Source organism: Cupriavidus malaysiensis (genome assembly GCF_001854325.1).
Lineage (GTDB): Bacteria > Pseudomonadota > Gammaproteobacteria > Burkholderiales > Burkholderiaceae > Cupriavidus > Cupriavidus malaysiensis.
Genome location: NZ_CP017754.1, coordinates 682,798 through 738,069, shown reverse-complemented (window position 1 = coordinate 738,069; position 55,272 = coordinate 682,798). Strand labels below are relative to the sequence as shown.

The 55,272-nt window shown below is 69.3% G+C and carries 53 protein-coding genes, 1 tRNA gene, 1 pseudogene and 1 riboswitch (1 of these 56 only partly in view); of the genes and pseudogenes, 22 read left to right on the top strand and 33 right to left on the bottom strand.

Going from position 1 to position 55,272, the window contains the following annotated elements; all coding sequences use genetic code 11:
• Positions 1-113 precede the first annotated feature (113 nt).
• On the top strand, positions 114-1,568 hold the full coding sequence (locus BKK80_RS03170) for an aminotransferase-like domain-containing protein (RefSeq protein ID WP_071010837.1): 1,455 nt from the start codon (positions 114-116) through the stop codon (positions 1,566-1,568).
• 30 nt (positions 1,569-1,598) lie between these two features.
• On the opposite strand, the gene BKK80_RS03165 is transcribed toward BKK80_RS03170, so the two are convergent.
• From BKK80_RS03165 to leuC, 7 genes are all read right to left on the bottom strand, one after another.
• On the bottom strand, positions 1,599-2,195 hold the full coding sequence (locus BKK80_RS03165; protein ID WP_083383921.1) for an acyloxyacyl hydrolase: 597 nt from the start codon (positions 2,193-2,195) through the stop codon (positions 1,599-1,601).
• A gap of 465 nt (positions 2,196-2,660) precedes the next feature.
• Complete coding sequence (locus BKK80_RS03160; RefSeq protein ID WP_071068587.1) at positions 2,661-3,851, bottom strand: M24 family metallopeptidase; 1,191 nt, start codon at positions 3,849-3,851, stop codon at positions 2,661-2,663.
• A 37-nt stretch (positions 3,852-3,888) separates the two neighbouring features.
• A complete protein-coding gene (locus tag BKK80_RS03155) occupies positions 3,889-4,854 on the bottom strand; it encodes a Bug family tripartite tricarboxylate transporter substrate binding protein (protein WP_071037559.1) in 966 nt (321 codons plus the stop codon).
• Positions 4,855-5,115: 261 nt separating this feature from the next.
• Complete coding sequence (locus BKK80_RS03150; protein ID WP_071068586.1) at positions 5,116-5,766, bottom strand: TetR/AcrR family transcriptional regulator; 651 nt, start codon at positions 5,764-5,766, stop codon at positions 5,116-5,118.
• A 69-nt stretch (positions 5,767-5,835) separates the two neighbouring features.
• Positions 5,836-6,741, bottom strand: a complete 906-nt coding sequence (locus BKK80_RS03145) for an alpha/beta fold hydrolase (RefSeq protein WP_071068585.1) — start codon at positions 6,739-6,741, stop codon at positions 5,836-5,838.
• Positions 6,734-7,462, bottom strand: a complete 729-nt coding sequence (gene leuD / locus BKK80_RS03140; protein WP_071010831.1) for a 3-isopropylmalate dehydratase small subunit — start codon at positions 7,460-7,462, stop codon at positions 6,734-6,736. The genes BKK80_RS03145 and leuD overlap by 8 nt, the downstream gene beginning before the upstream one ends.
• Positions 7,455-8,873, bottom strand: coding sequence for a 3-isopropylmalate dehydratase large subunit (gene leuC, locus BKK80_RS03135; protein WP_071038480.1), 1,419 nt, complete (start codon positions 8,871-8,873; stop codon positions 7,455-7,457). Before leuC ends, leuD begins: the two co-directional genes overlap by 8 nt.
• A 217-nt stretch (positions 8,874-9,090) precedes the next feature.
• Between leuC and BKK80_RS03130 the strand changes: the two genes are divergently transcribed.
• Together BKK80_RS03130 and dmeF are read left to right on the top strand one after the other, a co-directional pair.
• Complete coding sequence (locus tag BKK80_RS03130) at positions 9,091-10,008, top strand: LysR family transcriptional regulator (protein WP_071010830.1); 918 nt, start codon at positions 9,091-9,093, stop codon at positions 10,006-10,008.
• Positions 10,009-10,097: 89 nt separating this feature from the next.
• Positions 10,098-11,114: a CDF family Co(II)/Ni(II) efflux transporter DmeF gene (gene dmeF, locus BKK80_RS03125; protein ID WP_071010829.1), complete on the top strand. Its 1,017-nt coding sequence runs from the start codon at positions 10,098-10,100 to the stop codon at positions 11,112-11,114.
• 31 nt (positions 11,115-11,145) lie between these two features.
• Here the strand turns inward: dmeF and BKK80_RS03120 are convergent, their stop codons facing one another.
• A complete protein-coding gene (locus BKK80_RS03120; RefSeq protein WP_071037563.1) occupies positions 11,146-11,586 on the bottom strand; it encodes a GNAT family N-acetyltransferase in 441 nt (146 codons plus the stop codon).
• 244 nt (positions 11,587-11,830) lie between these two features.
• Positions 11,831-11,905 (bottom strand) — tRNA-Cys (locus BKK80_RS03115).
• 263 nt (positions 11,906-12,168) lie between these two features.
• On the opposite strand from BKK80_RS03115, the gene BKK80_RS03110 reads away from it, so the two are divergent.
• The 3 genes from BKK80_RS03110 (at position 12,169) to BKK80_RS03100 (ending at position 15,730) form a co-directional block, all read left to right on the top strand.
• Complete coding sequence (locus BKK80_RS03110) at positions 12,169-12,783, top strand: TetR/AcrR family transcriptional regulator (RefSeq protein WP_071010827.1); 615 nt, start codon at positions 12,169-12,171, stop codon at positions 12,781-12,783.
• A gap of 124 nt (positions 12,784-12,907) precedes the next feature.
• Complete coding sequence (locus tag BKK80_RS03105; protein WP_071010826.1) at positions 12,908-14,224, top strand: MFS transporter; 1,317 nt, start codon at positions 12,908-12,910, stop codon at positions 14,222-14,224.
• 99 nt (positions 14,225-14,323) lie between these two features.
• Complete coding sequence (locus tag BKK80_RS03100) at positions 14,324-15,730, top strand: MDR family MFS transporter (protein WP_071068584.1); 1,407 nt, start codon at positions 14,324-14,326, stop codon at positions 15,728-15,730.
• 53 nt (positions 15,731-15,783) lie between these two features.
• Here BKK80_RS03100 and BKK80_RS03095 read toward each other — a convergent pair whose 3' ends face one another.
• The 7 genes from BKK80_RS03095 to BKK80_RS03065 form a co-directional block, all read right to left on the bottom strand.
• Positions 15,784-16,587, bottom strand: a complete 804-nt coding sequence (locus tag BKK80_RS03095; protein ID WP_071068583.1) for a heme ABC transporter ATP-binding protein — start codon at positions 16,585-16,587, stop codon at positions 15,784-15,786.
• A 1-nt stretch (position 16,588) separates the two neighbouring features.
• Positions 16,589-17,533 (bottom strand): FecCD family ABC transporter permease, encoded by a 945-nt coding sequence (locus BKK80_RS03090; protein WP_156811340.1) that lies wholly within the window; start codon positions 17,531-17,533, stop codon positions 16,589-16,591.
• 120 nt (positions 17,534-17,653) lie between these two features.
• Complete coding sequence (locus BKK80_RS03085) at positions 17,654-18,514, bottom strand: heme/hemin ABC transporter substrate-binding protein (protein WP_071068582.1); 861 nt, start codon at positions 18,512-18,514, stop codon at positions 17,654-17,656.
• Positions 18,515-18,537: 23 nt separating this feature from the next.
• Positions 18,538-19,602 (bottom strand): hemin-degrading factor, encoded by a 1,065-nt coding sequence (locus BKK80_RS03080; RefSeq protein ID WP_071068581.1) that lies wholly within the window; start codon positions 19,600-19,602, stop codon positions 18,538-18,540.
• Positions 19,603-19,666: 64 nt separating this feature from the next.
• Complete coding sequence (locus BKK80_RS03075; RefSeq protein ID WP_231907970.1) at positions 19,667-20,974, bottom strand: HmuY family protein; 1,308 nt, start codon at positions 20,972-20,974, stop codon at positions 19,667-19,669.
• Positions 20,975-21,027: 53 nt separating this feature from the next.
• Complete coding sequence (locus tag BKK80_RS03070) at positions 21,028-22,980, bottom strand: TonB-dependent receptor plug domain-containing protein (protein WP_071070643.1); 1,953 nt, start codon at positions 22,978-22,980, stop codon at positions 21,028-21,030.
• A 532-nt stretch (positions 22,981-23,512) separates the two neighbouring features.
• Entirely contained in the window at positions 23,513-24,145 is a 633-nt protein-coding gene (locus BKK80_RS03065; RefSeq protein ID WP_071010820.1) for a helix-turn-helix transcriptional regulator, read from the bottom strand.
• 185 nt (positions 24,146-24,330) lie between these two features.
• Between BKK80_RS03065 and BKK80_RS03060 the strand changes: the two genes are divergently transcribed.
• The 6 genes from BKK80_RS03060 (at position 24,331) to BKK80_RS03035 (ending at position 29,326) form a co-directional block, all read left to right on the top strand.
• Positions 24,331-24,567 (top strand): hypothetical protein, encoded by a 237-nt coding sequence (locus BKK80_RS03060; RefSeq protein WP_071068580.1) that lies wholly within the window; start codon positions 24,331-24,333, stop codon positions 24,565-24,567.
• A gap of 24 nt (positions 24,568-24,591) precedes the next feature.
• Positions 24,592-25,899 (top strand): dicarboxylate/amino acid:cation symporter, encoded by a 1,308-nt coding sequence (locus tag BKK80_RS03055; protein ID WP_071068579.1) that lies wholly within the window; start codon positions 24,592-24,594, stop codon positions 25,897-25,899.
• Between the two features lie 195 nt (positions 25,900-26,094).
• Complete coding sequence (locus BKK80_RS03050; protein WP_071068578.1) at positions 26,095-27,066, top strand: ornithine cyclodeaminase family protein; 972 nt, start codon at positions 26,095-26,097, stop codon at positions 27,064-27,066.
• A 25-nt stretch (positions 27,067-27,091) separates the two neighbouring features.
• Positions 27,092-28,060, top strand: coding sequence for a threo-3-hydroxy-L-aspartate ammonia-lyase (locus BKK80_RS03045; protein WP_071010816.1), 969 nt, complete (start codon positions 27,092-27,094; stop codon positions 28,058-28,060).
• 97 nt (positions 28,061-28,157) lie between these two features.
• A complete protein-coding gene (locus BKK80_RS03040; protein WP_071016009.1) occupies positions 28,158-28,634 on the top strand; it encodes a YbaK/prolyl-tRNA synthetase associated domain-containing protein in 477 nt (158 codons plus the stop codon).
• On the top strand, positions 28,616-29,326 hold the full coding sequence (locus BKK80_RS03035) for an HAD family hydrolase (protein WP_071037572.1): 711 nt from the start codon (positions 28,616-28,618) through the stop codon (positions 29,324-29,326). The genes BKK80_RS03040 and BKK80_RS03035 overlap by 19 nt, the downstream gene beginning before the upstream one ends.
• 223 nt (positions 29,327-29,549) lie before the next feature.
• Here BKK80_RS03035 and glmS read toward each other — a convergent pair whose 3' ends face one another.
• Positions 29,550-31,388 carry a glutamine--fructose-6-phosphate transaminase (isomerizing) gene (gene glmS, locus BKK80_RS03030; protein WP_071010814.1) on the bottom strand — a complete coding sequence of 613 codons (1,839 nt, stop codon included), beginning with the start codon at positions 31,386-31,388 and terminating at the stop codon, positions 29,550-29,552.
• Positions 31,389-31,492: 104 nt separating this feature from the next.
• Complete coding sequence (gene glmU / locus BKK80_RS03025; RefSeq protein WP_071010813.1) at positions 31,493-32,857, bottom strand: bifunctional UDP-N-acetylglucosamine diphosphorylase/glucosamine-1-phosphate N-acetyltransferase GlmU; 1,365 nt, start codon at positions 32,855-32,857, stop codon at positions 31,493-31,495.
• A gap of 272 nt (positions 32,858-33,129) precedes the next feature.
• Between glmU and BKK80_RS03020 the strand changes: the two genes are divergently transcribed.
• Positions 33,130-33,984, top strand: coding sequence for a DUF6279 family lipoprotein (locus BKK80_RS03020; protein WP_071068577.1), 855 nt, complete (start codon positions 33,130-33,132; stop codon positions 33,982-33,984).
• Positions 33,985-34,061: 77 nt separating this feature from the next.
• On the opposite strand, the gene ttcA is transcribed toward BKK80_RS03020, so the two are convergent.
• From ttcA to BKK80_RS03005, 3 genes are all read right to left on the bottom strand, one after another.
• Entirely contained in the window at positions 34,062-35,036 is a 975-nt protein-coding gene (gene ttcA / locus BKK80_RS03015; RefSeq protein WP_071037574.1) for a tRNA 2-thiocytidine(32) synthetase TtcA, read from the bottom strand.
• A 156-nt stretch (positions 35,037-35,192) separates the two neighbouring features.
• Positions 35,193-35,600 carry a dihydroneopterin aldolase gene (locus BKK80_RS03010; protein WP_071010810.1) on the bottom strand — a complete coding sequence of 136 codons (408 nt, stop codon included), beginning with the start codon at positions 35,598-35,600 and terminating at the stop codon, positions 35,193-35,195.
• A 109-nt stretch (positions 35,601-35,709) separates the two neighbouring features.
• Positions 35,710-36,522, bottom strand: coding sequence for an SDR family oxidoreductase (locus BKK80_RS03005; RefSeq protein ID WP_083383920.1), 813 nt, complete (start codon positions 36,520-36,522; stop codon positions 35,710-35,712).
• 15 nt (positions 36,523-36,537) lie between these two features.
• Here BKK80_RS03005 and BKK80_RS03000 point away from each other — a divergent pair, with 15 nt between their 5' ends.
• Both BKK80_RS03000 and BKK80_RS02995 read left to right on the top strand, forming a co-directional pair.
• Positions 36,538-37,737, top strand: a complete 1,200-nt coding sequence (locus BKK80_RS03000; RefSeq protein ID WP_071037575.1) for a class I SAM-dependent methyltransferase — start codon at positions 36,538-36,540, stop codon at positions 37,735-37,737.
• 28 nt (positions 37,738-37,765) lie between these two features.
• Positions 37,766-37,960 (top strand): DUF2905 domain-containing protein, encoded by a 195-nt coding sequence (locus tag BKK80_RS02995; protein ID WP_071010808.1) that lies wholly within the window; start codon positions 37,766-37,768, stop codon positions 37,958-37,960.
• Between the two features lie 46 nt (positions 37,961-38,006).
• Here the strand turns inward: BKK80_RS02995 and BKK80_RS02990 are convergent, their stop codons facing one another.
• The 4 genes from BKK80_RS02990 to BKK80_RS02975 form a co-directional block, all read right to left on the bottom strand.
• Positions 38,007-39,242 carry a multifunctional CCA addition/repair protein gene (locus BKK80_RS02990; protein ID WP_071037576.1) on the bottom strand — a complete coding sequence of 412 codons (1,236 nt, stop codon included), beginning with the start codon at positions 39,240-39,242 and terminating at the stop codon, positions 38,007-38,009.
• A gap of 21 nt (positions 39,243-39,263) precedes the next feature.
• Positions 39,264-39,950 carry a glutathione S-transferase family protein gene (locus tag BKK80_RS02985; RefSeq protein WP_071010806.1) on the bottom strand — a complete coding sequence of 229 codons (687 nt, stop codon included), beginning with the start codon at positions 39,948-39,950 and terminating at the stop codon, positions 39,264-39,266.
• 168 nt (positions 39,951-40,118) lie between these two features.
• Positions 40,119-41,141: a complex I NDUFA9 subunit family protein gene (locus BKK80_RS02980; RefSeq protein ID WP_071010805.1), complete on the bottom strand. Its 1,023-nt coding sequence runs from the start codon at positions 41,139-41,141 to the stop codon at positions 40,119-40,121.
• A gap of 78 nt (positions 41,142-41,219) precedes the next feature.
• Positions 41,220-43,160, bottom strand: a complete 1,941-nt coding sequence (locus BKK80_RS02975) for a lytic transglycosylase domain-containing protein (protein WP_071010804.1) — start codon at positions 43,158-43,160, stop codon at positions 41,220-41,222.
• A 98-nt stretch (positions 43,161-43,258) separates the two neighbouring features.
• Between BKK80_RS02975 and BKK80_RS02970 the strand changes: the two genes are divergently transcribed.
• On the top strand, positions 43,259-43,861 hold the full coding sequence (locus BKK80_RS02970; RefSeq protein ID WP_071010803.1) for a 5-formyltetrahydrofolate cyclo-ligase: 603 nt from the start codon (positions 43,259-43,261) through the stop codon (positions 43,859-43,861).
• Here BKK80_RS02970 and BKK80_RS02965 read toward each other — a convergent pair.
• On the bottom strand, positions 43,858-44,637 hold the full coding sequence (locus BKK80_RS02965) for a Mut7-C RNAse domain-containing protein (RefSeq protein ID WP_071010802.1): 780 nt from the start codon (positions 44,635-44,637) through the stop codon (positions 43,858-43,860). The genes BKK80_RS02970 and BKK80_RS02965 overlap by 4 nt on opposite strands.
• A gap of 142 nt (positions 44,638-44,779) precedes the next feature.
• On the opposite strand from BKK80_RS02965, the gene BKK80_RS02960 reads away from it, so the two are divergent.
• The 3 genes from BKK80_RS02960 to BKK80_RS02950 all read left to right on the top strand — a co-directional run bounded on the left by BKK80_RS02960 (position 44,780) and on the right by BKK80_RS02950 (position 48,480).
• The gene (locus tag BKK80_RS02960; RefSeq protein ID WP_071068576.1) at positions 44,780-46,234 is read left to right on the top strand and encodes an alkaline phosphatase; all 1,455 of its coding nucleotides are present in this window, start codon (positions 44,780-44,782) and stop codon (positions 46,232-46,234) included.
• A 34-nt stretch (positions 46,235-46,268) separates the two neighbouring features.
• A complete protein-coding gene (locus BKK80_RS02955) occupies positions 46,269-47,666 on the top strand; it encodes an alkaline phosphatase (protein WP_071068575.1) in 1,398 nt (465 codons plus the stop codon).
• A 106-nt stretch (positions 47,667-47,772) separates the two neighbouring features.
• The gene (locus tag BKK80_RS02950; protein ID WP_083383919.1) at positions 47,773-48,480 is read left to right on the top strand and encodes a hypothetical protein; all 708 of its coding nucleotides are present in this window, start codon (positions 47,773-47,775) and stop codon (positions 48,478-48,480) included.
• Positions 48,481-48,526: 46 nt separating this feature from the next.
• Here BKK80_RS02950 and BKK80_RS02945 read toward each other — a convergent pair whose 3' ends face one another.
• From BKK80_RS02945 to ahcY, 4 genes are all read right to left on the bottom strand, one after another.
• The gene (locus tag BKK80_RS02945; RefSeq protein WP_071016004.1) at positions 48,527-48,886 is read right to left on the bottom strand and encodes a TfoX/Sxy family protein; all 360 of its coding nucleotides are present in this window, start codon (positions 48,884-48,886) and stop codon (positions 48,527-48,529) included.
• Positions 48,887-48,920: 34 nt separating this feature from the next.
• Entirely contained in the window at positions 48,921-49,751 is an 831-nt protein-coding gene (metF, locus tag BKK80_RS02940) for a methylenetetrahydrofolate reductase [NAD(P)H] (protein WP_071010799.1), read from the bottom strand.
• A gap of 61 nt (positions 49,752-49,812) precedes the next feature.
• The gene (locus tag BKK80_RS02935; protein WP_071010798.1) at positions 49,813-50,166 is read right to left on the bottom strand and encodes a phage holin family protein; all 354 of its coding nucleotides are present in this window, start codon (positions 50,164-50,166) and stop codon (positions 49,813-49,815) included.
• A gap of 203 nt (positions 50,167-50,369) precedes the next feature.
• Positions 50,370-51,803 (bottom strand): adenosylhomocysteinase, encoded by a 1,434-nt coding sequence (ahcY, locus tag BKK80_RS02930; protein ID WP_071010797.1) that lies wholly within the window; start codon positions 51,801-51,803, stop codon positions 50,370-50,372.
• A gap of 105 nt (positions 51,804-51,908) precedes the next feature.
• Positions 51,909-52,038: riboswitch (S-adenosyl-L-homocysteine riboswitch) on the bottom strand.
• 99 nt (positions 52,039-52,137) lie between these two features.
• On the opposite strand from ahcY, the gene thiD reads away from it, so the two are divergent.
• Together thiD and BKK80_RS02920 are read left to right on the top strand one after the other, a co-directional pair.
• Positions 52,138-52,983: a bifunctional hydroxymethylpyrimidine kinase/phosphomethylpyrimidine kinase gene (gene thiD, locus BKK80_RS02925; protein WP_071037582.1), complete on the top strand. Its 846-nt coding sequence runs from the start codon at positions 52,138-52,140 to the stop codon at positions 52,981-52,983.
• Positions 52,984-53,011: 28 nt separating this feature from the next.
• Entirely contained in the window at positions 53,012-53,452 is a 441-nt protein-coding gene (locus BKK80_RS02920; RefSeq protein WP_071010795.1) for a PGDYG domain-containing protein, read from the top strand.
• Positions 53,453-53,826: 374 nt separating this feature from the next.
• Here BKK80_RS02920 and BKK80_RS02915 read toward each other — a convergent pair whose 3' ends face one another.
• Complete coding sequence (locus BKK80_RS02915; RefSeq protein WP_071016002.1) at positions 53,827-54,279, bottom strand: PaaI family thioesterase; 453 nt, start codon at positions 54,277-54,279, stop codon at positions 53,827-53,829.
• Between the two features lie 77 nt (positions 54,280-54,356).
• Positions 54,357-54,578: an acyl-CoA carboxylase biotin carboxyl carrier protein subunit gene (locus BKK80_RS02910; RefSeq protein WP_071010794.1), complete on the bottom strand. Its 222-nt coding sequence runs from the start codon at positions 54,576-54,578 to the stop codon at positions 54,357-54,359.
• Positions 54,579-54,604: 26 nt separating this feature from the next.
• Between BKK80_RS02910 and BKK80_RS37310 the strand changes: the two are divergent.
• Positions 54,605-55,123, top strand: a pseudogene (locus BKK80_RS37310) (AAA-type ATPase lid domain-containing protein); the annotation flags it as partial.
• Positions 55,124-55,156: 33 nt separating this feature from the next.
• Here BKK80_RS37310 and BKK80_RS02900 read toward each other — a convergent pair.
• A protein-coding gene (locus tag BKK80_RS02900; protein WP_071010792.1) for a GNAT family N-acetyltransferase crosses the window boundary here: on the bottom strand, positions 55,157-55,272 show its 3' portion. It continues 406 nt past the right edge of the window; the window shows 116 of its 522 coding nt (coding positions 407-522); its start codon lies off the right edge, out of view — the gene reads right to left on this strand; it ends in the stop codon at positions 55,157-55,159.

Genomic DNA, 55,272 nt, shown 5'->3' with positions numbered 1-55,272 from the left:
GTAGACTGTACAGGCCGCTTGCGCCACAAGCCGCCGCGGGCCGCCGCACGCTGCCCCCTCGTGCCACCGATGTCCCCCGCCAATCCGCCGCCATCCACCGCGACCAGCGTCCCATGATCCCCCTGCAACTGCACCGCAGCCGCCGCGGCGGCGAGACCCTGACCGAACAGATCGTCAACGGCGTGGCCGCCCTGATCGAGCGCCGCGCGCTGCGTGCCGGCGCCGCCCTGCCCTCGGTGCGCCGCTTCGCGATGCAGCACGGCGTCAGCACCTTCACGGTGGCCGAGGCCTACGCCCGCCTGACCGCGCTCGGCTACCTGAGCGCGCGCGCCGGCTCCGGCTACACGGTGGCGCACCGGCACGCGCCGGCGGGACTGGCGCCGGCACCGCACTGGCAGACCCCGGAACTGAATGCCGCCTGGCTGCTGTCGGATGTCTTCGCCGACCATTCCGTGCCGATCAAGGCCGGCGCCGGCTGGCTGCCGGGCGACTGGCTCAACGAGGAGGGGCTGCATCAGGCCATGCGCGCAGCATCGCGCGTACCGGCCGCCCAGGTGTCCGGCTACGGCCATCCCTTCGGTTTCGGCGCCCTGCGTGAACACGTGGCCGCCGGCCTGGGCCAGTACGGCATGCCGGTGCAGGCCCGCCAGGTGGTACTGACCCAGGGCGCCACCCAGGCGCTCGACCTGGTGGTGCGCACGCTGCTGCGCCCGGGCGACACCGTGCTGGTGGAGGCGCCGTGCTACTGCAACCTGCTGCAGATCCTGCGCCTGGCCGGCCTGCGCGTGGTCGGCGTGCCGCGCGGCGCGGCCGGGCTCGACACCGATGCGCTGGACGATGCCATCCGCGCGCACGCGCCGCGCATGCTGTTCGTCAACACCGTGCTGCAGAACCCGACCGGTGCCTCGCTGACCAGCATGAACGCGCACCGCGTGCTGCAACTGGCCGAGCGCCACCGGTTGCTGGTGGTGGAGGACGACATCTACCGCGAACTGGCGCCGGCCGGCTCGCCCATGCTGGCGGCCATGGACGGGCTGTCGCACGTGATCTACATCAACGGCTTCTCCAAGACCATCGCGCCCTCGCTGCGGGTGGGCTACCTGGCGGCCAGCCCGGAGCTGGCCAAGGCGCTGGCCCGCACCAAGATGGCCGTCGGGCTGACCTCGTCGGAAGTGACCGAGCGGCTCGTCTACTCGGTGCTGACCAGCGGCCACTACGGACGCCACGTCGCCGCGCTGGCCGAACGGCTGCGGGCCCAGCAGGACCGCATCGCGGAAACCATGGAACGGCATGGGCTGGAACTGCTGCTGCGGCCGGAGGGGGGCATGTTCGCCTGGGCCAGGCTGCGGCCCCAGGACGGCCCGCGCGCCGCGCCGGCGCTGTCGGGCAACCGCCTCGCCAGGCTGGCGCTGGAACACGGGGTATGGCTGGCGCCGGGCTCCTACTTCGAGCCCGACGAGGCCGACTCGCCATGGATCCGCTTCAATGTGGCCACCAGCGATGCGCCCGGGCTGTGGCGCTTCTTCGATGCGATGCGCGCCGCGGAGCCGGCGACGCGAGCCGCCTGAGCGGCCGCGGCACCGCCGCGGCGAGCCGCGTCAGAAGCGGTAGCGGACGTAGCCGGTATAGAAGTTCGTGCCCGGGTTCGGCTCCTTGATGCCGGCATTGGACACGTGCTGGAAGCGGAAGCCGGCCTCGAACTGGTTGCGCGCCCCGAACATCGCACCCAGGCCGAAAATGTCGCCGAACTGGAACGCGGTGCCGGAGCGATGCTCGTCCGATGTATAGGTACTGCTCAGCAGGCGCGCACCCGCGCCGACCTCCAGGAAGGGCACGAAGCCAGCGAAACCATGCTTTTCCAGCCGCAGCAGCGGCGTGAAACCGAACTCGGTCACGTTGTGGCGATTGGTGCCGCTCTGGGGAAACCACTCGGCCAGCTCGACTTCCCACTGCAGGCGCAGCAGCCAGCTGTCCGGGTTGCCCCAGTTGAAGCCGGAATCCCAGTTCAGGGCGACTTCGTATTTGTTGATGCCGTGGCTCGGGTCGCGGCCGAATGCCGCCTGCACGGTGGGATCGGCGTGGGCGGCGCCGGCAAGGCCGGCGGCCAGGGCCGCCGCGGCGAAGAGGCGCGGACGCAGCAGGCCCACGCGGGAACGTTGCGAAACGGGGGGATGACCTTCTTCTTTTCGCGTCATGATCGAAACCAGGTTGCGGATCGCGCCGGCTTGCCCGCAGGGGCTCGTGGCTGCGGTCGTCAGCTCCAGAGGCGCTCGACCACCCAGCTGGCGGTCGTGCAGACCGCGATCCAGACAGCCAGGCAGCCGGCGATAAAACGATAAGTCATATCAGAAACAACAACAAACGAAACTACTCTCGGGAAATTCTTCCGCGATTATACATCCAGCCATGAATGTATGTAATTCGCCGCACCCACAGGAAGATGACACCCGTCTGGCAAGCATAGATCACGTGGGGAATTGCCAACAAGGGACCCTGTCGGCTCGCCGACACATCGCGCCAGGGCCGGCGGGAGCCGGGTGGCGATGGTGGCATTTGGCAGCAGGAGGCAGGCCGGCAAGCGCGGTGCGGCCTGCGCGCCATCGCGCCCCCGGCCGCGGCCGCCCCGCCCGGGGACGGAGCGGCCGCGATGGCGGGCCGGCTCAGCCGACCGTGGCGTATTCCAGCGTCTTCGGCGTCTTCACGATCACTTCCGGCTCGCTGCCCACCACCACGGTGTCGTCGAGGCGGAAGCCGCCCAGCCCGTAGACGTAGAGGCCCGGCTCGGCCGAATACACCTCGCCCGCCCGCAGGGCGCGTGTGTTGAACGCCATATCCTCGGGGTATTCGTGCAGCATCAGGCCCACCGCATGACCGGTGCGGTGGAACACATAGTCGCCGAAGCCCGCGCGCTCGATCACCGCCTGCGCCGCCGCGTCCATGTCGCACACGCGCTGCCCGGTGACCGCCGCCTGCACGGCGGCATCGGTCGCCTGCGCCGCCACCTGGTACAGGCGCGCCTGCCGATCATCCGGGCGTCCGCAGAACCAGGTGCGCTCGTTCTCGACGTAGTAGCCGTTGAGGCGCGGCAGGATCAGGTTGACGACGGTGTCGCCCTCGGCGATGCGCGCGCCGCAGGCGGCACCGTCGCCGTGCGGCGAGGCCGAGGCCGGGCCGGCCAGCGTCCAGCACTTGAGGATGTCGAAGTCCTCGCCCGGGAAGCGGCGCGCGGCCTCCTCGACCATCAGCGCCGACATGGCGTGGTCGAGCTCCTGCGTCAGCCGGCCCGGGCGGATGTTCTCGCGGTAGCGGTCCTGCACCCAGTCGGTCAGCGCGCCCAGTGCGCGCATCACCGCGAGTTCCTCCGCATGCTTGACCCAGCGCATCGCGCGCATCTCGGCCAGTGCCGGGCGCAGCACCAGTTCCGGCAGGTAGCGCTGCGCGGCCGCCAGCAGCGGGTGGGCGACGTCGACGCCGATGCGGCTGGCACCGAGGCCGCGCGCGGCCAGGCTCGACGTCAGCAGCTCCGGCAGCTGCGGGGCGAGCGCGAGCCGCTGGGAGACGCGCGGATGCTCGGCGTAGTAGGTGACGTCGCGCAGCCAGACGGTCTGCTGCTCGGTGGCGAAACGCATATGGTTGGTCGACAGTTCGTTCATCACCGCGAACGGCTCGCCGTCGCGCGGCACTACGGCGAAGACGGGCCGTTCCCAGGGCCACACGTCGAGCTGGAAATTGGTGGCGAACTGGAAGAAGTCCGGCGTGGTGAAGACGAGGGCGTCGAGCCGGCAGCGGTCCATCAGTTCGCGCATCATGGCGACGCGGTAATCGCGTACGGCGGTGGTGATCTTCGGCATGGGTGTCTCCTGTACAGGGGTTTCCGAGGGGGCGGGCTTACAGCGAAATGTCGAGCCGGCGGATCAGCGGGGCCCAGGCCGCGGCATCGCGCTGCATGGTCTGGAACACCAGGGCCGGCGGGCCCTGGATGGGCTCGAGGAACTGGTTGGCGAGCTTGTCGCGGAAGGCGGCGCTGCCGATCACAGCGTTGATGTCGGCGTTGATGCGCTCGACCAGCGCGGCCGGCGTGCCGGCGCGTGCGACGATGGCATACCAGCCGGGCACGGCCACGTCATAGCCCAGCTCGCCGAAGGTGGGCACGCCGGGCAGCGCGCCGAGGCGATGCGCGCCGGTGACCGCCAGCGGCACCAGCTTGCCGCCCGCGATATAGGGCTGCACGCCGGCTACCACGTTCATCATCACCGGCGTATCGCCCGCCATCAGGCTGGTGGAGCCGCCGCCGCCGTTGAAGGGCACGTGCAGCATGCGCAGGCCGGTGCGCTCGGCCACCAGCGCCATGGCCAGATGGGTGGAATTGCCGATGCCGCCCGAGGCATAGCTGAGCGCGCCCGGCTGGGCGCGCGCCAGCTTGAGGAAGTCGGCGAAGCTATGCACCCCGAGCCGGGGCGAGGCCACCAGCACGAAGGGCGAGTTGGCCAGCATCGCCACGCCGGCCAGGTCGCGCTGGGGATCGTAGGACAGCTTGCGGTACAGCAGCGGATTGAAAGCCAGGTTGGACACCCCGGCAAAGAACAAGGTATAGCCGTCGGCCGGCTGGCCCTTGACGTACTGGACCGCCACCACGCCGTTGGCGCCGGGCCGGTTCTCCACCACCACGGCCTGCCCCCAGCGCTGCCCGAGCTGCTCGGCCAGCGCGCGCGCCAGCACGTCGTTGCCCGAGCCGCCCGCCTGCGGCACCACCAGCCGCACCGGGCGCGCGGGCCAGGTCTCGGCCCACGCCTGGCCCTGGCCAGCCAGCGCGGCGGCCAGCACCGCGCCCAACATCCATTGGCGTCTCTTCATCCTCATTTCCTCTTCTCCTCTTGCGGCGCACTCGCGGCGCGCCAGGCACCGCCGACCGAATCACGTACCACTTGGTACATGCGCACTGTACCAGATGGTACACGCAACGAAAACAGAAGTCATGCCGGTGCCGGGAGCCGGCGCGCGGCCGGGCAAGTAGCGGCGGGCGGGATGCGAGGGAAGCGGAGAGCGGCTGGCGGGAAGGCGGCTTCGACGCCGGAACCGGGGGGTGTGTCGCGCCGCCGGCCTGGCGGCGCCGGCTCAGCGTGGTGCCGGTGCCAGCCGCTCGGCGAAGTACTTCAATGCGGCCGTGGTGCCCTTGCGGTCGCCGGTGGTGACGAGGTCGAGCAGCAGGCCGCGCATGGTGGCCAGTTCCACCCGCGCGCGCAGCCGGGCCTCGGCGGGCGGCAGGCCGAGCTGGCGGTGCAGGCGGTCGGCCATGGCGCCCATCCAGCTGCCGACCACATCGTCGAGGAAGGCCTGGAAGCGCTCGCGGTCGCGGATGGCGCGGCCATAGATCTCGAACAGCAGCTGGATGATGGGCAGGTAGCTGTCGGCCGAATAGCGTTCCCACGCCAGCTCCAGCACCCGCGCGGGATCGGCGGCCTCCTCCGCCAGCGCCGGGCGCACGCGCTGCTCGGCGTGGCGGATGCGGCGCAGCAGCGCCTCCCAGAAGCCGTCGGCCGAGCCGAAGTAGTAGATCAGCATGCGGTGGCTGGTGCCGAGGACCTCGGCCATGGCGCGCAGCGACAGGTCGCCCAGCCCGTGCACGAGCACATGGGCGGTGGCCGCGTCCAGCAGTTGCACGGCCTGCTCGCTGGCGGCACGCCCTTCGGCCGCGGCCGGGGCAGCCGGGGCAGAGGTGTCGGCGGTGTTCGCCGCGGACTTCGCGGTGGTCTTCCTGGGCGGCATGGACAAGCAGTCTGGTGAGCAAGACCGCAAGTGTAAGGCAGCGCCGCAGCGGTGCCCGGCCCGGCGTGCTCAGTCCGCCAGCAGGAAGGGCAAGGCCTCCGCGAGCAGCCGCTCCGGCGCCTCCTCGGCGATGTAGTGCCCGCACGGCAGCGCGCGGCCCTGCACGCGCCGCGCGACCCGCCGCCACGCCTCCAGCGGCGCGAAGCACTGTCCCACCGCGCCTTGCTCGCCCCACAGCGCCAGCATCTCGCACTCGACCTGGCGGCCGGCGGCGAGGTCGGCGCGATCGTGCTCCAGGTCGATGCCGGCGCTGGCCCGGTAGTCCTCGCACAGGCCGTGCGCGGCGCCGGGCAAGCGCAGGCAGCGCAGGTACTCGGCCAGTGCCGCCTCGGTGAAGGGCGCCAGCCCGGCGCTGCGCGCGCCCATGGTCTGGCGCAGGTAGAGCGCCGGATCGGCCTCGATCAGCGTCTCGGGAAACGGCGCCGGGCGGATCAGGAAGAACCAGTGCCAGTAGGCGCGCGCGAAGGCTTCGCTGGTCTGCTCGTACATGGCCAGCGTGGGCGCGATATCGAGGGTGACCAGGCGGAGCACCGCCTGCGGGTGATCCAGCGCCATGCGGTGCGCCACGCGCGCGCCGCGGTCGTGCGCCAGCACGCGGAAGCGCGTGAAGCCGAGCGTGCGCATCACCTCGACCTGGTCCTGCGCCATCACGCGCTTGCTGTAGTTGCCGTGGTCGGGCAGGCCGCGCGGCTTGCCGCTGTCGCCGTAGCCGCGCAGGTCGGTGGCGACCACGGTGAAGTGCCGGGCCAGTTCGCCCGCCACCTTGTGCCAGATCACATGCGTCTGCGGATGCCCGTGCAGCAGCAGAAGCGCCGGCCCCTGTCCGCCGACCAGCGCGTGGATGGCGACGCCTTGCTCGCCGTCCGCCGCCGGCTGTCCGACCACGATACGGTGCGTTTCGAATCCGTCAAACATCGGTCCCCTCCCCTGTGTGCCGCCCTTGGCCGTCCGCCTGGGCCCGCAGGCGCGCCATGGTCGCGGCGGCCACATCGTACAGCCAAGGGCTGTGCGCGTGATGGCGGCGCGCGAAGGCGGCGATGGCCTCGGCCTGGGTCAGCGTCAGGCCGATCATGTCCAGTCCGCGGCGGAACATCTCGCGCTGGCGCGCGGCAAGCGTGAAGCCCGCCGCGAAGCCGGGCGCGCGCACGCTCAGGTCGTCCAGGTCGATGCGCACGCGCGGCGACTCGGCCGACTGCAGCGCCTGCAGCAGCTGCTCGACTTCGGCCTGCGGCAGCATCACCAGCAGCAGGCGGTTGTTGAAGGCGTTCGAATAGAAGATCTCGCCGAAGCCGGAGGCGATCACGGCGGCGATGCCGGCCTGCTGCAGGCCCCACACGGCGTGCTCGCGGCTCGAGCCGCAGCCGAAGTTGGGGCCGGCCACCAGCACGCTGGCCTGGCGATAGCGCGGCTGGTTCAGCACGAAGTCCGCGCGCGGCGCGCCGTGCTCGTCGAAGCGCATATCGTGGAACAGGCCGCGGTCCAGCCCCGACTTGTCGATGATGCGCAGGAACTGCTTGGGCATGATCTGGTCGGTGTCGAGATTGGGCAGCGGCAAGGGCGCGGCCACGCCTTCGATGACGGTCAGCGCCGCGCCGCCGGCGCAAGCGTGATGCGGGGATACGGTGTGCTCAGGCATGGACGGGCTCCAGGCGGCGCACGTCGGTGATGCGCCCGGTGACGGCCGCGGCGGCGGCCATGGCGGGACTCATCAGGTGGGTGCGCCCGGCGCGGCCCTGCCGTCCCTCGAAATTGCGGTTGGTGGTCGAGGCACAGCGCTCGCCCGGGGCGAGCACGTCGTCGTTCATCGCCAGGCACATCGAGCAGCCCGGCTTGCGCCACTCGAAGCCGGCCGCGGCCAGCACGGCGGCGATGCCCTCGCGCTCGGCCTGCTCGCGCACCGCGCCGGAGCCGGGCACCACCATCGCCCGCACGCCCGCGGCGACCTTGCGGCCGCGCGCGATGGCGGCGGCCGCGCGCAGGTCCTCGATGCGGCCGTTGGTGCAGGAGCCGATGAAGACCCGCTGCACCGGCAGGCCCTCGAGCGCATCGCCGCCGCGCAGGCCCTGGTAGTCCAGCGCGCGTGCGGCGGAGGCGCGCGCGGCGGGATCGGCGAAGTCTTCCGGATGCGGCACGCAGGCATCGACCGCCATCACCTGGTCGGGGCTGGTGCCCCAGGTCACGTTGGGGACCACCTCGGCGGCATCGAAGGCCAGCTCGGCAGCGAAGCGCGCCTGCGGGTCCGATGCCAGCGCCTGCCAGGCAGCCAGCGCGGCGGCCCGCTGCGCCGCGCCGATGTCGGAAGCGCGCGCCAGCACATAGTCGGTCGCCACCGCGTCGGGAGCGATCAGCGCGCCGCGCGCGCCGGCCTCGACCGCCATATTGCACAGGGTCATGCGCCCCGCCATCGACAGCGCGCCGATGGCCTCGCCGCAGAATTCCACCACGTAGCCGCGCGCGCCCTGGGCGCCGATGCGGCCGATCACGTGCAGGATCAGGTCCTTCGCGGTGGTACCCGCCGGCAGGCGGCCGTCGATACGGATGCGCATGTCGCGTGCCACGCGATAGACCAGCGTCTGCGTGGCCAGCACATGCTCGACTTCGGAGGTCCCGATGCCGAAACCGAGCGCGCCGAAGGCGCCGTAGGTGGTGGTATGGCTGTCGCCGCACAGCACCACCATGCCCGGTCGGATCATGCCGTGCTCCGGCACGATCACGTGCTCGATGCCCTGCAGCGGATCGTCGCTGTCGAACAGCGCGATGCCGTGCCGCGCGCAGTTGCGCTTGAGGTTGCGCGCCTGCAGCGCCGAGGCCGGGTCGGCGATGCGCCGCGGCGATTCGGCGTGGGTGGGAATGATGTGGTCCACCACCGCCACCTGCTGCCCCGGCCGCGCCACGGCGCGCGCCCGGGCGGCCAGCCCGGCGAAGGCCTGGGGACTGGTGTATTCGTTCATGATGTGCAGATCCGCGTACAGCAGGACGTTGTCCGCGTCGAGGACGGACACCGTGTGCGAATCGACCAGCTTGCGATAGAGCGTGCGGCCTGGCATGGAATGGTCGTGCAAGAGAAGATCGTGGAAGCGAAGCCGGCGCAGGCCGGCGCAGGCCGGCACAAGCAGGACAGCGGCGCGGCCTCGGCCCGCCGGCAGCGCCGGGACGGGGCCCGGCGCCAGCGGCATGCTCCGCAGTGTAGGCGTGGAATCCACCGATATAATTTCGGCGGCGGACTTTCATTCGTTCCTTGAATTCACGAATCAGCTCGATCTCATGGATGGCTTCTCCGATCTCGCCTTCTTCGTGCTGCTGGTCAAGCGCGGCAGCCTCGCCGGTGCCGCCCAGCAGCTCGGCCTGACGCCGTCGGCCGCCAGCAAGCGGCTGGCCGCGCTGGAGGCGCGCCTGGGCGTGCGCCTGCTGCATCGCACCACGCGCAGCCTCAGCGTGACGCCGGAGGGCGAGGCCTATCTCGCCCAGGGCAGCCGCATCCTCGCGGATCTCGACGAGCTCGAACAAGGACTGGCCGGCAGCCGCGTGGCCCCGCGCGGCCTGCTGCGCGTCAACGCCACGCTGGGCTTCGGGCGCCGCCACCTGGCTCCGGCCGTGGGCACCTTCCTGCTGGCCTGCCCCGAGGTCGAAGTGCAGCTGCAGCTCAGCGACCGCCCGCTCAGCCTGGCGGAGGAAGGCTTCGACGTAGGCATCCGCGTCGGCGACCTGCCGGACGCGCGCCTGAGCGCACGCCGGCTGGCGCCGAACCGGCGCCTGCTGTGCGCCGCGCCGGCCTACCTGGAACGCCATGGCGCGCCCGCCTCGCCGCGTGAACTGCAACGCCACCGCTGCATCGTGATCCGCGAGAGCGACAGCGCCTACGGCAACTGGCAGCTGCAGTCGGCCAACCGGCAGGAAACCGTCAAGGTGCGTGGGCCGGCCGCCACCAACGACGGCGAGGTGGCGGTCGGCTGGGCCCTGCAGGGACACGGCATCCTGCTGCGCTCGGAATGGGACGTGGCGCCCCTGCTGCGCTCGGGCCGCCTGCGCCAGGTGCTGCCGGACTGGGCCGCGCCACCGGCCGATATCCACGCGGTCTACCTGAGCCGCGACCAGTTGTCGGCCAAGGTGCGTGCCTTCGTCGACTTCCTCGCCGAGCACTTCTCCGGGCACGACGCGCGCGAGCGCTACGCCGGCTGGTAGCAGGCCCGCAGGAAGCCCGCTACTGCGCGTGGGATACTGCTACGCTGTTCCATGCGGGGCACCTGCTGCCCGTTCGCCGGAGCCACTCCATGCATACCCAGGACCTCTCCGCGTGGACCCACAGCCACGTCTTCGATACCGGCAACCGCATGGCCGAGCGCGGCACGCGGCTGGTGATGTGGATCACGCTCGCCACCATGGTGGTGGAAATCGCTGCCGGCCTGTGGTTCAACTCGATGGCGCTGCTGGCCGACGGCTGGCACATGAGTTCGCACGCGCTCGCCATCGGCCTGTCGGCCTTCGCCTATGGCGCCGCACGCCGCCACGCGGGCGACGCGCGCTTCGCCTTCGGCACCTGGAAGATCGAAGTCCTGGCCGCCTTCGCCAGCGCCGTGTTCCTGCTCGGGGTGGCGGCGCTGATGGCCTTCGGTTCGGTCGAGCGCCTGTTCAGCCCGCAGGCCATCCATTACCGCGAAGCGCTGACGGTGACCGTGCTGGGCCTGCTGGTCAACCTCGCCTGCGCGAGGATCCTGGGCCATGCCCACCACGGTCATGGCCATGATCATGGGCACGATCACGATCCCGACCATGGGAACGGCCACGGACATGCGCACGGTCATGCCCATCACCACGGCCACGACATCAACCTGCGCTCGGCCTATCTGCACGTGATCGCCGACGCCGCCACCTCCGTGCTCGCGGTGCTGGCGCTGGCCGGCGGCTGGTGGCTGGGCTGGCGCTGGCTCGACCCGGCGATGGGCCTGCTGGGTGCCGTGCTGGTCGGGCGCTGGGCCTGGGGCCTGCTGAAGCAGAGCGGCGTGGTGCTGCTCGACCGCGAGATGGACCACCCGGTGGTGGAAGAGGTGCGTGACGCCCTGGCCGCCTTCGGCGAGGGCGAGGAAGGCACGCGCGTGACCGACCTGCATGTGTGGCGTGTCGGCAAGGAGCGCTTCGCCTGCATCGTCGGCCTGGTCACTCACGATCGGGCCCTGACGCCGCAGCGCGTGCGCCAGGCCCTGTCCGTGCACACCGAGCTGGTACACGTGACGGTGGAAATCAGCCGTTGCGAGCCCAAGCGCGGGCGCCTGGCCGCGGCCGCACGCTAGACGCCGGCAGGCACCGCCGGGCACGCCGCCGCTACAGCACGCACTGCATGCACAGCGCCGGCACCCCGGCGTCGCGGTGGAATTCCGCCGAGGCCAGCACCTCGGGCGGCAGACGCGAAGCCGTCACCAGCGAGAAGCCGTAGCGCGCGAAGTAGCTGGGGCAGCTGGCCGACAGCAGCACCGCATGGCGGCAGCCGTCGGCGCGGGCGCGGGTAAGCACGCTCTGCACGAGATGGGAGGCGATGCCACGGTCGCGGTAGTCGGGCAGAACCGCCACCGAGCGCACCACCACGCTCTTGCCATAGCGCTCGGCGCCGGCGCAACCGACCACGCGGCCATCCATCACGGCCACGTGGAACCACGGCAGCAGCGGTTCGATATCCGCCGCGTGCAAGCCGCAGCGTTCCAGCAAGGCCGCGATGGCGTGCAGGTCGGTCGCCTGCGCCCCGCGGAGCTGCAAGTCTCTAGTCATGGATCATCTCCTTGACCCGCCGTGCCGGCGGGGCTCCGCGATGGAGATCTGCTTCTTGTCTCTGGGTTCCCGGATCGCGCCAACGATGGCTCGAACCACGGCTCGAACTACCGTTCGAACGGCCCGGGAGCGGCCGCATGGATGCGCTTCGCGCCATTGTTCCATAGACGACGGCGTGCGTGCGGCATACCCGGCACTGCAAAGAGCGGGATAACGGCAGGAAACGGGGAAACCAAAGGAAAACTGGAGGCGGGGATACGGAATCGAACCGTCGTGAACGGCTTTGCAGGCCGTCGCATCACCACTCTGCCACCCCGCCTTGGATGGACTTTGCTGGATAGCGTGCGCTGCCGGGATCCCGAAGCGCCACATGCGTCATTGCGGGCGCAGTGTAGCCGGAATTCGGAAAGTCTGCACGGCGCGGCCTGGGCCGAGCCTCGCGCCTTCCCTCGCCTGCCGCCTCCTCTTCCGCCTCCTCTTCCGCCTCCTCTTCCGCCACCTTGCAGGCCCACCGCAGATCCGGCTTGATTAGATGACAGCCATCATCTAATATCCCGGCAACCCCAAGGAAGGAGCCCTCCCATGGCAAGATCATCCCGCGAACAGGCAGAGAAGCATCGCGAAGCCATCGAGGCCGCGTCATCGCGCTTGTTCCGCGAACGCGGCCTGAACGGCATCAGCGTCGCGGAACTGATGGGCTCGGCCGGCCTGACGCACGGCGGCTTCTACAGCCATTTCGATTCGAAGGACGCACTCGCCGCGATCGCCTGCGGGCGCGCCTTCGCCGAGTCGGCGCAGCGCTGGGACCGTCGTCTCGCGGAGGCGGGGGACGACCGCCACGCCATGCGCGAGCGCATCGCCGGCCCCTATCTTTCCGCGCGCCATCGCGACGACCCCGGCGGCGGCTGCCCGGCGGTGGCGATGTGCGTCGACGTCGCGCGCGAGGCCGCCGACAAGCCGGTGCGCCAGGCCTTCCGCGACGGGCTGCAGCAGCTGGTGGCCCAATGGGAGCGCACTATCGACGAGGCCGACCCGGCCGTGCGCCGGCGCCGCGCCATGGCCGAGCTGGCGGCGATGACCGGAGCCGTGATGCTGGCGCGTGCCACCGTGGACAGCCCGGACGCCGACGACTTCCTCGCCGGCATGCGCGAACTGATCCTCGGCGCGGGCAGCGCCGAGGCCGCCGAAGGCGGCTAGGCGCTCAGGCGCCCCGGCGCAGGCCACGCCTCCCGTCCCCCATAACGGCCCCCATAACGCAAACCCGGCAAACCCGGCCGCGGCAGGCACCACACCTCGCGCGGCAAGTCCCCGCACACCGCCCATGCTCTCGACACGACTCAACCGCCGGCTCGACCGGCGCGGCATCCACTACGCGTGGCTCATCGCCGCCCTGACCTTCCTGGTCATGCTCACCACCTCGGCGGCGCTCGGCCTGCCGGGCGCCTTCCTGCTCCCGCTCTCGCGCGAGCATGGCTGGAGCACCGAGCAGATCTCCTCGGTGCTGGCCGTGCGCTTCGCCTTGTATGGGCTGATGGCGCCATTCTCGGCCATGCTGATGGAGCGCTTCGGCGTGCGCCGGGTCGTGGCCACCGCGCTGGCGCTGATCGCGGGCGGCATGGCCCTGGCCACCGTGGTGCGCGAACTGTGGCAGCTTTTCATCGCCTGGGGCCTGATGCTGGGCATCGGTTCGGGCATGACGGCGCTGGTACTGGCCGCGCTGGTGGCCAACCGCTGGTTCACCGCGCGGCGCGGCCTGGTGGTCGGCATCCTGACGGCCAGCGCCGCCACCGGCCAGCTCGCCTTCCTGCCCCTGGCCGCCTGGCTGATCGAGCACCTGGGCTGGCGCTCGGCGGTGGTGCCGGTGCTGCTCGCCTGCTCGGTGCTGGCGGTGCTGGTGATGCTGCTGATGCGCAGCCGTCCGCGCGACCTCGGCCTGGCCGCCTTCGGCGAGGTGCCGGCCAGCGTGGCGGCCGCCCCGGAACCTGCGCCCGCGGCGGTCAACCTGCGCACCCCCTTCGTGGTCCTGCGCGAGGCCATGGGCACGCAGACGTTCTGGGTGCTGGCCGGCACCTTCTTCATCTGCGGCCTCAGCACCAACGGGCTGATCCAGACCCACTTCATCACGCTGTGCGGCGACTTCGGCCTGAGCGCCGTGCCCGCCGCCTCGGTGCTGGCCATGATGGGCGCGTTCGACTTCGTCGGCACCATCAGCTCGGGCTGGCTGTCGGACCGCTATGACAGCCGCAAGCTGCTGTTCTGGTACTACGGCCTGCGCGGCCTGTCGCTGTTCTGGCTGCCACACTCCACCTTCACGCTGTACGGGCTGTCACTGTTCGCCATGTTCTATGGCCTGGACTGGATCGCCACCGTACCGCCCACGGTCAAGCTGGCCGGCGTGGCCTTCGGCAAGGAGCGCGCGCCGATGGTGTTCGGCTGGATCTTCGCCGCCCACCAGATCGGCGCGGCCACCGCGGCCTACGGCGCCGGCCTGAGCCGCACACTGCTGCTGACCTATACCCCGGCGCTCTACGTCGCCGGCGGTGCCTGCCTGCTGGCGGCGGTGCTGGCACTGGGCGCACGCCTGCGCAAGGAGGGCGCGGCGGGCGAGCCGCAGGCGCCCCGGGCAGCCCGCGCCTGAGCCCCGCACGCGGCCGCCCCGGACGGCCGCGGGGAGCGCGGCAAGCCGCGGCACGGCCATCTTATAATCGGCCGGGAAGCCGCTCCCGCTCCCCCCTCCATGCCAGGCAAGCACAATTTCCGCATCATCGCGGCCGTCGTCGCCAGCGCGCTGTTCATGCAGAACATCGACGCCACCGTGGTGGCCACGGCGCTGCCCAGCATGGCGCGCGACCTCGGCGTCAATCCGGTCCACCTGAGCAGCGCGATCACCTCCTACCTGATCGCGCTCACGGTATTCATTCCCATCAGCGGCTGGATCGCCGACCGCTTCGGCGCCAAGCGCGTGTTCATGGCGGCCATCGCCACCTTCACGCTGGCCTCGGTGCTGTGCGCCCTGGCAAGCGGCCTGCCCGCCCTGATCGCCGCGCGCGTGCTGCAGGGCATCGGCGGCGCCATGATGGTGCCGGTCGGCCGCCTGATCCTGTTCCGCCAGGTGCGCCGTGAAGAGATGCTGTCGGCCACCACCTGGCTGACCATGCCCGCGCTGGTGGGCCCCGTGCTTGGCCCGCCGCTGGGCGGCTTCCTCACCGACGCCATGTCCTGGCGCAGCGTGTTCTGGATCAATGTCCCCTTCGGGCTGGCCGGCCTGCTGCTGAGTGCCTGGCTGATTCCGCCCGCGCAGGGCGAGCACCCGCCGGCGCCCGACCTCACCGGCATGGCGCTGGTCGGGCTCGCGCTGACCACGCTGATGGTCGGCGTGGAGATGGTCGGCCGCGGCCTGCTGCCCGGCTACGTGCCACCGCTGTGCATCGCCGCCGGCCTGCTGCTGTCCTGGCTGAGCGTGCGCCACTGCCGCCGCACCGCGCATCCGGCCATCGACTTCTCGCTGCTGCGCATTCCCACCTTCCATGCCGCCACCGTGGCCGGCAGCCTGTTCCGCGCCGGTGCCGGCGCCCTGCCCTTCCTGGTACCGCTGACCTTGCAGGTCGGCTTCGGCCTGAGCGCGTCGGTGAGCGGCCTGATCTCGCTGGCCAGCGCGCTGGGTTCGTTCTGCATGCGGCCGATGACGCGCTTCGCGCTGCACTGGCTGCCGATGCGCACGGTGCTGATCGCGGGCAGCATCTCCTTCGCGCTGATGCTGGCGGTCTGCACGACGTTGTCGCCGGCCTGGCCCGAGACCGCCGTCTTCGCGCTGCTGCTGTGCGGCGGCCTGAGCCGCTCGCTCAGCTTCGCCTCGATGGGCGCGCTCGCCTTCGCCGACGTGCCGCCGGCGCGGCTGTCGGCTGCCACGTCTTTCCAGGGCACGGCGCAGCAGATGACCAAGGCGGTCGGCGTGGCCATTGCCGCCGGCTCGATGCAGCTGACCATGCTGCTATCCGGCCGCACGCATGCCGAGCACTTCGACTTCGCCTGCGCCTTCCTCGCCATCGCCGTGCTCGTGCTGGCGTCGTGGCCGATGTTCGCGGCGCTGCCGGCCGACGCCGGCGAAGGCGTTTCGGGTGCGCCGCGGCGGTCGTCGACCTGAGCGGCAGCCTGCGAGCCCACCCAGTCATCGCCCAGGCACCGCCCGGTCATCACTCAGGGCGACGGCAGCGCAAAGCGTACCAGCAAGCCGTCCTCCCCTTCCCCCTGCCGGTCCGGCAGGACCCGCGCCGGCAGGCCGTACACCGTCTCCAATACCGCCGGCGTCAGCACTTCGGCCGGTCTGCCCTCGGCCACGGCGCGGCCGCCGGCCAGCAACAACAGCCGGTCGCACCATTGCGCGGCCAGGTTGACGTCGTGCAGGACCACCAGCACCGCCAGCCCTTCCGCGCGGCTGAGCGCGCGCACCGCCTGCAGCAGCTGCAACTGGTGGCGCGGATCGAGGCTGGAGATCGGTTCGTCGAGCAGCAGCGCGCGGTATTCGCCCGGTTGCCGCGCGGCCAGCGCCTGCACCAGCGCGCGGGCGAAGTGCACACGCTGTTGTTCGCCGCCGGACAGGTCCGGGTAGCGGCGCCCGCCCATGCGGGCGAGATCGGCCAGGCCGAGCGCGCGTGCCGTCAGCGCCGCCAGCGCACCGGCATCCAGTTCGGGGAACGGATAGGCGCCCATCGCCACCACCTCGGCCACGGAGAGGTCGAAGCCCAGGCTGGGCGACTGCGGCACCACCGCGCGGCGGCGCGCGAGGGCCGCCGCCGGCCATTGCCGCAGGGCGCGGCCATCCAGCGCCAGCACGCCACGGTCGGCGGGCAGTTCGCCCGCCACCACGCTCAGCAAGGTCGTCTTGCCGGCGCCATTGGCGCCGAGCACGCCCAGCACCTCGCCCGCACGCACGTCGAGGTCGATGCCGGCCAGCACGGCGCGGCCGCCGCGGCTGCAGCAGAGTTCACGCAGCACCAGCATCTCAGGCCGTCCTCCGCGCCAGCATCCACAGCAGGAAGGGACCGCCCACCAGGCTGGTGACGATGCCGATCGGCAGTTCGGCCGGGATCACCACCATGCGCGCCAGCCAGTCGGCCAGCGTCAGGGCGATGGCGCCGCCCGCCAGTGTATTGGGCAGCAGCCAGCGGTGGTCGGCGCCGAGCGGCAGGCGCACCAGGTGCGGCACCACCAGCCCGACGAAGCCGATGGTGCCGGTCACCGCCACCAGCGGCCCGACCAGCAACGCCGTCAGCACGATCAGGCGGCGGCGCAGGCGCGCCAGGTCGAAGCCCAGGTGCTGGGCCTCGCGCTCGCCCAGCAGCAGCGCATTCATGGCGCGCCAGTCGCGCATCAGCAGCGCGCACAGCACGGCCACCAGCGGCACCAGCCAGGCCAGCTGCGCCCAGCTCGCGCCGGCCAGGCTGCCCAGGTTCCAGAAGGTCAGGTTGCGCAGCTGCACCTCGCTGGCCTGGAAGGTGAAGAAGCCCACCACGCTGGCACAGATCGCGTTGATGGCGACCCCGGCCAGCAGCAGGTTGGCCACGCCGGGACGCCGGCTGCCGAGGCGGTAGGCCAGGGCCGTGGCGGCCAGGCTGCCGGCGAAGGCGGCCGGGGCGATGCCCGCCAGGCCCTGCGCGCCCAGCACGATGGCCGCCACCGCGCCCATCGCACCGCCCGGCGAAATGCCGATCAGTCCCGGCTCGGCGAGCGGATTGCGGAACAGCGCCTGCATGACGGCGCCGGACAGCGCCAGCCCGGCGCCGACGGTCAGTGCCAGCACGATGCGCGGCAGGCGCACCTCCAGCAGCACGCTGCGCCACATGGCCGCTTCACCCGCGGCGGCCGGGTCGAACAGCAGCGGCAGCACCTGGCTGCGCGGAATGGCCAGCGCGCCGCTGGCGGCGGCGCAGATGGCGACCACGGCCAGCAGTGCGCACAGGACGGCCAGGACGCGCCGTGGCGACGGGCGCAACGGCCGGCGCGGCAGCAAGAGGCGGAGAGCGTTCACGGGTCGATCCGGCGAGGTATGGACGTCGAAGCGCGGGCTTCAGCGCGGTGAGGACCTGGCGGCCAGCCCCGCCTCCAGTTGGCGCAGCGCCTCGGGCAGGCGCGGGCCGAAGCCGAGCAGCAGCAGGTCGTCCATCACCACCACGCGCCGCGCCTTGGCCGCCGGCGTCGCGCTCAGGCCGGGCTGGGCGAGAAAGGCATCGAGGCTGCCGCTGGCCTGGACCGACAAGGTGGTGGTCACGATGACATCGGGCCGCAGCGCCACCGCCGCCTCGGCGGAGAATGGCTTGTAGCCCGACTGTGCCGGCAGCACGTTGGTGGCGCCCACCAGCCGCAGCATCGCCGCCGCCGCGGTGTCGTCGCCGGCGGCCTCGAGCTTGCCGGTATGGCTGCTGACCAGCAGCACCCGCAGCGGCGCCGGCACCGGCCTGATGTCGCGCAGGGCGGCATGGATGCGGCCGACCAGCGCGCTGCCGCGCGCCTCCACCCCGAGCGCCGCGGCCACGCCGAGGATGCGCTGGTCGAGCGCGGCGAGCGTCGGCGCCGACGGCACCACCACCACCTTGCTGCCCAGCCGCTGCAGCTGTTCCAGGGCCTGCGGCGGGCCGCTCTGGTCGGAAGCCAGCACCAGGTCCGGCTTCAGGCTGGCCACGCCCTCGACGGAAAAGGCGCGGTAGTAGCCCACCTTGGGCAGCTTGAGCGCCGCCGGCGGGTAGAGGCTGGACGCGTCGGCGCCGACCATGCTGGCGCCGGCATCGAGCGCGTAGACGATCTCGGTGACGGGGCCGCCCAGGCCCACCACGCGCGCCGGCGCCGCCGCATGCGCCAGGCCGGCGGCGCACAGCAGCCCCGGCATCCCAAGCAGCGCCGCCCGGCGCCATCTCTTCTGCAGGATCTTCATCGGATCTCCCCCGGAAGCGCGCGTCACGCCGCCAGCGGCTGCGCGCACAGCGATGCCATCAGGCTGCGCCAGGCCGGCAGTTCCGGCTTGCCGGGCTTGCGCTCGCCGAAGAACTGCACGATCAGTTCGCCGTCGGCGCCGTACAGCTCCAGCGAGGTGACCCAGCCATCGCTGGTGGGCTTGTTGACCACCCAGCTCGAAGCCACCGCCTCGGTATTCAGGTGCAGGTTGAAGGTGTCGTCGAGCACGTTGAACCACGGCCCCGTGCGCAGCAGGCGCTTGACCGGGCCGGTATGGATCTGCACGATGCCGCGATTGGCGACGAAGCACATGATGGGCAGGCCGCTGGCGGCCGCCGCGCCCAGCATGGCCTCCACGGCGTCGCCGGCGACCGGCTGGGCCAGGTCGGCCCCGGCCGCGCGCAAGGCGCCCAGGCGCGACACCTTGAAGTGGCGCAGCATGGCGAAGAAGTCATGGGTATCGGTCAGGCCCAGCCAGTGTGAGCGCAGCGCGCCGGCGTCGTCCGGCGCCTCGGCCTGCTCCGGCGCGCCCGGCGGCTCCGCCACCACGGGCAGGCCGGCCTCGGTGGCAAAGCGCTCCACGTAGGCGTCCCAGGCCGCGCCGTCGGTGTGCTCGGTGCGGTAGACCTTGTGCACGGCCTCGCCGCTCCGGTCGAAGAACTGCAGGCTGTGGCGCCCGTTCTCGCTGACGGCATAGAAGTGCTTCCAGCTGTTGAAGAACAGGCGCAGGTCGATGTCCGGCCCCAGCACCAGGCCGACCGGTCCGTCGGCCTGGATGTCGAGGTAGCGGCCGTGGCGCTCGTGCACCGCCGCGTCGTTGCGCGACAGCGCCATGAGCGGACCGAGCGTGCCGAGTTCGCGGAACAGCGCTTGCGCGGTGCCGGCCAGCGGGCGCGCGTGCACGCCGCAGCCGGCGGCGACCAGCGCCGCCTCCGGCACGCCGAGGCGCAGCGCACGCTCGCGGATGCGCAGCCTGGGTTCCTGCGCGGCCAGCTGCTGGTGGCGCGCGCGCAGGCTGTCGATTGAGTAGATTGAGTCGAGTGAATCGGGTGCGTGTCGGTTTTCCATATCTGTCTGCTCAAGGTCCCGCCCCCGACGGTGGCGCCGCGGCCGGGAGGAACGGAAGGCCGCGTCAGGGCTGGATGTCGAATTCGATGGTCCAGGTCTGGGCGCTGTTGTAGTCGTTCGGGTCCGCGTACGCGATCCTGGTCACGTGGAAGCGCGCATAGGTCGAACCCTCGCCGCCGCGCAGCAGGCTGGCGTTCCCGGGATTGGCCTTGAGCAGGTGCGCCACGGCGGGCAAGCCGGCGGCTGCGGCGGCGGTGGCGCTCGGGTAGTAGGTGTACCAGCCGAAGTTCATCGGATTCGGATAGGTGCCGGTGTAGGCCGGGTTCAGCCGCGACGCGGTGCCGTCCTTGACCCACTTGGTCTGGTCGGCGGGCAGCGCCAGGTCGGCCGCGCTCAGGTCCGACTGCGTGGCGGCGAGGTTGGACGCATCGGTGAACCTGGCCGCCACCGGCTTGCCGCTGCCGTCGTAGAAGCCGGCCGGGGTCTTGGCGAGGAAGCCGGCCACCTTGCCGCTGCCGGATTCGCCGCCGTTGAGCTTGATGTTGTAGCGGTTGAAGGCGATGTGCCAGTTGCCGCTGGCGGTGGTGACGGCGCCGGCCGACAGGTCGTAGTAGACCCAGTCGGCGGCGGCGTTGACGGTGGCGGTGCGCACCGTGGCGGGCGCGCTGCGGTCGACCCAGCGGAACGACGGGTTGCCCGAGGTGGTACCGCCGGCGCCGCCGTAGTAGCCGGTGACCTGCAGCGCGAACACCGGGGCCGCGGCGGTGCCGACCGGGTCGGCCTTGCTGCTGTCGGCGGTGATCAGGATGGTGCGGTAGTTCGGGTACAGCAGGTGGTCGCTGCTGCCGCCCACGCCGTACTCGAAGACCGCCGAGCCGATGTCGTTGGTGCCGGCGAACACGCCGCTGGCCGCGTCCTTGAAGAACAGCGTGGCCGGGATGGTGCCGCTGACGGGGTCGGTGGTGGCGTTCTTCCAGGCCAGCAGTTCGGCCCAGCCATGGTCGAACGGACCACCGAAAGCACCGCCGGCGCCGCTGCCGCTGCTGCCGCTGTTGGTCCACAGCGTGGCCGAGCGGTTGGCCGACTTGACCTTCAGGTCCCAGGCGCTGCCGGTGCAGCCGGCGACCTCGGCCTTGGCGTTGAAGTCATAGCAGACCGCGCTGCCCGAGGCAGGCAGCGTGAACGTCCACGTGGCCGACTGGGTGAAGCCGTTGGTGGCGGCGCTGCCACCCGACTGTCCGCTGCCGCCGGACGCTCCGCCGATGGCGCTGCCGCCACCATCGGCACCATCTCCGCCACCGCCGCAGGCCGCCAGCACCAGTGCCAGCATGGACACGCCGAGTGCCGATGTGAATCCCTTCTTTCCTTCCACTTGATGCTCCCCTGTGTTGTGGTTTGGGATAGGCGGCGCGCCGCGCGGCGCGCCTACTTCGCGGCGTCGACGCTGAAGCGCGCGCCGAGATAGACGAAGCGGCCCGCGACCGGCCCGAAGTCGTTGGCGTTGGAGAAGTCGCGCTGCCGGTTGAACAGGTTGTTGACGCCGACGAAGGCGGTGACGCCGCGGCCGAGTTTCTGGTTCAGCGCCACGTCGACGGTGGTCCAGCCCGGCGAGCGGGCGCCCGAGCCCGAGTCGACCAGCTCGCTGCTCTGGTAGCGGCCGCGCAAGGACAGCTCGGTGCCCGCCAGCAAGCGCCAGTTGGCGCCGAGGCGTGCCATGTGGCGCGCGCGGCGGGTCAGCTCGGTGCCGGTATCGAGGTCCTCGGCATCGGTGAAGGTATAGGCCCCGGTCAGGTCGAGCCGGCTGGTAGCGCGCCAGCGCAGCGAGGTCTCCAGGCCCTGTGTCCTGGCCCGCGCCACGTTGCGGTAGGTGTAGACGGCGATCCCGTTGACGACCGTGAAGTGGCTCATGTCGGTCTGGATCAGATCGGTCACGCGGTTGTAGAAGAGGTTCGCGTCGAGGGTCAGGCGGTCCTGCCAGCTCAGCGCGCCGCCGAACTGGAAGCTGTTGGACGATTCCGGCTTCAGGTCCGGGTTGCCGAGCACGATGTAGCCGAGCGAGCTGTGGTCGAACAGGTAGTGGCGCTCCTTCAGGTTGGGCACGCGGTAGCCCTGGCCGAAGTTGGCGCGCAGCACGCCCTTCCAGGCCGGGCCGTCAAGCAGGTTGGCGCGCACGCCCACCTTGGGCGCGAAGTGGCTGCCGAAGTCCGAGTCGCGCTGGCCGCGCAGGCCCACCACCATCTCCCAGGTGTCGTTGAAGAAGATGTCGTTCTGCGCGTACAGCTCGGCGCTGCTGCGCTCGGCCTTGCCGCGCAGCTCGGAGATGTTGTTGGCGGTCTGTTCCAGGCGCTCGCGGTGCAGGTCGCCGCCGAACTGCCAGAGCTGCGAACGCCATGCCGGCATGTCGAACTGCAGGGACAGGTGATCGGTGCGCTGCGACGAGGCACGGGTCGCGGTGCGGTAGTCGTTCGAGTATTCCTGCGTGGTGCTGTCGTAGCCCTCGGTCATGCCGGCCGCGCGCGCCTGCACGCCGTTGCCGAAACGCCACTGCGCGCCGGCGGCGAAGCGCTTGCGCGAGATATCCTCGCTCTTGCTCTGCGGCACGTAGCGCGGCGGCGCGTAGTAACGGTAGCGCTGTTCGTCGTTCTCGCGATAGGCGCTGGCGTCGAGCCACAGGCTGCCCGCCGCGCCCGGCAGCCATTCCAGGCGGCCGGCGTACTGCTGGCGGCGCACCGCGTCGCCGTGCCGGGTCCAGCCGTCCGGGTCGACCGCAAAGCCTTTGTTGTCGAGGGCATCGGCGGCGAGGCGCGCGCGCCAGTGTTCGCCGCCGCCCTCGACGCGGGCATTGCCGTGCAGCGCTCCCGGCGTGCCGCTGGCGTTCTGCGCGCCGTAGCTGCCGGCATCGGCCGACGCCGCGCCGGAGAAGCCGCGCGCGATCGGCCGGGTGATGACGTTGATCACACCGCCCATGGCCGAACTGCCGTACTGGGCGGAGCTGGCGCCCTTGACCACCTCGATGCGGTCGACTTCGGTCAGCAGGTACTGCGAGACGTCCACGGTGGAGCCGGTGCTGGCGGTGATCGGCAAACCGTCGATCAGCACCAGCACCTGGTCGCTGGTCATGCCCTGCAGGCTGACCTCGTAGCCCGACTTGCCATGGATCTCGCGCAATTGCAGGCCGGGCACGTTCTCCAGCGCATCCTTGAGCGTGCGCGCATGGGTGCGCTCGATTTCCTGCCGGGTCACCACCTCGGTGCGCACCGGCGTCTCGTCCACCGGTTTTTCCGAGCGCGTGCCGGTCACCACGATGGTGGGCAGCGACTCGCCCTCCTGCGCCAGCGCGGCGCCCGGGACACCCCATGCGCTGAAGAGCGCACCCACGACAAGGGGAAGCGTACGGCGGGGAAGGAAGAGCGGGTCCTGCGGCACGATGCCAGTTCCTGATTACAAATAAGAATGCAAATGATAATGGTTAACATTCTCATGTACAAGAACTTACAAAGTCGACATATCGGCACAGTGGTTCAAGGGGGGCGGCAGGATGCCACCATGATCCGGCCCGCAAAAAAACAAACCCCCGCATCCGGCAGGATGCGGGGGTCGGGGAAGCCGCACCGGGGCGGCGCCGGCAACCTCAATTACCTATTGCGACATGCTCCTTGTTGTCGCGACATCGCCGGGAACTGGCGGATGCAGGCCAAATCGTGAAACCAGATCAGTTGCCGCCCGGCCCAAACCTGCCCGGCGACGCTGCTGCGCCCTGTACGTCAATGCGTGGGATCGTGGACGCGGGCCGGATGGCCATGGTCCGGGACCGCGGAACGCAACGCCGGGCCAAGGCTTCTGGCGACGGACAAGTCTGTAGAGCGGACGCCGCCTCGCGCGGCATCCGCCGCATCCGCCGCATCCGCCGCTATCGGGCGTCGTTGTAGACGGTGGCGCGCGATACCCCCAGGTGTTGCGCGACCGTCTCCATCGACCGCCGCAGATCGAGGTATCCCTCTTCCTTGAGCGCTTGCATCAGGGCCTTCCGCTGGTCAGTACGGAGCGCCTGCGGCGTAGTTGCCAAGCCGACCGCAAACCGGTCGATTCGCTCGCGAAGCGAGTCGGCTGTGGATGGATCCAACGACTCCTTCACCGCGCTGCCCTTGGAGACCGAGAACTGGTCCAGCATGGTCGAGATGCTGCGGAACAGCGTCACGTCGACATTCAAGCAAAGAGCGGCAAAGTAGTGGCCATCCGAGTCTTTGATGCCGATCGAGGTGCTCTTTGCCTGGCGCCCATCACTGAAGCGGTTCGCATAGTTCGCCAGAACCTGCGGGTAGTCGTCGTCGGCAATCCGAGCCAGGCCGAGCTCCGTCGCGGGGTCGCCCACATTGCGTCCGGAGAGGTTGTTATGGATGGCGAGAATCGCGTGCTTCGGCGAGCGAAGGTCGTGGACCACAACCTCTGTGAATGGTGCCAGCGTCTCGCCGAGTGCCGCTGCGATCTGCTTGACCTGCTCAAGAATCGCCTGCTGTTCGCTGGTAAGTCGTCCTCTGGTCATTCTGGACTCTCTATCTAAGTTTAGTCGCATTGTATAGGGCATTCGCCCCCTTCGTGTCTCCTCGTGCAATCCCTTATTTTACAAAAAATCTAATAATAGATAATTAGTCCGATTCAAGCAGGGCCCACTGCGGAACGCGACCGTGTGGCGTGTGATGCGAAGACACCCCAATGAGGAGACACAGGATGAAAGTGGAGAACAGGCGCCAGTCGATGCTGCTGCAGGGCCAATGCGCGGCGCTCCTTGCGCTGCCCTTCGGCCACTGCGCAGTGGCCGCTGATGCGCAGCAACCCAGGACCCGGCAAAAGCCGAGGATCCCGGTGGGCTCGATGCGCCCGGGCGGCACGAATAGCGCAGACGGCCTCGATCTCTGCGGCTGCGCCGTAGCAATCGAGGCCGTTGCCCTGGCACCTGCTGCGTGACCTTATCGAAAAGGAAGTGACATCATGAAGAAGTGGAAGCTTGCCCACTGGATTCTCCTCAGCATGGTCCTGGGTGTAGCCGTTGGCTTCGCCTGCAACCGATACGCAGTCGACGAGGCAGCCGCCCAGGCCATCGCCTCTCACTTCGGTGTGGTGACAACCATCTTCCTGAAGATGGTCAAGATGATCATTGCACCCTTGGTCTTTGCCACGCTCGTCTCCGGCATTTCGAGCATGGATGGAAGCAGATCCATCGGCCGCATCGGCACGAAGGCGCTCGCTTGGTTCATCGCCGCGTCGCTGATGTCTCTTGGCATCGGCCTGGTATTCGTCAACCTGGCGCAGCCAGGCGCTCATCTGAACATGCCGCTGCCAGCGGCTGACGCGGCGACCCACCTCAAGACGAGCGCGCTGAACGTCAAGGACTTCTTGATCCATTTGTTCCCGAGCAGCATTGCTGAGGCGATGGCGACAAATCAGATCATGCAGATTCTGATCTTCTCGCTGTTCTTCGGCATTGCATTGGGCAAAGTGCCTGGCCCGGCCGGAGAATTCCTGAAGCGCACGATTGATGGCGTCATGGAAGTCATGCTGCGCGCTACCAATGCAGTGATGGCTTTCGCGCCTTTCGGAATCTTCTCCGCCATTGCAGGCGCGGTTACCGTGCAGGGCCCGGGCATCATCTTCACGTATGGAAAGCTGATCGGTTGGTTCTACGTCGCGCTGTTCGCTCTCTGGACTGCGCTGTACTGCGCTGGTCGTGCGGTCTTGCGCTCCCGTATGAACGAGCTGCTCAAGAGCATTCGCGATCCGATGATGATTGCGTTCTCGACGGCCAGTAGTGAGGCTGCCTATCCGAAGCTCACGGAAGTGCTCCAGCGCTTTGGCGTGCGTAAGCGCCTGGTTGGTTTCGTGCTGCCGCTGGGCTACTCGTTCAACCTCGATGGGTCAATGGTCTACCAGGCCTTCGCCGCCGTCTTTATCGCCCAGGCGTTTGGCGTTCATATGCCCATCGGTACCCAGATCACGATGCTGCTGATCCTGATGATCAGCAGCAAGGGGATGGCAGCAGTTCCGCGTGGCTCGCTCGTCGTGGTTGCTGCCATTCTGCCGATGTTCGGTCTGCCGGAGGCGGGCCTGCTGCTGGTGATGGGTATCGACCAGATCCTCGATATGGGGCGCACCGCGACCAACGTGTTGGGCAACAGCATCGCCACCGCCGTGGTGGCGAAGTGGGAAGGCGAACTCTCAGCTGCCGGAGCGCCGGAGGAAGAAGAACTGACGATGGCATCGGTTGGGGAGCACACCGATACGGTCGCGGTTTCCAGCTAAGGCAGCGCACGCGACCCGCATGCGAATGCGTCATCGCGCGCACATGCGCGTGATGACCTTGATATTTGACGTTTTATCCAACTATAGACATAATTTACACATCAGGCGCAGCACTCCCGGCGCCGGCAAGTCGCCCAGGTCGGACCTGCATTGAGGCATGCCAACGCCCTGTTGCCCACCCGCTCGTCCAATCCAATGCCCGCAGACGCCCAACTCCTTCTCCTCGACCGCGATTTCGTCGAGCCCGCCCTTCAAGGGGACCAAGTCCTGGCCGCCGTTCGTGAAGCCTTTGTCCTGCACAGCCAGCGTGCTGGGCGAGTCTTCCCTGTTGTCCGCGAAACACTGCACACCAGGGGGGTTTTTGGAATCAAGTCTGGCGATGTCGCGAGCCAGGACTTGCTTGGTTTCAAAGCCGCAGGCTTCTGGCCGAACAACCGGGCCAAGGGGGGCGAGCCGCACCAAGCGACAATCGCATTGTTCGACCCGTACACCGGCCGGCCGCTCTGCATCATGGACGGCAATGCGATCACCACGGCCCGAACCGGGGCGGCGGGTGCGCTGGGCCTGCAACAGCTGGCTCGGCCCGACAGCACCAGGATCTGCGTCTTTGGCACTGGGGTACAGGCGACCGTGCAGCTCAAGTATGCGCTGAGCATGCTGCCCCGGCGATGCACCGTCCGCTACGTGAGCATTTCGGGGGAGCCCGAACCTCGATTCGAGATGGCATTTCGTGACCATTGCGCCATCAGCGTTGCCCATGACCGCAATGAAGCTGTTGCCGATAGCGACGTGGTCATTACCGCCACACCCGGTGGTGGCGCGCTGTTCGACGCAGCAGCTGTCCAGCCTGGCACGCATCTCACTTGCGTGGGTACCGACACCGCAGGAAAGCGGGAGCTTCCGCAAGGCGTGCTGCAACGTGCCCGTATCTTCGTCGACGACCAAGAGCAGGCCCGCACCATCGGGGAGTGTCAGTGGGCGCCGGAGTTGCCCTGTACGGAAATCGGCGGCCTCCTGGCCGGTACGGCGCCCTTCGAGCGCTCCGCCAGCGACATCACTGTCTTTGACATGACCGGCCTGGCGCTGCAAGACCTGACCGTCGCGCGCTTGCTCTATGAGCACGCTCTTGCGAAGGGCACGGGAACCCAGGTCGCTTGGCCATGGTAAGCGACATCACACATCCGAGCATTTCATGACTGATTTTGACCTCCCCACTTATGCCGATGTGGTGGCCGCCGCGGACCGCATCGCCGGCGTTGCGCATCGCACCCCGGTACAGACCTCGCGCACCCTGGACCAGATGGTCGGGGCCGAGGTATTCCTCAAGTGCGAGAACTTCCAGCGAATGGGGGCCTTCAAGTTCCGAGGAGCGTTCAACGCCCTGTCGAAGTTCTCTCCGGAACAGCGCAAGAGCGGCGTCGTGGCATTCTCGTCGGGCAATCACGCTCAGGGCATTGCTCTCTCGGCCCGGATTCTGGGCATTCCGGCAACCATCGTGATGCCGCATGACGCCCCCGCAGCCAAGGTTGCCGCGACGAAAGGCTATGGCGCCAACGTGGTCATCTACGACCGCTACAGCGAAGACCGCGAAGCAATCGGGCGTCGCCTGGCCCAGGAACAGGGGCTTACGCTGATTCCACCGTATGACCACCCGGACGTGCTCGCCGGCCAGGGGACTGCAGCGAAAGAACTGTTCGAGCATGTCGGCAAGCTGGACTACCTGTTCGTACCCTTGGGCGGTGGAGGCCTTCTATCGGGCTCGGCACTTTCGACTCGCGCACTGGCACCGCAATGCGTGCTGTATGGCGTCGAACCGGAAGCCGGCAACGATGGCCAGCAGTCGTTTCGCAGTGGCCAGATCGTTCACATCGATGCGCCAAAGACCATCGCCGACGGAGCGCAAACACAGCATCTCGGCAACTATACGTTCGGCATCATCAAGCGGGACGTGGACGACATCCTCACCGCACCCGACGCAGAACTGGTGAACGCCATGAAGTTCTACGCTTCGCGCATGAAGATGATTGTCGAGCCCACCGGCTGCCTTGGACTGGCTGCGGCACTGAACTTGAAGGACTCCCTCAAGGGCAAGCGTGTCGGCATCATCATCAGCGGCGGCAATATCGACCTTGAACGCTTCTGCTCACTGGTGGCAGGCTAGCGTCGGCTCGCCGTCGTCAAGGCTGAACGGGCCCAGGGCAGCCAGCCATTGGAACGCAACCGCGAGACTCCGGAGACAAACGAAGAACATGTCGACGATGTACGAAAAGCTGGTCGAATTACTTGAGCGAGAGCAAGCCAGGTATCGCGTCATCGAGCATCTCGCCGAAGGACGGTCGGACCTGGTTGCGGCGATTCGCGGGACATCGCCCGGCCAAGGCGCGAAGGCGATGCTCTGCCAGAGCAAAGACGATAGCCAGGCCTGGATTCTCGCCATCCTTCCAGGGGACAGGAAGCTGGACTTCAAGAAGGTCGCTCTGGCGGCCGGCATCAAGAAGGCCACGCTTGCCTCCCCCGACGACGCACAGCGAGAAACAGGCTGCGTCATCGGAGCCATTCCTCCTTTCTCGTTCTCGTCAGCCATCAAGCTGGTTGTCGACCCAGCCCTGGTTGAGAGCGTTGACGAAATCGCCTTCAACGCCGGCCGGCTTGATCGGTCTATCGTCCTGGACTCGGTAGATTACCTGCGCATAGCGCAGCCACTTCTGCATCCCCTATGCGCTTCGCAGGCGTAGCAGCCATTTCGCTCGACCTTGACGACACGTTGTGGCCGTTTCAACCTGCGGTCGAGCGAGCCGAGGCGACTCTTCACGCATGGCTGGTCAAGCATGCGCCCGGAACCGCGCGCATATTGCCAGCGCGGGGGATGCTCGGGAAGCTGCGCAACGACTATGAGCATTCCAGGCCGGACCTGGCCGGCAACTACCGAGCGTTGCGTATCGGTTCCATCGAACTGGCTTTAGCGCTCGCGGGTGAAGACATGGGCCTGGCTGAGGAGGCATATGGTGTCTTCTACTCCGCCCGGCAGAAAGTTGAATTCTTCGAGGATGTCTGGCCGGCATTGACGTGGCTGAGCGCTCGCTTTCCTCTCGTGGCCCTGACTAACGGCAATGCGGACCTCCGGCTGACCGGTGGTGGAGCGTTCTTTCGCGAAACGCTCAGCGCACGCGCGGTGGGAATTGCGAAGCCGCAGGCCGGCATCTTCCACGCGGCCGCGCTAGCAGCTGGCGTCCCAGCGTCCGAACTGCTCCACGTGGGGGACGACTTCCATCTCGACTATCTCGGCGCGCTGAACGCCGGCCTGCAGGCAGCGTGGCTGGTCCGGGATCATCCGAAGGAAACTGCGCCCGGCGAATATGCCCGATATGTCACGATTCGCGACCTGACGGCACTCTGTTGCGCTCTTGGCGGACCAGCCAACTTATAGCGAAGCGACGTAGGCTGCTTGGCCGCACTGCAGGGTAGCCTTCCTTGATGCGGTCCCTGACGCGGAACTCGAGTTGCTCCAACACCGACTGGAACACCGACTGGTTGTTGCGACGCTGCAAACCCCTGACCGATGAGGCTTTTCGCAAGCGTCGCAACAGCTCCACCGTGTGTGTCGCAACAACTGATCAAGTTGCCAGGGCGCCTCCCGGCGCCCGCCGCGCTTATTCCACCGTGACCGACTTGGCCAGGTTGCGCGGCTTGTCGACGTCGGTGCCGCGCGCGCAGGCGGTATGGTAGGCCAGCAACTGCAGCGGCACCACGTGCAGGATGGGCGACAGCGCGCCGTAGTGCTCGGGCATGCGGATCACCTGGATGCCATCGCTCGACTGGATATGGGTGTCGCTGTCGGCAAACACATAGAGGCGGCCGCCGCGTGCGCGCACCTCCTGGATGTTCGACTTCAGCTTCTCCAGCAGCGCGTCATTGGGCGCCACCGTCACCACCGGCATCGCCTCCGTGACCAGCGCCAGCGGACCGTGCTTCAGTTCGCCGGCCGGGTAGGCCTCGGCGTGGATGTAGGAGATCTCCTTGAGCTTGAGCGCGCCTTCCAGGGCGATCGGGTAATGCAGGCCGCGGCCCAGGAACAGCGCGTTCTCGCGGCGCGCGAATTCCTCGGCCCAGGCCATGATCTGCGGCTCCAGCGCCAGCACGCCGTGCAGCGCCACCGGCAGGTGGCGCAGGTTGGCCAGCGCGGCGGCCTCGGCCGGCTCGCCCAGCAGGCCACGCACCTTGGCCAGCGCCAGCGTCAGCATGTACAGCGCGGCCAGCTGGGTGGTGAAGGCCTTGGTCGAGGCCACCCCGATTTCGGTGCCCGCGCGTGTCAGGAAGCGCAGCTCGGTCTCGCGCACCATGGCGCTGGTGCCCACGTTGCAGACCGCCAACGTGTGCTCGTGGCCGAGCGCCTTGGCGTGACGCAGCGCGGCCAGCGTGTCGGCCGTCTCGCCGGACTGCGAGATCACGATCACCAGGGCGCGCGGATTCGGCACCGTCTCGCGGTAGCGGTACTCGCTGGCCACCTCGACCTGGGTCGGGATGCGGGCGATGGATTCCAGCCAGTACTTGGCGGTGCAGCCCGAGTAGTAGCTGGTACCGCAGGCCAGGATCAGCACGCTGTCGACCTGCGCGAAGATCTCGGCGGCGCGTTCGCCGAACAGCTCGGGCCCGATGGCGTCGATGCCCTCCAGGGTATCGCCCAGCGCGCGCGGCTGCTCGAAGATCTCCTTCTGCATGAAGTGGCGGTAGGGCCCGAGCTCGACCGCGGCTGCATGCGCCTGCACCTCGCGCGCCTCGCGCACCACGGCGCGGTCATGCACGTCGTGGATCTTCACGCTGTCGCGCGTCAGCTCCACCACGTCGCCCTCTTCGAGGTAGATCGCGCGATTGGCGGTACCGGCCACCGCCAGCGCGTCCGAGGCAAGGAAGGCCTCGTGCTCGCCCAGCGCCACCACCAGCGGCGAGCCGGCGCGCGCGCCGACCACGCGGTCGGGCTGGTCCTTGGACACCACGGCGATGGCGTAGGCACCGTGCAGGCGCTTGGTGACCGCGCGCACCGAGGCGAACAGGTCGCCGCGCGTGGCGCTGCTGGGATAGCTGTAGGCCTGGTGGATCAGGTGGGCCACCACTTCGGTGTCCGTCTGCGACTCGAAGCCGTAGCCGACCGCGCGCAGCTCTTCGCGCAGCGGCTCATAGTTCTCGATGATGCCGTTGTGCACCAGCGCGATGGTCTCGCCGGAGAAGTGCGGGTGCGCGTTGGCCGTATCCGGCTTGCCGTGCGTGGCCCAGCGCGTGTGCGCCACGCCAACGGTGCCGGCCAGGCCCGAGGCCTGCGTCTGGGCGTCCAGCTCGGCCACCCGCGACACGGTGCGCGCGCGCTCGAGCGCGCCTTCGCGCACCACGGCCACGCCGCAGGAATCATAGCCGCGGTACTCCAGGCGGCGCAGCCCCTCGATCAGGACCGGAACGATGTTGCGCGACGAGATCGCGCCGACGATGCCACACATGTCAGAAACTCCCTGCGGTGCGCCACGTCACGGCGCACGATCTTGGTAAGGATGCCTGGCGGCGGCGCCCCCGGGGCGCGGCCGCCAGGCTTCGGTATTGGACCTTAGGGCTTGGGCAGCTTGACCGGACGCTGCCAGGCGTCCAGGGTCATCTGCTTGGCGCGCGACAGGGTCAGCTTGTCGGCGGGCGCCTCCTTGGTCAGCGTGGTGCCGGCACCGATGGTGGCGCCGCGCCGGATCGTGACCGGGGCCACCAGCTGGGTATCGGAACCGATGAAGACATCGTCCTCGATCACGGTGCGATGCTTGTTGACGCCATCGTAGTTGCAGGTGATGGTGCCGGCGCCGATGTTGACGCGCGAACCCACCGTGGCGTCGCCCACGTAGGCCAGGTGGTTGGCCTTGCTATGGGCGGCGATGCGGCTGTTCTTCACCTCGACGAAGTTGCCGATGTGCACGTCCTCGCCCAGTTCCGCGCCCGGACGCAGGCGCGCGTAGGGGCCGATGCGCCCGGCCGGGCCGACATGCGCCCCTTCCAGGTGGCAGAACGGCTGCAGCCTGGCCCCGGCATCGACCACGCTGTCGCGGATCACACAGTGCGCGCCCACCTGCACACCGTCGCCCAGGTGCACGCGCCCCTCGAACACGCAGCCGACGTCGATCACCACGTCGCGTCCGCAACTCAGTTCGCCCCGCACATCGATGCGGGCCGGGTCGAGCAGCGTGACGCCGGCCTCCAGCAGGCGCTGCGCCAGGTTACGCTGGTGGATGCGCTCCAGCTCGGCGAGCTGCACCTTGCTGTTGACGCCCAGCGTCTCCCACAGCGCGGCCGGCTGCGCCGACACGATCTCTACACCGTCGGCGGCCGCGCGCGCGACCGTATCGGTCAGGTAGTACTCGCCCTGGGCATTGTCGTTGCCCAGGGTGGCCAGCCAGCGCTGCAGATGGCCGGTCGGGCAGACGATGATGCCGGTGTTGATCTCGCCGATGGCGCGCTCGGCCTCGCTGGCGTCCTTCTGCTCGACGATGCGCACGATGCTGCCGGCGGCATCGCGCACGATGCGCCCGTATCCGGTAGGATCGGACATCTCCACCGTGAGGATGCCGAAGCGCTCCGCGCCGGCTGCGGCGACCAGCCCGGCCAGCGCCGCCGGCGTGGTCAGCGGCACGTCGCCATACAGCACCAGGGTGGGCTGGGCCGGGTCGAGCAGCGGCAGCGCCTGCATCACGGCGTGGCCGGTACCGAGCTGCTCGGTCTGCTCGGCAAATGCGACATCGTCCGCCGCCACCGCCGTGCGCACTTGCTGCGCGCCATGGCCGACTACCACGACCAGGCGCGAGGGCGACAGGGAGCGCGCGGTATCGATCACATGGGCCAGCAGGGGCCGGCCGGCCAGCGGGTGCAGTACCTTGGGCAGATCGGAGTGCATCCGCTTGCCTTTGCCCGCGGCGAGAATGACGATATTCACAAGGAGATTCCTAAGTGAGTGAGTCCGAGACGAATTGGAATTCTGTTCTGTGCACTTATCGCAATACCCCCCGCCAGAAGGGACAGGGAATATCTTTTTCATCTCCCGGAAAGCCTTGCCAGGCTTGGGCTGGCGGGCATCCCGGATACATGCGTTTGGTGCGCGGCGATTTTAGCATGGGGCATTCGGGAAGACCCTCGGGTATTGCTGAAATTTACACTCGCGCACATCGGAATCGATCGCTGATTTTCACGATAATCACATTTCTTGCAATGTTCGCGCTGTCGGGCTGCAGCGCGCTCAAGCTCGGCTACCAGCAAGGGGACCGGCTCGCCTACTGGTGGGTCGACCACTACGTGGACGTCAACGATGCGCAGGCAGCGCCCACGCGCGAGGCCATCGCGCGCTTCTTCGCCTGGCACCGCAAGGAACAATTGCCCGAGATCGTCAGCCTGCTGGCGCAGGCCAAGGCGCAGGTGCAGCAGAACGTCGATGTGGCCGGCCTCGCGCGGCTGCAGCAGGACAGCCAGCGGCTGGCGCGCGAAGCCTATGAGCGGGCGCTGCCGGACGTGGCCGACCTGGTGCTGTCGCTGGACACGCGACAGATCGCGCGCATGCAGGCCAAGCTCGCCGAGGGCAATGAAAAGTACCGCAAGAAGTTCCTCGGTGGCGGCGCCGACGATCGCGAGGACGCCCGCTTCGACAAGGTGATGGAGTACGCCAAGCTGATCTACGGGCGCTTCTCGGACACGCAGGAAGCGGCCATCCGCGGGGCCATGGCACCGCTGGTGGCCGGCGCGCAGGCGCGCTACGCCGAGCGCCTGGCACGGCAGCAGGAATGGCTGGCGCTGGTGCGGCGCGCGCAGGCTGAACATCCGCCGCGCGCCCAGCTGATCGCGTGGCTGAAGCGCTACGGCGAGCACTGGCAGACCGCCCCGGACGCTGAACGCGAGAGCCGCCGGCAGGCCTACAACGATGCCGGCCTGGCGCTGGCGGCCACCATCGCCGGCCTGGCCACGCCGGAGCAGCGCCGGCATGCGGTGGAACGCCTGCAGGGATGGATCGACGACGCGCAGGCGCTGCAGCGCGAGGGCGCGCGCGTGGTGCCGCGCCAGGCCGCCAACTGAGCCGCAAACGCGGCCGGCCGAGGGGGAGAAAAGGAGAAGGAAGCGGAAGAGGGAACCGCGAAAGGGGCCGTGCGCCGCTAGCCGGCGACGCGGTCCATGCCGGCTTCCGCCGCCGGCGGCTCCGCTGCCTGCGGCGCCGGGGCCGCCGGGCGCTCGAAGCGCACGAACTCCATGCGGTTGGACTCGACGTTGCCGGTGAAGACCAGCGGCTGCTGGCTGAAGGTGCTGTCGCCGAACAGCGACGCCTCGTCGACCTTGGCCAGGCCGGTGGCCAGGCCATTGAAATCGAACAGGTCCGTATCGGCCAGGTGGGACGGCACCACGTTGCGCAGCGCCGCGAAGATATTGTCGATGCGGCCGGGGTTCTGCCGCTCCCAGTCCTGCAGCATCTCCGCCACCTTCTTGCGCTGCAGGTTTTCCTGCGAGCCGCACAGGTTGCAAGGGATGATGGGGAATTCCATCGCGCGCGCATAGGCCGCGATATCCTTCTCCGGGCAATAGGCCAGCGGACGGATCACGATGTGCTGGCCGTCGTCGGTCGCCAGCTTGGGCGGCATGGACTTCATCTTGCCGCCGAAGAACATGTTCAGGAAGAAGGTCTGGACGATGTCGTCGCGGTGGTGGCCCAGCGCGATCTTGTTGGCCCCCAGTTCCTTGGCCGTGCGGTAGATCACGCCGCGGCGCAGGCGCGAGCACAGCGAGCAGGTGGTCTTGCCCTCCGGCACCTTCTCCTTGACGATGGAATAGGTGTCGGCTTCGACGATCACGTACTCGACGCCGGTCGACTTCAGGTACTCGGGCAGCACATGCTCGGGAAAGCCCGGCTGCTTTTGGTCCAGGTTCATCGCGATCAGCTTGAAGCGGATCGGCGCGCGCTTCTGCAGCGCCATCAGGACCGACAACAGGGTGTAGGAATCCTTGCCGCCCGACAGGCACACCATCACCGTGTCGCCATCCTCGATCATCTTGAAGTCGCCGATGGCGCGGCCGGTCTGCGACTGCAGGAAGGTCTCCAGGCGGTAGAAGTTCTTCGAATGGGTGGCGGTGGTCATGGCGGTAGGAACTCGACGAGCTGGGCCGGGGCGCCAAAAGCGCCCGATACGGCACCCGGCAGCAGGGATCGCCGCCGAACCGCGTATTTTAGCCTGCCGGCGCGGATGGCGCCGGCGGGGCCGCGGCTGCGCGAGCGCAATGGCGCTTCAGGCGCTTCAGGCGCCTGCGCTCTTGATGTGGAAGACTTCCACGCCGACCGAGTCGCAGTCCGGATAGACGTCGGGCTTCTCGGTCGACACCCGCACGGCGCGCACTTTGGGATGCTTGAGCATGGCACGCGCCACGTCGTCGCACAGGGTTTCCTGCAGGTGCACATGGCCCTGGGCCATGCGCTCGGACACCGTGCTGCGCATGAAATCGTAGTCGACCACCTCGTGCAGCTTGTCGTCCTGCGGGGTGCTCTGGGCCAGCGGCACGTAGAGGTCGATATTGATCAGCACGCGCTGTTCGCCTTTCTTCTCGAACTCATGCACGCCGATATTGATCTGGACCTCGTAGTTGCGCAGGAACAGGCGGCGGCAGTCCTGCAGGCTGGGATGGGAAAGGGCGGCGGGCATGGTCATGATGCGATGGAAAGCCTTGGGGAGTGCTGGGGGAAGCGCGGCCGGCGCTGCACGCGCGCGGACGCCAGGGTAACAGGAGAGACGGGCGGCACGACGGCCGCCCGGCGGGTCATTCGGTCAGGAACATCACGTCGCGGGCCAGCGGCATCAGGTGCTGGCCGCCGTCGACGAACAAGGTGGTGCCGGTGACGGCACGTGCCTGCGCCAGGTAGGCCACCGCATCGGCGATGTCCTCCGGCGTGGACGACTGGCCGAGCGGTGTCATACGGTGGGCGCGCTTGAAACCCGGTCCGCTCTGCTCGCCCGACACCAGCGTGATGCCCGGCGCCACGCCGACCACGCGCAGCTTGGGCGCCAGCGCCTGCGCCAGCTGCATGGTGGCCGTCTGCAGGGCCGCCTTGGACAGCGTATAGGACAGGAAGTCCGGGTTCAGGTTGTTCAGCTTCTGGTCGAGCAGGTTGATCACCACGCCGCGCTTGTTGCTGCCGAGCGCCTTGTGCAGCTCGCGCGCCAGCAGCAGCGGCGCAGCCACGTTGGTGCGCATATGCGTATCGAGCGAGCCGTAGGAAAAGCTGGTCGCCACGTCATACTGGAACAGCGAGGCATTGTTGACCAGGCAGGTCGGCACGCCCAGCGCGGCGGTACAGGCGGCGATCAGGCCGGCGGTGGCGGCCTCGTCGGCGAGGTCGGCCTGCAGCACGGCGGCGCGGCGGCCGGCGGCGCGGATCAGCCCGGCCACCTCTTCGGCCTCCTCGCGCGAGCGGTGGCAGTGCACCGCGACGTCCCAGCCGCGCGCGGCCAGTTCCAGCGCGATCGCGCGCCCGAGCCGGCGGGCGCCGCCGGTGACGAGGGCCACGCCCAGGGTGGTGCCGGCGGCGGCGCCGCTGCCGCTCACGGCGGAACGGGAAGTTGAATCTGGCATTGCTACAATCGCGATATGCAGAAAGGCCTTAGTTTACCCCTTCCCCCGGACGATGCGCTGGCCGCGTCGGCGGCCCTGTCCGTGCGCATCGGCGATGCCATCGATGCCGCCGGCGGCTGGCTCGGCTTCGACCGCTATATGTCGATGGCGCTGTACGAGCCCGGCCTGGGCTATTACAGCGGCGGCGCCGCCAAGTTCGGCCGCGACGCGCGCGACGGCAGTGACTTCATCACCGCCCCGGAACTGAGTCCCTTCTTCGCCCGCACGCTGGCGCGCCAGTTCGCTCCGCTGCTGGCCGGCGGGCTGCCCGCGCTGATGGAATTCGGCGCCGGCACGGGCCGGTTGGCGGCCGACCTGCTGCTGGGGCTGGAGGCGGAAGGCGCGCTGCCGGAACGCTATGACATCGTCGAGCTGTCCGGCGAGCTGCGCGCGCGCCAGCAGGCCACGCTGGCCGAGCGCGCGCCGCAGCTGGCCGCGCGCGTACACTGGCTGGACACCCTGCCGGCGCATTTCGACGGCGTGGTGGTCGGCAACGAGGTGCTGGATGCGATGCCGGTGCGCCTGTTCGCGCGCCTGGACGGACGCTGGCACGAGCGTGGCGTGGCACGTCACGCCGACCCCGACGTGCCCGGCTTCGCCTTCTCCGACCGCATGCTGGCGCCGGACGAGGTGGCCCCGCAACTGCTGGCGCTGGCCGGCACGCACGATGTGGTGACCGAGACCCACGCCGAGGCCGAGGGCTTCGTGCGTGCGATCGGCGCCATGCTGTCGCGCGGCGCCGCCTTCTTCGTCGACTATGGCTTCCCGGCGGCCGAGTACTACCACCCGCAGCGCGCCGAAGGCACGCTGATGTGCCACTATCGCCACCACGCCCACCCCGACCCCTTCCTCTATCCCGGCCTGCAGGACATCACCGCGCACGTGAATTTCAGCGGCATCGCCCACGCGGGCGTCGATGCCGGACTGGAAGTGGCCGGCTTCGCCTCGCAGGCGCGCTTCCTGATGAACGCCGGCATCACCGAGCTGCTGATGGCGCTGGACCCGTCCGACGTGAACCGCTTCCTGCCGGCGGCCAACGGCGTGCAGAAGCTGCTGTCCGAGGCCGAGATGGGCGAGCTGTTCAAGGTGATCGCGCTGACGCGCGGGCTGCAGGACCTGCCGGCGGCGCAGCCGCTGGCAGGCTTCGCGCGCGGCGACCGCAGCCACGCGCTCTGAACGGCCACGGACAGGGGGGCGACGAGCCATGCTGCGCTGGACCTTCACCATCTTCCTCAGCGTGGTCGTGCTGTCGGCGGCGCTGCCGTGGCTGCAGAAGCTGGGCATCGGCCGCCTGCCGGGCGACGTGCGCTTCCGCCTGTTCGGCCGCGAGTACGTGCTGCCCTTCGCCTCCACCATCCTGCTGTCGCTGCTGGCGCTGATGCTCGGCCGGCTGCTCTAGGCCGACGACCGACCCGGCTTCCCGCCCTTCCCTTCCTGACCGCGCCCTAAGGCTCCAGGCGCGCCTGCACGGCGGCCACGCGCGCTTCATGCACGCGCTCGCGGATGCGCTCCACGTCGTTGCCGCAGGCACGCGCGATGGCCCCGGCATCGACGCCGGCCGCGGCTTCGCGTGCGGCCGACAGCCGCGCGGCCTGCGGGTAGGCGCGCGTCTCGAAGCCGAGGCGGCCGCGCACGTCGGCCTCGCAGGCCTGCAGTGCCTGGGCGAAGCGCTCCGGCTTGCGCAGCGCATCGCAGCGCTCCAGCAGCCGCACCAGCGCGGCAGCGCCGAAGGTGTCCGAGCGGTGGATGTTGCCATGTTCGCGCGCTACCAGCAGCGCCAGGTCGCGGCAGTCGTTGGGCACGCGCAGGCGCTGGCACACCGCCGTCAGCAGTTCGACGCCGCGCTGCTCGTGGCCGAGATGGCGCGGCAGCACATCCTCGGGCGTGGTGCCCTTGCCCAGGTCATGCGCCAGTGCCGCGAAACGCACCGGCAGCGGTGCGCCCATCGCGGCGGCGGTGTCGATGACCATCATCACATGCACGCCGGTGTCCACCTCGGGATGGTGGTCGGCACGCTGCGGCACGCCCCACAGGCGGTCGAGCTCGGGCAGCAGCCGGGCCAGCGCGCCGCAAGCGCGCAGCACCTCGAACATGCGCGAGGGACGCGTCTCCATCAGCCCCCGCGCCAGCTCCTGCCAGACGCGCTCCGCCACCAGGGCGTCCACCTCGCCGCCGTCGACCATCGCGCGCATCAGCAGCGCGGTCTCCGGCGCCACCTGAAAATCGGCGAAACGCGCGGCGAAGCGGCCGACGCGCAGGATGCGCACGGGATCCTCGACGAAGGCCTCGGACACGTGGCGGAACAGCCGCGCCTCCAGGTCGCGCCGGCCGCCGAACGGGTCGATGACAGGACCGGTGAGCGCGCCGTCCGGGCCCACCTCGCGCGCCATCGCATTGATGGTCAGGTCGCGCCGGACCAGGTCTTCCTCCAGCGTGACGTCGGGCGCGCAGTAGAAATCGAAACCCTTGTAGCCGGCCGCGGTCTTGCGCTCGGTACGCGCCAGCGCATACTCCTCGCGCGTGCGCGGGTGGAGGAAGACCGGGAAATCCTTGCCGACCGGCTTGTAGCCGGCCGCTTCCATCTCGGCCGGCGTGGCGCCGACCACCACGTAGTCGCGGTCCTGGCTGGGGCGTCCCAGCAGGCTGTCGCGGATGGCTCCGCCCACGGCGTAGACCTGCATCGCCAATCCTTCCCGCGCCGCTCAGCCGATGATGATGGCGTCGGCCCGCTCGGGCGCCAGACGATAGGGCTCGTCGGCCACCACGAACTCGCGCTCCGCGCGCGCGCCGGCGATCCATTGCTGCATCGACGGCAGCGCCAGGATGAAATCGGCGTAGGCCTTGGCCGCGTCTGGCAGGTGGATGCCATAGGTGGCGAAGCGGCTCACCACCGGCGCATAGTAGGCGTCGGCCACGGTGAAGTCGCCGAACAGGAACGGGCCGCGCGCCGCATTGCGCTCGCGCAGCTCGCCCCAGATGCGCGCGACGCGCTCCACGTCGCGCTGCACGGCGACGTTCCAGCCGCGCCCGGGCAGCACCGCGGTGGCGTTCATCGGCAGCTGGCTGCGCAGGTTGGCGAAACCGGCATGCATCTCGGCGCAGATGGCGCGCGCATGGGCGCGCTCGGCCGGATCAGCCGGCCACAGCCGCTTCTCGGGCAGGCGCTCGGCCACGTACTCGGAAATGGCCAGCGAGTCCCACACCACCACGCTGCCGTCGATCAGCACCGGCACCTTGGCGGCCGGCGAATAGCGTGCGATCTGCTCGGCCGAGCCCGGCGCGAACAGCGAGACGGGAATCTCCTCGAAGTCGACGCCGGCCTGGCGCAGCAGCAGCCAGGGACGCAGCGACCAGGACGAATAATTCTTGTTGCCGATGACGAGCTTCATCGTGGATTTCCTTGCAGGCGGGGGAGACGGCCGACGCCAAGTGGCGTGGACCTGTCATTCTAGCCAGCCACGCCGGCCGCGCCAAATGAATTGCATTGGCAAGGGCTGTGAATGCCGGTCACATCGCCGGCCGCATCGCCGGCCGCATCGCCGCGCCCGGCCCGCGCCTCAACGGTGCACGCTGCCCCGCCATCCCTGCAGTTCGGCATCGCGCGTGCGCCCTGCCAGCACTTCGGTCATCACCGATTCCAGGCTGGCGGGATGGATGCCCAGCTCCGCCGCCATCGGTGCGCTCAGCACATTGTCCAGGCGCATCGAGTCGAGGTTGTCGCGCGTGACCAGCGGCTGGCCCGGCATGTGCTCGAGCATCGCGGCTTCCACCCGCGCGAGGGCATCGGGCAGGGCCAGCACGGGCCGCGGATGGCCCGAGGCGCGGCCGGCGAAACGCACCAGTTCCTCCAGTGTGTAGACCTGCGGCCCGCCCAGTTCGAAGATGCGGCGGATGGTCGCCTTGCTCGCCACGGCGTTGACCATGGCCTGGGCCAGGTCCTGCACGTAGATGGGCTGGAACCTGGCCTGCGCGCAAGCCAGCGGCACCAGCGGCACGACTTCCTGCATCTGCGCGAACATATTGAGGAAGTGGTCGTCGGGGCCGAACACCACCGAGGGCCGGAAGATGGTCCAGTCGAGATCGCTGTCGCGCACCGCCAGCTCGCCGTCGCCCTTGCTGCGCAGGTACATCGAAGGGCCGGCGCTGTCGGCGCCGAGTGCGCTCGTGTGCAGCAGGCGGCGGACGCCGGTGCGCCCGCACGACGCCAGGATGCGTTCGGGCAACTGGACGTGGGCGGCGGCGAAGGCCGGGCCGTAGGGATCGGCGCGCTCTCCATGCAGCACGCCGGCGAGATTGATGACGATGCCGTCGACACCGAGCCCGCCGATCGCCGCGTCGAGCGCGGCGTCATCGTCCAGCCCCAGCTCGACCACCTCGACCCGCGGCAGCAGCAGCAGGTGCTGGGCATGTTCGACGTCGCGGGTGGCGACCACGATACGTTCCGGCGCGATCGGCGGGGAAGTCAGTGTGCCGGGCTCGAGCGGGGCGCTGGAGGCGCAGGCGACACCCGCCAGCCGCGAGACGAGATGGGTGCCGATGAATCCGGCCCCGCCGATGACGAGTACAGCGCTGGTCTGCATGGCAGGCTCCCTCCATGACGCAGAAACCGGGGGGGCGCCGTCGCCCCGCCCCGCCGGTCCACGCCGCCCGCCGGCCGCTCAGGGCAGGTTGGTGGCGGTGACCGTCGACGGCGCGATCGTGCCCAGCCTGGCCTTGAGCGACTGAGGCCGACCGCTCATCAATGCAGCATAGTACGTCGCATTCGAAAGCACATTCTTGACATAGCCCCGGGTCTCGCTGAACGGGATGGTTTCGGCGAAGATCGCGCCCTCCACCGCCCGCGGCAGGCTGGAGCGCCAGTTCTTGGGCCGTCCCGGACCGGCGTTGTAGCCGGCCGAGGCCAGCGTGTACGAGCTGTCCAGGTCGGTGAAGACCATGTTCAGGTAGTTGGTGCCGAGCACGATGTTGATGTTGGGGTCGCCCATCATCGACGGCGAGAAGTCCGCCATGCCGATCTTGCGCGCGACGTAGCGCGCCGTGGCCGGCATCACCTGCATCAGGCCGTGGGCACCGGCCGACGAGCGTGCGTTCATGATGAAGCGGGACTCCTGCCGGATCAGGCCATAGGCCCAGGCCAGGTCCAGGCCGACGTCATCGGTGGCGCGCTGCATCAGGTCGCGGTAAGGCATCAGGAAACGCAGCGAGAAGTCATGCTCCGCCTGGGTGCGGTCGGCGGTATTGACGGCACGGTCGAGCAGCTCGATGCGGCGCGCGTACTCGGCGGCGGCCAGCAGCTGGCGGTCGGTCATGCCGCGCAGTTCCCAGTTCCATTCGCGGTTGCCTTCGAAGCGCAGGTTCAGGTCGTAGAACTTCTGCGCGCGCAGGAAGCCGGGCCGGGCCCGCATGCTGTCGACGTCGGCGTCGCTGACGGTGGCACGGGGCGGCACCACGGTGCGGTTGCCCAGTTCCTCGTTGGCCAGCTGGCCGTAGAAGTTGAATTGCCCGGCGATCGACTGGAACTGCTGCTGCGCTTCATCGTTGCGCCCGGCCGCCTTCAGCGCGCGGCCGTACCAATAGGTCCAGGCCGGGTCCTTGGCGCGCAGTTCGGGGCGCATCTGCTCGATCGCCTGGCGCACCATGCTCCAGTCGCCCTGGCGCAGCGCAGCGCGCACGCGCCATTCCTGGGTATCGTCCGACAGCCACTGGTTGCCGCCCAGCGACAGCTGGCGACGGTAGTAGTCGACCGCCTCGGGCATCAGCTTCTTGGCGGCGAACTGGCCGACCACGCCCCAGGCCGCGCCCAGCTGCTCGGGCGACAGTCCCGCGCCGCTGGCGGCGAGATAGGCCGCCGCCTGGCGCGGATCGTTGCGCGCCATCTTGACCACCATGGCCAGCGTATCGCCATCGGCACCCGGCGCGGGCAGCGTGGCGGCGATCTTGCCGGCCAGGGTCACGTAGTTCTGCTCGAGCGCCAGGCGCGCCTGGTAGGCCACGTCCGCGGCCGACATCTGCCGGCCCTGGGCCAGGGTGCCGATCAGGTCGACGCAACCCTCGCCGTAGTAGCGCGGGTCGGTCAGCGTGCTGCGTGCCTGGGCCGACACGTCCTGGCCCTTGAGCACGCGCGAGAGCAGCGCGTAGCACTCGACCTGGGTGTCGTCCTTCAGCACGAACTTCGGGTACTCGGCGTCGAAACCGTTCCAGTCGTGGCGCTTGCCCAGCACCAGCAGCCAGTCGTTGCGCATGCGGTCGGCGATGGCATCGCCCTGGTAGCGCTGCAGGAAGGCCCGCACCTGGTCGTCGGGCGCGTCCACGCGCGCCAGGCCGCTGGCATCGAACAGCTGCGGCTTGATGCGGAAATACTCGACGTAGGAGGGAATGGGGTAGTCGACCAGGGTGGCCGACAAGGCATTGGCGCGGTCGGCGTCATTCTTGCGCGCGGCCTCGCGCAGCGCGGTGAAGGCATCGTCCGGATTGCCGGGGATGACCGCCGCCTGGGGCTGCGGCCGCTTCTGGGCGAATGCCGAGCCGGCAAGCAGCATGCAAGACAGCGCCACGCAGGCGACCCGTCCGGCACGCTGCAGATATACTCCCTTGAGCATTCTTGACATCCTTGTTGATGTGGTTGACGGCGCGACGGCACATAGCACTTGCGGCCGTCGCGCCCATGTTCGGTAGATTGCAGACATTATCCCACGCCATGCCCGCGCAACACGACGCGATTTCCGCCGCGCCGGCCGAATCCTCCGCACCCTCCGGCACCGACCGCGCCGCCCTGCGCCGCCGCCTGCTGGCGCTGCGCGAGACCCTGCCGCAGCGTGCGCAAGCCGATGCGCGCATCGAGGCCGCCCTGGCGGCCCTGCTGGCGCGCCTGCCGGTGCGCTGCCTCGGCTTCTACTGGCCCATCCAGCACGAGTTCGACGCGCGCGCGCTGCTGGCGCGCTGGCTGGCGGAGGCTCCCGGCCGCGAGGCCGCGCTGCCGGTGGTCAGCGCGCCGGGCGCGCCGCTCGACTTCCACCTGTGGGAACCCGCCACGCCGATGCGCAGCGGGCGCTACGGCATCCCCGTGCCCGACGGCAGCGCGCCGGCGACGCCCGACGCGCTGCTGATACCGTGTGTCGGCTTCAGCGACGGAAAGTTCCGCCTCGGCTATGGCGGCGGCTTCTACGACCGCACGCTGGCGGCGGCCGCGCCACGGCCGCTCGCCATCGGCATCGGCTTCGATGCCTGCCGCGTGGTGCTGCCACCACAGGCGCACGACCTGCCGATGGACTGGATCGTCAGCGAGAGCGGGGCGTTCTAGGCGTTCGGGACGTTCAAGGCGGCCTCGCCGTCGCCCGCGCCCGCCAGCAGTTCGTCGACCAGCGCCCGCATGTGGCGCCAGTGCGAGCCCTCCCAGAAGACGCGCCGGCAATGCGGACAGGTCACGAAGCGCTCATGGCGCGCCAGCACCGCCGACGGCACGCGCCCGTCCGCCTCGGCGCGCGGCAGCGGCGCCAGCGGCACGTTGCAGTCCAGGCATAGCGCGAAGGGGCGCGCGCTGCGCGCGAGGTCGAGCCGCGCGAAGATCTCGCGCACCTGCTGTGCCGGCTTGAGCGTGCGCACGTAGCAGCCATGGTCGATGCCGCGGCGCTTGAGCAGTTCGCGGTCGCGCGTCAGCACCACGCGGTTCTCGCTGGCGGCCAGGCGGGCGATCTCGCGGTCCTCGAAGTGGTTGTCATAGAGCGTGTCGAAGCCGGTCATGCGCAGCAGGTGGGCCAGCCCGCCGAGGTGGGCATCGGCGACGAAGCGCAGCACCCGCAGCGGGCGCTCACGCACGCGCAGCAGCGGCGTGATATCGAGGCGCTCGAAGGTCGGATAGACCGACACGCGGTCGCCGTCGGCCAGCCGGCGCGAAAAGTCGGACGACACACCGTTCACCAGCACCAGCTCGACCTCGGTATGGGGCACGCCCAGCGCCTCGATCATGTGCTTGACGGTGGCGGCGCGCGCGCAGGCGCAGCCGATCTCCCGGCCGCGCTGGTCCGGCGGCAGGAAGTCGTTCAGTTCTTCGTAGAAGCGGAAGGTGGCGTACGCCATCGGGCTTTCCGTCTCGTCACGGCCGTTCGCGCAGTATGGCACCGCCGCAACACAATGTCTGCATCGACCAGACATCCGTTCACGACGCTGCCATATTTCTCCGGCACCCTCCCGGTCTGTCTCAAACAGGGAGAACACAACCATGAGAAGGATTTCCGTCATCGCGGCGGCAGTGATGTCGGTCGCGCTCGCATCGTGCGGCGGCGACGACAACAGCAACCCGACCACGCAGGGGTCGACCGAGAAGCCCCAGGCCAGCACGCCACCGACCAAGAACGTCGTCTTCTTCCTCGGCGACGGCATGGGCATGACCACCATGACCGCCGCGCGCATCTACAAGGTGGGCGAGGACGGTGACCTGACCATGGACACGCTGCCCGAGAGCGGCTTCGTGCGGACCTACTCCAACAACGCCCAGGTCACCGACAGCGCGCCGTCGATGGCGGCCTACATGACCGGCGTCAAGATGAACAACGAAGTCATCTCGATGACGCCGGAGACGAGCGCCTTCGACGCCAACGGCAAGGACTACCTGTCCGGCGCCGACAGCACCTGCCCGTCGAGCGGCAACGGCAAGAGCGTACCGACTCTTCTTGAACAAATGAAGGCAGCCGGCTACGGCACCGGCGTGGTCACCACCACCCGTATCACGCACGCCACGCCGGCGGCCACCTACGCCCACATCTGCCACCGCGACGGCGAGAACACCATCGCCGCCCAGCTGGTGCCGAAGGGCGCGGGCTTCAACGGCGCGCTGGGCGACGGCGTCGACGTAGTCTTCGGCGGCGGCCGCAAGCACTTCCAGAACAAGGCCGCGGGTGGTGCCCGCACCGACAACCGTGACCTCGTCGCCGAGTTCAAGGCCGCCGGCTACACCTATGCGGCCAACAAGTCGGACTTCGACAAGATCGGCAGCAGCGCCGCCAAGGTGGTGGGCCTGTTCAACTCGAGCCACATGGCTTACGACCTGGACCGCGACCCGGCTGCCGAGCCGAGCCTGGCCGAGATGACCGGCAAGGCCATCGACGTGCTGGCCGCCAAGAAGAAGGGCTTCTTCCTGATGGTGGAAGGCGGCCGCATCGACCATGCGCTGCACGAGACCACCGCGCGCAAGGCGCTGCAGGACACCGTCGCCTTCGACAACGCGATCAAGGCGGCCATCGACAAGCTCAACGTGATCGACCCGGGCCTGAAGAACACCCTGATCGTGGTCACCGCCGACCATGACCACACCCTGGTCCTGAACGGCTACGCCAAGCGCACCGGCCCGACCACCGACAGCAACCCGGGCGTGCTCGGCCTGGTGAAGAACTACGTCACCGGCATCGCGAACCCCGACAGCAGCGGTAACCCCTTCACCATCATCGGCTTCGGCAACGGCGAGAACCGCCCGGCGACGCGCACCGCGCTGACCGACGCCGCCGTGTTCGACAAGGCCTACCACCAGGAGGCCGTGATCCCGATGGCGACGGGCGGCGAGACCCACGGCGGCACCGATGTCTTCATCGGCGCCATGGGCAATGGCGCGGCCAGCTTCTCCGGTGTGATGGACAACACCGATGTGTTCGGCCTGATCAAGAAAACGATCGGACTCTAAGCCAACCCGCCACCATTGCACACGGAATAACACCATGAACACCACGATCCGTACCAGCCTGCTGGCGGCTGCCGCCGGCGCCTGCCTGAGCCTGCCCGCGCAAGCGGCCGGCGAGGCCAAGAACGTCATCTTCTTCCTGGGCGACGGCATGGGCCCGACCACCGTCACCGCCTCGCGCATCTACAAGTACGGCGAGACCGGCAGGCTCAACATGGAGTCGCTCAAGCGCACCGCGCGCATCAAGACGTTCTCCAACGACGCGCAGACCACCGACAGCGCGCCCTCGATGGCGGCCTACATGACCGGCGTCAAGATGAACAACGAAGTGCTGTCGATGTCGTCCGATACCAAGGCGGTGGCACCCGGCCTTGATGTCAACAACAACAAGACCATCAACAACTGCCTGCCCTCCAACGGCAAGTCGGTGCCCACGCTGCTGGAACTGGCCAAGGCGCGCGGCAAGGCGGTCGGCGCCATCACCACCACCGAGCTGACGCATGCCACCCCGGCGGCGACCTACTCGCACATCTGCCACCGCGACGCGCAATATGACATCGCCGCACAGGCGGTGCCGGGCGGCGCCGGCTTCAACGCGGCGCTGCTCGACGGCGTCGACGTGCTGATGGGCGGCGGCCGCAACCACTGGACGCCGTACGACGCCACCACCAACAAGCGCGGCCGCGCCGACGGGCGCAACCTGCTGACCGAACTGCAGGCCAAGGGCTACACCGTGCTGTCGACCCGCAACGAGATGATGCAGGCCAGCGGCGGCAAGCTGGTCGGCCTGTTCAGCTCGAACAGCCACCTCGAGTACGAGATCGACCGCGTGGCCGGCAAGGGCGAAGGCGCGACCCAGCCCAGCCTGGCCGACATGACCGCCAAGGCGATCGAGACGCTGTCGAAGAACGGCAACGGCTACTTCCTGATGGTCGAGGGCGGCCGCATCGACCACGCGCTGCACGGCACCAATGCCAAGCGCGCGCTGGAAGACACCATCGCCTTCGACGACGCCATCAAGCGCGCGCTGTCCATGGTGGACCTGTCGAACACGCTGGTCGTGGTCACCGCCGACCACGACCACACCATGACCATCAACGGCTACTCGCACCGCGGCAACCCGATCCTGGGCACGGTCACCGACATCAAGACCAAGCAGACCGCGCTGGCAGCGGACGGTATGCCCTACACCACCCTGGTATTCGGCAACGGCGGCACGCCGCGCAAGCCCACGCGAGACAATCCCGCGCTGGTGGACACCACCGCCAACGACTACCTGCAGGAAGTCGGCGTGAACATGGGCTCGCCCGGCTCGGAAACGCACGGCGGCGGCGACGTGATGCTGTTCTCCTCCGGCCCGGGCAGCGCCCCGCTGAAGGGCACGCTGGACAACACCAAGGTGTTCGGCGTGGTCAAGTCGGCCCTGGGCCTCTGATCCCGTCCTCGATGCCGGCCGGGCGGCTCGTGCCCGGCCGGGCTTGCGCGCGCCGGCCCAGCCGGCGCGCGCCTTTTCACTGCCTCACCCCAGTTGCACGGAATTGATGATGATGAAGCAAGCGATCCGCTCCCTGGCCCGCCTGGCCCCGCACGCGACGCTGGCGCTGGCCGCCGCCGGCGCCGTGGCGGCGCCCGCCGACCAATCCAAGCCGCTCGCGCTGCGCGTGCAGCACGAACTGTCCTCGCTGGGCAGCGACGGCGTGCAGCGCGACGTCTCCTTCAGCGAGCGCGTCTACCGCACCGCCGACACGGTGTGGATCGAGCGCGAGCTGCCGCACGGCGCGCACGACGAGGCCGAGCATGCCAAGGGCGACAAGGGCCACAAGCATATGGACGTGTCCGCCGCGGCGCGCTGGATCGAGCGCAAGCCGGACGGCAAGCTGCTGGTGCGCCTGGTCAACGACCACCAGCGCAAGACCTTGGCCGTGGGCAGCGCCGAATACGGCAATATCGGCTTCGACGGCTCCTGGGCCACCGCCAGCCACCTGCTCGATCCGGCCGCGCTGAAGACCATGAAGGCGAGCGGTCCGGTGCGCGACGGCGTGCAGGAATACCGCGCCCGGCGCGGCGACGAACAGGTGACGGTGCAGTGGGACGTGGCCGGCCAGTACCCGCGCCTGGTGCAGACGCGCAATGCCAGCGGCACGCAGAAGAAGGTCACGCGCGTGAGCGCGCTGGCACTGCCCAGGACCGTGCCGTGGAACAAGGCCCAGGGCTACGCGCAGGGCGAGTACGCCGACCTGCTGGACTGAGCCGGAGCACGCGCGCCGAATCCCGCCGGGCGCCGCTCAGCGCCGCTCAGCGCCGCTTGGCATTCTCCATGCGCAGCGCCGCCTCCACCGCCATGCGCGCCCACGGCGTCATCTCGGCGGCCGAATCGAGGCAGGCGGGCGGCAGGCTCAGGTAGTGGCGCAGCGCGACCTCGCGCGCGGCGGTCTGGTAGCGGAAGGGTTCGCTGCCGGCCGCGGCGAAGCGCGGCGCGGTCTCGTCGTCGGCCTTCAGGTAGCAACGCCCGCCGGCCACCAGCGCGAACATCAGGCCATCGTAGAACAGCCCGTGCCCGCCGAACATGCGGCGCGCGCTGAGCGGGCCGACGCGCGCCGCCAGCGGCGCCATCAGGTCGAGCAGGTGCTCGACGAACGGGTCCGGTCGGCGCATGCCCTTGCCGGCGGCCATGGCGGCGGCTTCGCGTTCAGAGCTTCAGGCGCTGCCAGATCGCCTTGGTGGCGCCGGCCGCGTTGAGGGTGTAGAAGTGCAGGCCCGGCACGCCGGCGGCGAGCAGGCGCTCGCACAGCGCGGTGACCACGTCGAGGCCGAAGGCACGGATCGACTCGCGGTCGTCGCCGAAGCTCTCGAGGCGCTTGGCCACCCAGCGCGGCACTTCGGCACCGCACATCTCCGAGAAGCGCATCAGCTGCGAGTAGTTGGTGATCGGCATGATGCCCGGCACGATCGGCACCTCCACGCCCTGCGCACGCGCGTCGTCGACGAAGCGGAAATAGGCGTCCGCGTTGTAGAAGTACTGGGTGATGGCCGAATCGGCGCCAGCCTTGACCTTGCGCACGAAGTTGTCCAGGTCGTGGCGCGGCGACTTCGCCTGCGGATGATATTCCGGGTAGGCCGCCACCTCGATGTGGAACCAGTCGCCGGTCTCGGCGCGGATGAACTCCACCAGCTCGTTGGCATAGCGGAATTCGCCGATCTCGCCCATGCCCGAGGGCATGTCGCCGCGCAGGGCGACGATATGGCGGATGCCGCCGGCACGGTAGGCCTCCAGGATGGCGCGGATGCTCTCGCGCGACGAGCCCACGCACGACAGGTGGGGCGCGGCCTCGGTGCCCTCGCGCTGGATCTCCAGCACGGTATCGAGCGTGCCCTGCTGCGTGGTGCCGCCGGCACCGAAGGTCACGGAGATGTACTTGGGCTGGAGCGGCGCGAGCTGCGCGCGCGTATTGCGCAGTTTCTCCAGCCCTTCCGCCGTCTTGGGCGGGAAGAATTCGAAGCTGTAGTAGCGGTCTTGCATGATGGTGGCGCGCCGCCTTTGGCGCGGCGCGCGGATAGGTTCCGGACCGGGGCGCGTGGCTTCAGTAGCCGCGGCGTTCGCCCAGCAGCAGGCTGGCGAGCAGCCAGGAGATCACGCTGTAGAGGATCGAGCCGAGCAGCGCCGAGCCGAAGCCCTCGACCACGAAGCCCGACAGCAGCCGGCCGACGAACAGGAACAGCAGCGCGTTGATGACGAAGATGAACAGTCCCAGCGTCAGCAGCGTGACCGGCAGCGTCAGGATCACCAGCACCGGCCGGATCAGCGCATTGACCAGGCCCAGCACCAGCGCCGCCAGCATCGCCGAGCCGAAGCTGCGGATATAGATCGACGGCACCAGGTAGGGCAGGACGAACAGCGCGACGGCGTTGATGACCCAGACGACAAGCAATCTCATGGCGGCTCCTTGATTCGGGTTTCCCAGTCCCTCCGCGGCCGGGCGCGGCAGCGGAGAGGGCATCGGGGAGACGGCGGGCGCTGCAGGGCGGACGCATCCGCCGCGCGGCAGCACCTGCCCGCTCCCCCGCCCGCTGCCGCAGGCGCGGCAGCGGGGCGTGCGGCTGGCACGGATCCATGGCGGATCCGTGGCGGATCAGTCGATCAGTAGCGGTAGTGGTCGGCCTTGTACGGGCCTTCCTTCTTGACGCCGATGTAGGCCGCCTGCTGCTCGGTCAGCTCGGTCAGCTGCGCGTTCAGCTTCTTCAGCTGCAGGCGCGCCACCTTCTCGTCCAGGTGCTTGGGCAGCGTGTAGACACCGACCGGGTACTTGCCGCTGTCGCGCTCCAGCCACAGTTCGATCTGGGCGATGGTCTGGTTGGCGAAGGAGCTGCTCATCACGTAGGACGGGTGGCCGGTGGCGCAGCCCAGGTTCACCAGGCGGCCCTTGGCCAGGATGATCAGCTTCTTGCTCGGCTTGTCACCGACCGCGGGGAACACCACGTGGTCGACCTGGGGCTTGATCTCGTCCCACTGGTACTTCTCGATCGAGGCGATGTCGATCTCGTTGTCGAAGTGGCCGATATTGCAGACGATGGCCTGGTCCTTCATCTTGGCCATGTGCTCATGCGTGATCACGTGGTAGTTGCCGGTGCAGGTGACGAAGATATCGCCATGCTCGGCCGCGTAGTCCATGGTCACCACGCGATAGCCTTCCATCGCCGCCTGCAGCGCGCAGATCGGGTCGATCTCGGTCACCCAGACCTGGGCCGAGAGCGCGCGCAGCGCCTGTGCGCTGCCCTTGCCCACGTCGCCGTAGCCGGCCACCACCGCGACCTTGCCGGCGATCATCACGTCGGTGGCGCGCTTGATGCCGTCCACCAGCGATTCGCGGCAGCCATACAGGTTGTCGAACTTGCTCTTGGTCACCGAGTCGTTGACGTTGATGGCCGGGAAGCGCAGTTCACCCTTCTGCGCCATCTGGTACAGGCGGTGCACACCGGTGGTGGTTTCCTCGGTCACGCCGCGGATGGCGGCCAGGTTGCGGCTGTACCACGACGGGTCCTGGGCCAGCTTTTCCTTGATCGCGGCGAACAGGAAGGTCTCTTCCTCGCTGCCCGGCTTGGCGATCAGCGAAGCGTCCTGCTCGGCGCGCGCGCCCAGGTGCAGCAGCAGCGTGGCATCGCCGCCGTCGTCCAGGATCATGTTCGGGGTGCCGCCGTCGGCCCAGTCGAAGATGCGGTGGGTGAAGTCCCAGTACTCTTTCAGCGACTCGCCCTTGAAGGCGAACACCGGCGTGCCGCCCGCGGCGATCGCGGCGGCGGCGTGGTCCTGGGTCGAGAAGATGTTGCAGGAAGCCCAGCGCACATCGGCGCCGAGTGCCTTCAGCGTCTCGATCAGCACCGCGGTCTGGATGGTCATGTGCAGCGAACCGGCGATGCGCGCGCCCTTGAGCGGCTGGCTGGCGGCGAATTCATCGCGGATGGCCATCAGGCCCGGCATTTCGGTCTCGGCGATGGCGATTTCCTTGCGGCCCCAGCCGGCCAGGCCAAGGTCGGCCACCACGTAATCTTGCTTGAGTTCGGTCACAGCGTTCATGTATCACTCCGGTGAAGAGTGGCGACGGTGACGAGTGCGGGAAAGGCGGCACGGCGCGGAATGCAGCGCGTGCGCATGGGTCGACTCGCCTCCGTGCAGACCACGGATCAGCGAGCGCCGTTGAAGACAGTCCGAGCCTGGCGGAAGCGCCCAATCCTGGCGGCGGGCCTGAAAGGGAAGTATCAGGCCGGCACCGGGGAAAGGAGGCGGATCCGTTGCAACGCTCCTCGGAGTGGCGCTATTGTAGCGTGCCCGGCGGCCGTGCGCACCGCCGGGATCCGATTTCTTTGCTGGCATCCGCCAGCCCTTGCCTGCCGCCGCACGCACGCCCGACATGAATCCGACGCCACCTCGCCCCCTCTCGCCACCCCGCGCCCTGACCATCGCCGGCTCCGACTCCGGCGGCGGCGCCGGCATCCAGGCCGACCTCAAGACCTTCGCCGCGCTCGGCTGCTACGGCATGAGCGCGATCACCGCGATCACCGCGCAGAACACGCTCGGCGTAAGCGGCGTGCATGCCATCCCGCCGGCCATGGTGGCCGCGCAGATCGATGCGGTGGCTGGAGATATCGGCGTCGATGCGGCCAAGACAGGCATGCTGGGCAGCGCGGGCATCGTGGAGGCCGTGGCCGCGGCGGTGGACCGGCACGGTATCGGCAAGCTGGTGGTGGACCCGGTGATGATCGCCACCTCGGGCGCCACGCTGTCCGACGACGCCACCGCCGAGGCCATGGTGCGCGAGCTGTTCCCGCGCGCCATGCTGGTCACCCCGAACCTGCCCGAAGCCTCCCACCTGCTGGGCCGGCGCATCGCGCATCGCGCCGAGATGGAAGCCGCCGCGCGCGAACTGCTGGCGATGGGCTGCCGCGCCGTGCTGCTCAAGGGCGGTCACCTCGAGGACGGCGCCGAGAACCAAGGACTGGACGACCTGCTGATGCATGCCGACGGCCGTGTGCGCGTCTTCACCCACCCGCGCATCGCCACCCGCAACCTGCACGGCACCGGCTGCACGCTGGCTGCCGCGGTGACGGCGCAGCTCGCGCGCGGCCAGGCACTGGAAGACGCCGTGGCCGGCGGCCTGGACTTCGTCGCCCAGGCCATCGCCGCCGGCGCCGGGCTGCGGCTCGGCGCCGGCAACGGCCCGCTCAACCACGGCTTCGCCCCGCGCACGCTCGGCTGAGCCCTATCTTTTTTGCACGGAACATCGCATGCAGACCCTGACCGACATCGACCTGCGCCATGACCCCGAGGCCGCGCACTACGTCAAGCACGAAGTGGTGACGGTGGCCTTCGCCACCGCGCCCGGAGAACTGATCAGCCGCGAAGGCCCCAACCGCTACCGCCCGGGCGACGCCATCGTCGCCAGTGCCGGCGGCGACCGCTGGTGCGTCTCGCGCGAACGCTTCGACGCCCGCTATGAGGCCGTGCCGCCGCTGGCGCACGGCGAGGACGGCGCCTACCGCAACCAACCGATCCCGGTGCTGGCCAAGGCCATGAACGCCCCCTTCGCCATCGCGCGCAGCGCCGGCGGCGACGTGCTGACGGGCAAGGCCGGCGACTGGCTGATGCAGTACGCGCCGGGAGACTACGGCATCACGGAGCGGGTGCGTTTCGAGCAGGTGTACCGACGGTACGTCAAGGCCGGCTGAAGCGGCGGGGAAGAGGGATCTGCCGGCCTCGCCCGCAGACAGGATCGGCGAGGCCTGTGCTGGCTATGCGACCCGCCACGGGTGGCCGGCGCCAGCCCCCACCCCCGGCCCCTCTCCCGCAAGTGGGAGAGGGGGGCCAACCGGCGCGGCGCGAATGCCATCGCGCTGGACGAAGCCGACGAGATGCGCCAACACCAATCGCCAAGCACACGGTCTTGGCTCCCTCTCCCCGCATGGGGGGAAGCGGGGGTGAGGGGTGGTCTAGCAAGGCGCCACATCCAGCGAAGCCCTCGGTGTGATCCAGCACACGAGCCCAACACCGGAACCAACGGTGTGATCGAGCACGCGGGCACGAGAACCAAGCCTGCCCCCGTTCAATCCCCGCCGCTGGACAGCGGCACCAGCTTGAACGCTGCCCGCGCCACGCACACCACATTGCCGGCGGCGTCCTTCACCTCGCCCTCACAGAAAGCGATGCGCGCGCCGCGGCGGATGCAGCGTGCCTCCAGCGTCAGCTCACCACGCGCCGCCGCAAGGAAATGGGTGGACATGTCGATGGTGATGACACCGGTCTCCAGCGGCGCGTGGGAGCGCGCGGCACCGCTGAGCGTGAAGTCGAGCGTGGCCATCAGCGTGCCGCCATGCACGTCGCCACGGCTGTTCACCAGCGCTGGATGCGCCGGCAGGCGCGTATGGCACAGGCCCTCCTCCATGCGGACCGGCTGCAGGCCGAAATAGCGCATCAGCGGAACGTCGATGCCGAAGTAGGGCTTGTCGGAGGTGCCCGGCGCTGCCGGCACGATCTCGGGGAGGGTGTAGGAACTCATCTGCATGGCTGGCTTGGCTTGCCTGGGACACGGGCGCGCCGTCCCGCGCGGGACGGCGTCGCAGCGCGCCTGGCGCCTTACTCGATCTCCACCACCGGCTGGCCCTCGGCGACGGCGTCGCCGGGCTGCACCAGGGTGGCCTTGACGACGCCCCCGGACTCGGCCTCGAGCGGGATTTCCATCTTCATGGACTCGATGACCATCAGGACGTCGCCGGCCGCAATGGTAGCGCCTGCGGCGATGGCGATGGAGGAAACATGGCCGCTGACGGCGGCTTCGAACTGGGACACTCGGGACATCAGGCCTCTCTTGGTGGAATTGGGGGCTGAGCGGCGTCGTGCTGCGCGTGCCTGCGCTGGGCCAGCGGCTGGAGGACATCCCCGCCCTGCTGCAGCACTTCGTGCGTGCCTGATGCGAGCGCAACCAGGTGCCGGTGCCGGAAATCGCGCCCGACGTGGCGCGCCACCTGGCGACGCGGCGCTGGCCCGGCAACTTGCGCCAGCTGCGCCAGAAGATCGAGGAGGCGCTGGTGTTCTGCGACGGCCACCGGCTGCGCGTGGCGGATTTCGCGCGCGGCGAGGGAAGCCTGGCCGCCGTACTGGCCGAAACACCGCCGGCCGGCCTGGCGCCCGCCACCGCCCAGGTCGCCACCGCCCTGGACGCACCGGCGCCCGTGGACGCCCCGCCCACGCCGCAGGCCGACGCGCCGCTGCGCGCGCTGGCCCACGAAGCCGTGCTGCAGGCCATCACGCGGCATGGCGGCAACAAGAAGCAGGCCGCCCACGCACTCGGCATCCCGCGCTCCCACCTGTACCAGATCCTGGCGCGCGGCGAGCGCGCCTGAAGCGGCTGCCGCGCGGCGCCGCGGCCCGCCCCGTCAGTCCGCGACCGCGTCCAGCGGCAGCCGCATCGCCACGCGCCGGCGCAGACCGAGTGCGGCCTCGCCCGCGAGCGCCGCCGACAAGTGCGGGCACAGCGCCGCCGGTGCCAGCG

Excerpts from the sequence above, each read along its gene's own strand:
- BKK80_RS03170 (WP_071010837.1), top strand. The coding sequence starts at position 114 with ATGATCCCCCTGCAACTGCACCGCAGCCGCCGCGGCGGCGAGACCCTG.
- BKK80_RS03165 (WP_083383921.1), bottom strand. The coding sequence starts at position 2,195 with ATGACGCGAAAAGAAGAAGGTCATCCCCCCGTTTCGCAACGTTCCCGC.
- BKK80_RS03160 (WP_071068587.1), bottom strand. The coding sequence starts at position 3,851 with ATGCCGAAGATCACCACCGCCGTACGCGATTACCGCGTCGCCATGATG.
- BKK80_RS03155 (WP_071037559.1), bottom strand. The coding sequence starts at position 4,854 with ATGAAGAGACGCCAATGGATGTTGGGCGCGGTGCTGGCCGCCGCGCTG.
- BKK80_RS03150 (WP_071068586.1), bottom strand. The coding sequence starts at position 5,766 with ATGCCGCCCAGGAAGACCACCGCGAAGTCCGCGGCGAACACCGCCGAC.
- BKK80_RS03145 (WP_071068585.1), bottom strand. The coding sequence starts at position 6,741 with ATGTTTGACGGATTCGAAACGCACCGTATCGTGGTCGGACAGCCGGCG.
- leuD (WP_071010831.1), bottom strand. The coding sequence starts at position 7,462 with ATGCCTGAGCACACCGTATCCCCGCATCACGCTTGCGCCGGCGGCGCG.
- leuC (WP_071038480.1), bottom strand. The coding sequence starts at position 8,873 with ATGCCAGGCCGCACGCTCTATCGCAAGCTGGTCGATTCGCACACGGTG.
- BKK80_RS03130 (WP_071010830.1), top strand. The coding sequence starts at position 9,091 with ATGGATGGCTTCTCCGATCTCGCCTTCTTCGTGCTGCTGGTCAAGCGC.
- dmeF (WP_071010829.1), top strand. The coding sequence starts at position 10,098 with ATGCATACCCAGGACCTCTCCGCGTGGACCCACAGCCACGTCTTCGAT.
- BKK80_RS03120 (WP_071037563.1), bottom strand. The coding sequence starts at position 11,586 with ATGACTAGAGACTTGCAGCTCCGCGGGGCGCAGGCGACCGACCTGCAC.
- BKK80_RS03110 (WP_071010827.1), top strand. The coding sequence starts at position 12,169 with ATGGCAAGATCATCCCGCGAACAGGCAGAGAAGCATCGCGAAGCCATC.
- BKK80_RS03105 (WP_071010826.1), top strand. The coding sequence starts at position 12,908 with ATGCTCTCGACACGACTCAACCGCCGGCTCGACCGGCGCGGCATCCAC.
- BKK80_RS03100 (WP_071068584.1), top strand. The coding sequence starts at position 14,324 with ATGCCAGGCAAGCACAATTTCCGCATCATCGCGGCCGTCGTCGCCAGC.
- BKK80_RS03095 (WP_071068583.1), bottom strand. The coding sequence starts at position 16,587 with ATGCTGGTGCTGCGTGAACTCTGCTGCAGCCGCGGCGGCCGCGCCGTG.
- BKK80_RS03085 (WP_071068582.1), bottom strand. The coding sequence starts at position 18,514 with ATGAAGATCCTGCAGAAGAGATGGCGCCGGGCGGCGCTGCTTGGGATG.
- BKK80_RS03080 (WP_071068581.1), bottom strand. The coding sequence starts at position 19,602 with ATGGAAAACCGACACGCACCCGATTCACTCGACTCAATCTACTCAATC.
- BKK80_RS03065 (WP_071010820.1), bottom strand. The coding sequence starts at position 24,145 with ATGACCAGAGGACGACTTACCAGCGAACAGCAGGCGATTCTTGAGCAG.
- BKK80_RS03060 (WP_071068580.1), top strand. The coding sequence starts at position 24,331 with ATGAAAGTGGAGAACAGGCGCCAGTCGATGCTGCTGCAGGGCCAATGC.
- BKK80_RS03055 (WP_071068579.1), top strand. The coding sequence starts at position 24,592 with ATGAAGAAGTGGAAGCTTGCCCACTGGATTCTCCTCAGCATGGTCCTG.
- BKK80_RS03050 (WP_071068578.1), top strand. The coding sequence starts at position 26,095 with ATGCCCGCAGACGCCCAACTCCTTCTCCTCGACCGCGATTTCGTCGAG.
- BKK80_RS03045 (WP_071010816.1), top strand. The coding sequence starts at position 27,092 with ATGACTGATTTTGACCTCCCCACTTATGCCGATGTGGTGGCCGCCGCG.
- BKK80_RS03040 (WP_071016009.1), top strand. The coding sequence starts at position 28,158 with ATGTACGAAAAGCTGGTCGAATTACTTGAGCGAGAGCAAGCCAGGTAT.
- BKK80_RS03035 (WP_071037572.1), top strand. The coding sequence starts at position 28,616 with ATGCGCTTCGCAGGCGTAGCAGCCATTTCGCTCGACCTTGACGACACG.
- glmS (WP_071010814.1), bottom strand. The coding sequence starts at position 31,388 with ATGTGTGGCATCGTCGGCGCGATCTCGTCGCGCAACATCGTTCCGGTC.
- BKK80_RS03020 (WP_071068577.1), top strand. The coding sequence starts at position 33,130 with ATGTTCGCGCTGTCGGGCTGCAGCGCGCTCAAGCTCGGCTACCAGCAA.
- ttcA (WP_071037574.1), bottom strand. The coding sequence starts at position 35,036 with ATGACCACCGCCACCCATTCGAAGAACTTCTACCGCCTGGAGACCTTC.
- BKK80_RS03010 (WP_071010810.1), bottom strand. The coding sequence starts at position 35,600 with ATGACCATGCCCGCCGCCCTTTCCCATCCCAGCCTGCAGGACTGCCGC.
- BKK80_RS03005 (WP_083383920.1), bottom strand. The coding sequence starts at position 36,522 with ATGCCAGATTCAACTTCCCGTTCCGCCGTGAGCGGCAGCGGCGCCGCC.
- BKK80_RS03000 (WP_071037575.1), top strand. The coding sequence starts at position 36,538 with ATGCAGAAAGGCCTTAGTTTACCCCTTCCCCCGGACGATGCGCTGGCC.
- BKK80_RS02995 (WP_071010808.1), top strand. The coding sequence starts at position 37,766 with ATGCTGCGCTGGACCTTCACCATCTTCCTCAGCGTGGTCGTGCTGTCG.
- BKK80_RS02990 (WP_071037576.1), bottom strand. The coding sequence starts at position 39,242 with ATGCAGGTCTACGCCGTGGGCGGAGCCATCCGCGACAGCCTGCTGGGA.
- BKK80_RS02985 (WP_071010806.1), bottom strand. The coding sequence starts at position 39,950 with ATGAAGCTCGTCATCGGCAACAAGAATTATTCGTCCTGGTCGCTGCGT.
- BKK80_RS02980 (WP_071010805.1), bottom strand. The coding sequence starts at position 41,141 with ATGCAGACCAGCGCTGTACTCGTCATCGGCGGGGCCGGATTCATCGGC.
- BKK80_RS02975 (WP_071010804.1), bottom strand. The coding sequence starts at position 43,160 with ATGCTCAAGGGAGTATATCTGCAGCGTGCCGGACGGGTCGCCTGCGTG.
- BKK80_RS02970 (WP_071010803.1), top strand. The coding sequence starts at position 43,259 with ATGCCCGCGCAACACGACGCGATTTCCGCCGCGCCGGCCGAATCCTCC.
- BKK80_RS02965 (WP_071010802.1), bottom strand. The coding sequence starts at position 44,637 with ATGGCGTACGCCACCTTCCGCTTCTACGAAGAACTGAACGACTTCCTG.
- BKK80_RS02960 (WP_071068576.1), top strand. The coding sequence starts at position 44,780 with ATGAGAAGGATTTCCGTCATCGCGGCGGCAGTGATGTCGGTCGCGCTC.
- BKK80_RS02955 (WP_071068575.1), top strand. The coding sequence starts at position 46,269 with ATGAACACCACGATCCGTACCAGCCTGCTGGCGGCTGCCGCCGGCGCC.
- BKK80_RS02950 (WP_083383919.1), top strand. The coding sequence starts at position 47,773 with ATGATGATGAAGCAAGCGATCCGCTCCCTGGCCCGCCTGGCCCCGCAC.
- BKK80_RS02945 (WP_071016004.1), bottom strand. The coding sequence starts at position 48,886 with ATGCGCCGACCGGACCCGTTCGTCGAGCACCTGCTCGACCTGATGGCG.
- metF (WP_071010799.1), bottom strand. The coding sequence starts at position 49,751 with ATGCAAGACCGCTACTACAGCTTCGAATTCTTCCCGCCCAAGACGGCG.
- BKK80_RS02935 (WP_071010798.1), bottom strand. The coding sequence starts at position 50,166 with ATGAGATTGCTTGTCGTCTGGGTCATCAACGCCGTCGCGCTGTTCGTC.
- ahcY (WP_071010797.1), bottom strand. The coding sequence starts at position 51,803 with ATGAACGCTGTGACCGAACTCAAGCAAGATTACGTGGTGGCCGACCTT.
- thiD (WP_071037582.1), top strand. The coding sequence starts at position 52,138 with ATGAATCCGACGCCACCTCGCCCCCTCTCGCCACCCCGCGCCCTGACC.
- BKK80_RS02920 (WP_071010795.1), top strand. The coding sequence starts at position 53,012 with ATGCAGACCCTGACCGACATCGACCTGCGCCATGACCCCGAGGCCGCG.
- BKK80_RS02915 (WP_071016002.1), bottom strand. The coding sequence starts at position 54,279 with ATGAGTTCCTACACCCTCCCCGAGATCGTGCCGGCAGCGCCGGGCACC.
- BKK80_RS02910 (WP_071010794.1), bottom strand. The coding sequence starts at position 54,578 with ATGTCCCGAGTGTCCCAGTTCGAAGCCGCCGTCAGCGGCCATGTTTCC.